Below are 57,671 nucleotides of genomic sequence, written 5' to 3' on the forward strand. Positions count from 1 at the left end.
CTCCGCACAGTTGAGTAGGGCTGTAAAAGCTGATGAAATCAGCGTAGTAGAGCCCACTCAACCACTGCGTCTTGCTCGACAATCCAAAAATAATTGAGAGGCTAGGACTTTTGTCCCAGCCTCTTTTGTGATGAACAGCAAGTAACAAAAGTAAGAGGATGAGAATAGATGTTCGGAAATCAAGCGTTTTCAAATAAAATTGCAAGAGTTTCCAGGAAAATATTGAAGTAAAACCGAAAAAATAGTAAAATGGAAGAGCTGATTGCAGCAATTCAACTGTTCTGCGTTCTCCTTTTTGGAGAAGTGTTCTACATTAGAAAATGGAGTATTCTATGAAGAAAAAAATTATCTTGAAAAGCAGTATCCTAGCGGTCGCTGCAGGTCTTAGTGTTTTTGCGATCAATAGCGTTTTTGCAGACGAATTGCCTGTGCAGTTCATGGGCGTCAATGACTTCCACGGTGCCTTGGAACAAACAGGGACAGCTCGTTTAGAAGGCGAAACTGTGAAAAATGCAGGAACAGCCCCACTTTTGGCAACCTATTTGAACGATTCGCAAAAAGACTTTGAAACGGAGAATGCCGGAACGCCAAATGCCAGCATCCGTGTGCAAGCGGGAGATATGGTCGGCGCTAGTCCAGCCAACTCTGCCCTCCTTCAAGATGAACCAACTGTAAAAGTCTTCAATGAAATGAACTTTGAATATGGCACTCTTGGAAATCACGAGTTTGACGAAGGACTTGGTGAATTCAACCGGATCATGAAGGGAGAAGCCCCAACACCTGGTCAATTCAATAAGATCGTCGATGAGTATCCTCATGAAGCTTCTAAACAAGAAGTTGTAATTGCCAACTTGGTTGACAAAGATACTAACAAAATCCCATTTGACTGGAAACCTTATACCATCAAAGAAATCCCAGTCAATGACAAGACCGTTAAGGTCGGATTTATCGGGGTTGTTACGACAGAATTCCCAAATCTTGTTTTGCGTAAAAATCATGAACAATACCGTGTTTTGGATGAAGCAGAATCCATTGCCAAATATGCGCGTGAACTGAATGACCAAGGCGTTCATGCTATCGCTGTCTTGGCCCACGTTGCTGCAACAAGTAAAAATGGGGTAGCAGAAGGTCCTGCTGCAGACATGATCAAAAAATTAAACCAAATCTATCCTGAAAACTCAGTGGATATCGTCTTTGCAGGTCATAACCACCAATATACAAACGGGATGGTTGGAAATACCTTGATTGTTCAAGGTACGTCTCAAGGGAAAGCTTACTCGGATGTCCGTGGGGTCCTAGATACGGATACAGCTGACTTTGTCAAAGCTCCAACTGCTAAGATTATTGCGGTAGATCCATCGAAAGGCAAAGCAAAAGATGCCAAGGTTCAAGCGATCATCGATGATGCCAATGCGACGGTTAAAAAAGTAACAGAAGCAAAAATCGGTACAGCAGACAAAGCTGAAAATATTACCCGTGAATTGAATGCGCAAAAAGAAAGTGCTGTTGGAGATTTGGTCACAGCAGCGCAACTAGATATTGCCAAAAAATCAGGTTATCCAGATGTTGACTTTGCCTTCACCAATAATGGAGGAATTCGTGCAGACCTCGTGGTGAAACCAGACGGAACAGTCACTTGGGGTGCAGCTCAAGCAGTGCAACCATTTGGAAATATCCTCCAAGTAGTAGAAATCACTGGGGACCAAATCTACAAAGCTTTGGATCAACAATATGATGAGAAAGAGCTTTACTTCTTGCAAATGGCAGGGATCAAGTACACCTATACGAAACCAGCCGATGCAACGGAAGAAAATCCTTATAAGGTCGTGAAAGCTTACAAGGCAGACGGAACTGAAATTGATCGCAACAAGACCTACAAGGCGATTATCAACGACTTCTTGTATGGTGGTGGTGATGGCTTCTCAGTCTTCCGCGATACAAAATTGATCGGTGCTATTAATCCAGATACAGAAGTCTTTATCCAATACATCGAAGATGTGAATAAGGCAGGGAAGAAGTTATCTGCTTCAATCTTGGGTAACAAGACATTTGTGGAAAAAGTGGAAGAAGAAAAACCAACTCCAGAACCTCAACCACAACAGGAACCACAGCCATCGCCAGTTGATCCAGTAAGTCCTGTAAATCCAGTCCATCCTGTAGCTCCAGTGACTCCTACTACCCCAACATCTCAACCTGAAAACCCAGTAACTCCAGCTCAACCAGCTGCAAGCGAAACAAAAGAAGTGGCAAGTGTCAAACCAGTCGCTGTCACTTATCATACGGGTGGCCAAGCAGAAGTAGCTGCTACACCAGCAACGGGTCTTCCAAAAACAGGTCAAGAAGAATTGGCTTCCACAGTCCTTAGCCTCTTTGGCATGACCTCACTAGCTTTAGCAGGCTTTGTAGTCAGCAAAAAATGTGAAGGTTAAGTTCTTCATCCGTTAACTTACCCTAAAAAACGTCCGTTTTTTTAAGAAACGGACGTTTTTCATGTCTTAGGCTGTTTTTTCCACCCAGACACTGCGGACAAAGAAGAGGCTGATCAGAGCTAGTGCTAGAAAGGCAACTCCAAGGTAATAATAGGGTTGATCCATTGTAGTAGATCGACCAGAGAGGTTAACAATCCCTCGGTAGAGGGCTCCGGCTGTGAGCGTAGCCACTCCAGAATTCCAAAGATTGAGACTCAGGCGAGAGAAGCCTTTCACCATCAACTGTAGAAGCACTAGTAGGGTGCCACCGATCAAAGGAATAAAGAAGAGGTAGTGCATGAAGGCAGAGGTTTCGCCAAAACTAAAGTGTTCATAGATGCGACTTCCAACGAAGAAGAAAGCTGAAATAAGAGGATACCAGAGAATCGTTTTTTTCAATCGTTGTTTGATAGGATTAGTAACCGATGTAGACAATGTCGCTCACCGCCCTTTCTGAAATAGTACCATTTGTAGTTGGTTTGTTAATAACTTGGCCATTGAAATAAAGGGTAGAAGATCCACCACCATCCAAGTTGTAGGCTGTTTTAACGCCATAAGACTTCATCACTTCCGCTAATTGGTAGAGAGACAGTCCTTCACTTTCTGAAGTCCGTCCATCTGACACGACGATAATGTAGTGGTTTTCATCGATGATCCCAATCGCTGTACGTGGGTTGGATGCCATGGATTGTCCAACTTCTGAGTTGGTATCGACGGTAATTTCTCCATTTTCAACTAAGGAAGGACCGAAAGCGAGGAGATTGACGACCCCGTCCTTGACCAATTGATCTGCAGAGATCTCATCTTCGTAGATAATTTTGAAGGATCCATCCTTGTAAATGGCTAGGTCACCATTGCTTGAATCTTCCCGAACGGTATCGCGGTAGACCACTCCATTTCGGATGACGTATCCTGTACTGTTAGCCCCGTAATAGTCACCATTCACTGCCAGAATGGCACTGTTGTTGGCAGCTGTGACAGAGGTCTTAGCTGTCACGTTGGTTCCGTATGTGTTTTGTGCAAAGGCTGTTTTGAGGTAGTCAGATGAGCTGACTGTGATATCTGCAATGTAAACCTGGGTATTTTCAACCGTTTTTTCTGTTAAAGTCACCTGGATATTGTCATCTGAATAGCTGGTATCGGTCGTTGTTGCCGATGCAGCTGCTTTTTTTGCTGCTTTAGTATCCGTAGTCGTAGCTTTTACGGTTTGGATGGCATCGGATAAGACAAAGGTCTTGAGCATCGAGTAGCTAAAACTGCTGGTCAAAAGAAGGCCAAAGCAGGCAGCATAGGTGTAGGATTTTTTAAAGAATTTCATGGTGGGGAGCAGTCCTTTCTTTGAAGATCACTTTTTTCTGGATCACCCATGAGACCAGAAAGAGGAGGAAGCCAACGACAATCTTACTGATCAGGAGATTGAGCCCGAAAGCAGTATAGAAGAGTCGAATCAAGAGCGTATCGAGAATAAAGAGGCCGAGGGCTAGGCCAAAGTAGCCACTTCCAGTTTTAGCGACGCTGTCTTTGTTCTTAAAGACTAGGTGCTTATTGGTCGAGTAGTTAAAGATGGAACTCGTTACACGAGCGATCCCATTGGCTAGGAGAATACGTAGACTAATGGGCACGGCCATCATCACGAAAAGGAAGAAGGCGTAGACCAGATAGTCAACGATAAAACTACTCAGAGAGGAGAGGGCAAATTTGAACATGTCCTTGTAGATCATGAGGCCATCTCGAATAGGTCGGAAATGGGAGCCTTCGTTGTCATTGATGTAGGCCGTCTCGATGGGAACTTCCACGATGGGGAAGGATTTGCTTGCTGCGAGGAGTACATTCATTTCATATTCATAGCGCTGTCCGTCAACCTCAAGCATGAAAGGCAAGAGATTCGTAGTGAAAGCCCGTAGGCCCGTTTGGGTATCGCTGACCGCCACTCCGGTTTGTTGCTTAAATAAGAAGCGGGTCAATTTATTTCCGAAGGCGGAACGCAAAGGAACTTTTCCAGAGAAGGCGCGGGCTCCTAGAATAAGTGTTCCAGGATGCTCTTGAGATTGGTTAACAACCCTGAAAATATCCCAAATTTTGTGCTGACCGTCTGCATCAGCTGTAACAATGCTTCCATAGGTGCCTCTTTCTAGGATGTATGCATAAGCAGTCTTGAGAGCTTGCCCTTTTCCTTGGTTGTGCTCATGGGTCAGAACTGTCGCAAGACCCTCTAATTTGTCAAAAATCACTTTTTTGTCAGCATCACTCCCATCGTCGACCACGATGATGTGGAGATCGCTCTTGGCGTGGACCAAGCGAACCAGTTTGACAAGATTCAGATCCGGTTGATAGGCGGGGATGATAAGATAATTCATAATCGTTCCTCGTTTCTTGAGATTTGTTGTAGCTAGTATAAAGACTCAAGCTTAAAGCTAACTGATATCAGTTTTCTTTAAGGAAAGGAGAGGAAGAGTGGGAATAGTTTCTTCTATAAAATATCATTTTTTAGGACATTTCTTTCTTTTTTCTCGAAGGGGACGTCCAGAAATCATTTTTTAAATCCTAAAGATAATTCTTGCCTTTGTTCGAAAAGTCTGGTATAATAGTTTCTTGTGAGTAAACCTCACTTACCCCTTGCAAAGACAGGGGGTCATTAGTCCAAAAGGAGGAACATTATCAATGGCTAAATACGAAATTCTTTATATTATTCGTCCAAACATTGAAGAAGAAGCTAAAAACGCTTTGGTAGCACGTTTCGATTCTATCTTGACTGACAACGGTGCAACTGTTGTTGAATCAAAAGATTGGGAAAAACGTCGTCTTGCATACGAAATCCAAGATTTCCGTGAAGGACTTTACCACATCGTAAACGTTGAAGCGAACGACGCTGTAGCTCTTAACGAGTTCGACCGTCTTTCAAAAATCAACGGTGACATTCTTCGTCACATGATCGTAAAAGTTGACGCGTAAGAAATCATCCGAGGTGACTTATGATTAACAATGTTGTACTTGTCGGTCGTATGACCCGTGATGCTGAACTTCGCTACACTCCAAGCAATCAAGCAGTTGCTACTTTCAGCCTAGCTGTCAACCGCAACTTCAAGAGTCAAAATGGAGAACGCGAAGCCGATTTCATCAACTGTGTGATCTGGCGTCAGCAAGCAGAAAACTTAGCCAACTGGGCTAAGAAAGGTGCTTTGATTGGGATTACCGGTCGCATTCAAACACGTAATTACGAAAACCAGCAAGGTCAACGTGTTTATGTCACTGAAGTCGTAGCAGACAGCTTCCAACTATTGGAAAGCCGTGCAGCACGCGAAGGGCATGCAGGTGGTGGTTATTCATCAGGCAACGGTGGTTTTGCTGGAAATGCAACCCCAAGCTTTGGTGGATCTGAACCAAGCAATGCAGCGCCAAACTTTGGTCGTGAAGAAAATCCATTTGGAGCGAATCCAATGGATATCTCAGACGACGATCTTCCATTCTAAGAATGGGTTTAACGAATTAAAACTATAAAGGAGAATTAAACATGGCTCAACAACGTCGTGGCGGATTCAAACGCCGTAAAAAAGTTGATTACATCGCAGCAAACAAAATCGAATATGTCGATTACAAAGATACTGAGCTTCTTAGCCGTTTCGTTTCAGAACGTGGGAAAATCCTTCCTCGTCGTGTAACTGGAACTTCAGCGAAGAACCAACGTAAAGTAACAACAGCTATCAAACGCGCTCGCGTAATGGCTTTGATGCCTTTCGTAAACGAAGATTAAAAAAAAGACCCTAACGGGTCTTTTTTTCATGAGCTTGAAGACAAGAGAGCGAATTAAGACCCAAACGGGTCTTTTTTTCACGAGCTTGGAAATGTAAGGGCGAGTTGAGGTCCAGTGGACCTCTTTTTCAGACCCATTGGATCTTTTTTTGCGAGCATAGAAATGTGATAGTGTGTTAGGTCCGTGTGAAGCTCTTTGAACTTTCCCAAGCTCTGATTATGCTATAATGAGGGGAGAAAGGTATCAAGGAGGGAACTATGAAGGAAGGTGTAATCATCAGGAGGATGATAAAGGCAGATATTGAGCACATCTCTCAAGCCTTTATCCACCAAGGGTGGCCAGGTAGAGAGGATATCTTGACTAGCTATTTTCAAGAGCAGGAGAATAGAGAGAGGGACGTATTAGTAGCTGAGTCGGATGGATTTGTGGCAGGCTATATCACTATATTGCCTGCTGCCAAGCACGGCCCTTTCGTGGGAGTCTATCCTGAACTATCTGATTTTAATGTTTTTGAACCATTTAGAAATCGAGGGATTGGGAATCAACTCTTAGAGGAGGCAGAAAAAAGAGTCCGGCTACTATCAGAGATTGTTACTTTAGGGGTTGGTTTACACTCGGGTTATGGCCCAGCTCAAAGACTGTATGTCAAACGGGGCTATATCCCAGATGGATCTGGGGTTTGGTTTAGTGATCACCCCTTAGCCCCTTACAGTTCTTGTGAAAACAATGATGACTTAGTCCTCTATTTTTCAAAAAGATTGAACAGGGAAATACAGTAAAACAAAAACGGATGAAAACTTCATCCGTTTCTTTTTAGCGACGAGTTGCGGGTGCTGTGCTCGAACTTTTAATATTAAAGCGTTTCTTGAGGTAGAAGCGAAGGACAAGTGCTAAAGCTCCTAAAACGATGGCAAGGACATCTGGAATAGTTGGGTTGAGAACCTGTGGGAGTAGGGAAGTAAAGGACAAGACAATGACCCAAAGGAACATGACTCCAACAAGAATCGGCATGGATTTCCAAAGAGAGGGACGCTCGCTGCGATCTTTGGTGCCATCCATATACTGATAGAAGAAGTAGTACATGAGATACAAGAGCAGGGCCCCTGTCAAACTTCCAAGAATCAAGGTGATCAACCCATAGCCAGTACGACGCGGTGCGACCAAGTTCATAAAGGCGCTAATCGCAGCAAAAACACCAAAGATAAAGAGGAAGGAATCCAAAATCATGAGAGAGGGAGCATCGTTTAATTTCGGATGCTCTTTTTCATAGCGTTCTTTCTCGCTGAAAGAATTCGCCCATACAGTTGGAGCTCCAAAAAGGGTCCGTGCCGGAATTCCTTTTCCTTGGTTTTCATGGATAGCTGGAAGAATTTCTTGGATGAGGCTTTCTGCTTCTTCCTCTGTCTTTCCGTTTTCAAGCAATTGGTGTTTGGCGATCCGGATAAATTCTTGATTTTTCTTACTAAGTTGATGAAGGTCGGTTTGAGACATAGTTACTCCTTTGATGTACAAGTTTGGTTAGAACCATTTTTTATGGATGAGGTAGACGACGAGAGACCCGGTCAGGGCAAAGGCGATGAAAATGATCAGCCAGAAGGCGTTTGGTTCTCCATTGAGCGGTAATTCATTGTCTTTGAAGTTCATCCCGTAGGCCGAGAAAATCATGGTTGGGATGGACATGACGATGGTCACCATGGCCAAGGTCTTCATGATGTTATTCTGGTTGTTGGAGATGATTGATGCGAAGGTATCGGTCATGGAGTGGAGGATGTTTCCATAAATATCCGCCATCTCAATGGCTTGCTGGGTTTCGATCAAGGTATCTTCCAGTAGATCTTCGTCTTCTAGGTATTTCTTGATGTTGCTAGTGGCACTGGTCAATTTCTTGATCACGCGCTCATTGGTTTTCAGTGAGGCCTTAAAGTAGACGATGGTTTTTTCTAACTCCATCAACTCAATCAGCTCTTCATTACGCGTTGATTTGTGCAATTGGCTTTCAATCTGTTCGCTCTTTCGATCCAGGGTACGAAGCGCAGATAAGTAGAGTTCAGCATTGCGATAGAGGATCTGAAAGATAAAGCGTGACCTCATAAAGGTATAGAAATTCCGCAAGCGTCGGTTGATAAAGATATCGAGAAGCGGCAATTTCTCCAAGCAAGTCGTGATGATAGCCTCTTCTGTTAGGATGATTCCCAAAGGGATGGTGACATAGTAGGTCTGATTGTTCCGCTCTTCCTTGATGGGAACGTCGACGATGATCAAGGTATACTCATCTTCGATGGTCATACGGGACATTTCTTCCGCATCGAGTGGTGCCCGTAAGTCGGCAATATCGATGTTAAAAGCAGAGGCGATTTCCATCGATTCACTTTGGGAAGGATTGACAAGGTTGATCCAGCTACCAGGTTCCAGCGTCTCTATTTCCTTAAATTCAGTCGTTGTCGATAAAAAGACCTGTTTCATGGTGCCTCCCCTTGTTTCTTTACACCTTAACATTATATCAGAAAAAGGACGGTTTTGGATAAAAGAATACTAAAAAATTTGTTATAATGGAGGTTAACAAAAAGGTGATTAGAGTAAGAACATGCAAGATAAAATTGTCATTCATGGGGCACGTGCCCATAATTTAAAAAATATAGACGTGGAAATTCCACGGGACAAATTAGTCGTGGTGACGGGTTTGTCTGGATCTGGAAAGTCCAGTCTTGCCTTTGATACCCTCTATGCAGAAGGTCAGCGCCGCTACGTAGAGAGCTTATCGGCCTATGCCCGGCAGTTCTTGGGAAATATGGAAAAACCAGATGTCGACTCTATTGACGGCTTGAGTCCAGCCATTTCCATCGACCAAAAAACGACCAGTAAAAACCCACGTTCTACAGTGGGGACGGCAACAGAGATCAATGACTACCTGCGCCTGCTCTATGCGCGTGTAGGGACGCCTTATTGTATCAATGGACATGGCGCTATTACCGCTTCTTCGGTTGAGCAAATTGTCGATCAAGTCTTGGAATTACCAGAGCGCCAACGCCTGCAAATTCTAGCTCCCATTATCCGCAAGAAAAAAGGCCAGCACAAGAATATCATTGAAAAAGTCCAAAAAGACGGCTATGTTCGGGTTCGAGTTGACGGTGAGATCTATGATGTGACAGAGGTCCCAGAACTGTCTAAAAGCAAACAGCACACGATTGAAGTGGTGGTGGACCGGATCGTGATCAAAGAGGGCATCCGCTCGCGTCTCTTTGATTCGATTGAGGCAGCTCTTCGGATAGCGGACGGTTATGTGGTGATTGATACTATGGATGGAAAGGAACTGCTCTTTTCGGAGCATTATGCTTGTCCAGTCTGTGGCTTTACCGTTCCTGAATTAGAGCCCCGTCTCTTTTCTTTCAATGCGCCTTTCGGCTCCTGTCCAGACTGTGATGGGCTGGGTATTAAGCTAGAGGTGGACTTGGATTTGGTGGTGCCAGATGATCGCTTAACCCTTCGTGAAGGAGCTCTTGCTCCTTGGAATCCGATCTCTTCCAACTACTATCCTCAGATGCTGGAGCAGGCCATGATCCATTTTGGCATTGATATGGATCAGCCTTTCTCAGATCTTTCTCAAGAAGAAAAGGACTTGGTTCTCTATGGGTCAAACGGGAAGGAATTCCACTTCCACTATGAAAATGAGTTTGGTGGAGTTCGAGATATCGAGATTCCTTTTGAAGGGGTCGTAAACAATATTCACCGTCGTTTCCGTGAGACCAATAGTGATTTCACCCGCAACCAAATGCGCTCTTATATGAACGAATTGACCTGTGCGACCTGCCACGGCTACCGTCTCAATGACCAAGCTCTCTCTGTTCGTGTCGGAGGAGAAAAGGGGATGCATATCGGGGAAGTGTCAGATCTATCAATTGCGGACCACTTAAAAGCCGTGGACCAGCTGGTCTTAACGGACAATGAAGCTACGATTGCAAGACCGATCCTAAAAGAGATCAAGGATCGCTTGACCTTCTTAAACAATGTGGGGCTCAATTACTTGACCTTGTCACGATCTGCTGGGACCTTATCAGGTGGAGAAAGCCAGCGCATTCGCTTGGCAACCCAGATCGGGTCCAACCTCTCTGGTGTCCTTTATATCTTGGATGAGCCGTCTATCGGCCTCCATCAAAGGGACAATGACCGCCTGATTGCCAGTCTCAAGAAGATGCGCGATTTAGGCAACACCTTGATCGTCGTCGAACATGATGAAGATACCATGAGAGAGGCAGACTACCTGATCGACGTCGGCCCAGGTGCCGGTGTCTTTGGGGGAGAGATCGTTGCGGCTGGAACTCCAAAGCAGGTGGCTCGCAACAGCAAATCCATCACTGGCCAGTATTTGTCCGGCAAGCGCAAGATTCCGGTTCCAACAGAGCGCCGTTCAGGAAATGGCCGTTCTATTGAAATTACGGGGGCCAGTGAGAATAACTTACAAGACATCACAGCACGCTTTCCTCTAGGAAAATTCATCGCAGTCACTGGAGTTTCCGGTTCTGGAAAATCGACCTTGATCAATGGCATCTTGAAAAAAGCCATCGCTCAAAAGCTCAACCGCAATTCGGAAAAACCAGGGAAATACAAGACGATTCAGGGGATTGAGCATATCGATCGCTTGATCGACATTGATCAAAGCCCGATTGGTCGCACTCCTCGTTCCAATCCAGCGACCTATACAGGCGTCTTTGATGACATTCGCGATCTCTTTGCTCAGACCAATGAAGCCAAAATTCGGGGCTATAAAAAAGGCCGCTTTAGTTTCAATGTCAAGGGCGGGCGTTGTGAAGCCTGCTCAGGAGATGGGATCATCAAGATTGAAATGCACTTCTTGCCGGATGTCTTTGTTCCTTGTGAGGTCTGCCATGGACGTCGTTACAATAGTGAGACCCTCGAAGTCCACTACAAGGAAAAAAATATTGCAGAAGTGCTGGATATGACGGTCAATAAGGCAGTTGAATTCTTCAAGCACATTCCAAAAATTGAACGCAAACTCAAGACCATCCAAGATGTGGGCTTGGGCTATGTAACGCTGGGGCAACCAGCGACCACCCTTTCAGGTGGGGAAGCGCAGCGGATGAAGTTGGCTTCTGAATTGCACAAGCGCTCTACAGGGAAATCCTTCTATATCTTGGATGAACCAACGACCGGACTCCATACTGAAGACATTTCTCGCTTGATCAAAGTCTTAGAGCGATTTGTGGATGATGGCAATACGGTCCTTGTGATTGAGCACAATTTGGATGTCATTAAGACAGCAGATCATATCATCGATTTAGGACCCGAAGGCGGTGTCGGTGGCGGAACTATTATTGCGACCGGAACACCAGAAGAAGTAGCAACAAATCCTGCTAGCTACACAGGACAATATTTGAAAGGAAAATTACAATGAATCAACGGATCAGCAACTTAAGAAGCAAAATGAAAGCCCAAAACCTCAAAGCGGTATTGATTAACAATTTGAAAAATGTTTATTATTTGACCAATTTCTGGGGTTCAAACGGGACTGCTTTGGTGACAGAAGAACGCGTGGTCCTCTTTACGGATTCGCGCTACACCATCCATGCTCATGCGACTTGTTTCCCCTTTGTAGAGATTGTGGAAACTCGCGATGAGTTGACTGCAGCTGCAGAGATCGTTAAGGATCTTGGAATCAAAGAACTTGGTTTTGAGGACGAAGTGACGGTAGCCTACCATGCCCGTATGGCTTCTGTTTTCAGTGGCATCAGCCTTCAATCCCTAGCGAACTTTGTCATGGAATTGCGCTTGATTAAGGATGAAACGGAGATTGCGGCCATTAAAAAAGCTTGTAGCATCTCTGACCAAGCCTTCCATGAGATTTTAGACTATATTAAGGTAGGGAAAACGACAGAGTTGGAAGCAGCGACTTTCCTCGATTTTAGAATGCGGGAGTTGGGAGCTTCTGGTGTATCTTTCGATATTATTTCAGCAGCTGGTGAACGCTCTGCGATGCCTCACGCGACTCCAAGTGATCGAGTGATTTCAGCAGGAGATGCCTTGACCCTTGATTTTGGTTGCTTGTATGACCACTATGTCAGCGATATGACACGGACTATCTATGCGGGTCATGTCAGCGACAAGGAAAGAGAAATTTACGAAACTGTTTTGAAAGCCAATCAAGCCTTGATTGCTGCTGCTAAAGATGGACTTGGCTTCCGATATTTTGATAAAATCCCACGTGATGTGATCGAGGCAGCCGGCTATGGCCAATATTTTACTCATGGAATCGGTCATGGAATTGGGCTAGATATCCACGAAGAACCATATTTCAGCCAAACGTCTAAAGAAGCGATTCAAGCAGGGATGGTCTTAACAGATGAGCCAGGTATTTATATCGAAGGTCTCTCTGGTGTGCGGATCGAAGATGACCTCTTGATCACAGAAACAGGCTGTGAAGTCTTGACCCTTGCTCCTAAAGAATTGATTGTCCTATAAAATAGACAGTATTTTCTTAACCCCTGTGTAACAAACAAAGATAAGAAAAGAGGCCTATGAAAAAACGAAGTGTAATAGTTGGAATTTTTCTAGTAGTCCTGCTATTTGTATTTGCTCCTTCTGCCCATGCAGGTGTCGGTAATACAGATAGTGGTGGCAGTAGCTTGATTGATTCAGGTGGCGGTAGCAGTTGGTCCGATGGTGGCAGTAGCTGGTCCGATGGCGGAAGTAGTTGGTCTGGTGGCAGCAGTTGGTCTGGTGGATCCAGTAGCTACAGTTCTAGTTCTGGAACAGACTCTGGTGGTGTAGTGGCAGTTTTTGCTATCGTTGGATTGATTGGATTTATCTATAATATTGCAAAAGAGGCTAATGATAGTGATGAATCATTCTCTTCAAATAGTGGTCCAAAACGGACAACCGAAGAGCGGGCCGGTCGACCAATTGAAAACAACTATGAAGCGATTCGCCGCATCCGTAAACTGGATCCAATGTTTGATGAAGACCGCTTCTTGTCGCAAGTCAAGCTGGTTTATCTTCAATTACAGTCTGCTTGGACAGAAAAAGATTGGAATTCTGTGCGGAACTTAGAAAGTACGAGTCTTTATGAGCAGCACTTGACGCAGTTACAAGAACATATTCGTGCCAAAACAACCAATGTTCTAGAGCGCGTGCGTGTGGAAGATTCCAAGATCAAAGACTTTATCGAAAATCCAGAAGGCAATGACCGCATCGAAGTCATTCTGTCATCGACGATGAGAGATTACATCCGAAATGATGAAACGGGTCGTGTGATCGAAGGGGATCCAACCAAAGATCTCTTTACCGTTTACCGCATGGTCTTCCTCCGTGAACATGGAGCGCAGACAGAGATCATTAAGAATTCAGAAGTCGTTAGTGATCATTGTCCGAACTGTGGTGCGCCATTGACGATTGATTCAATCGACAAGTGTGAATATTGCCAAGCATCCTTGAAGCACAATCCAAAAGATTGGGTCTTGGATGTCTACGAAGTTGTGGATGAAATTGAATTCTACAGATAGGAGAATGTATGGGATTTATTAAAGCAGCCCTTTCAGCGGGCATTTCAAGTTTTCAAGATAGTAAATTTAAGGAAGCCATTACCTTGCCAGAAGCTGTTCCAGCAACAGCTTTGGCCATTAAGGGACAGCTCTTGACCAAAGATCCAGATGGGCGCTCTCGCCAGAGCAACCAAAATACAGGTCTATTGACAGATGGATCTGTTGTCATTGTTCCTCAAGGCTATGTTGCTCTCTTGGTCAATAATGGAACGTTTCTAGGAGACCTTCTAGAAGCAGGGAGCCACGAATGGCAAGCCGGTGAAAATGCCTGGTTGTTTGAAAAAGGTGGTGTGAAAGGAACGTGGGATCAGTTCAAGAACCGCTTCTCGTTTGGAGGCCAAGTGGTCACCCAACAAGAAATTATTTTTGTGCGGATGCAACCTTTTACAGGAAATAAATTTGGCACTCAAAATCCAGTCGAGTACTTTAGCGACCGTTACCAACAACTTCTTAGCATTCGTTTTTATGGTCTTTATGATGTTAAAGTGGCAGATCCTGTACTCTTTTACATCAGTGCAGTCAGTCGTCAAATCACTGCAGATAAGCCATTTACCTTGGAAGATGTGGCTCAGGGAACCTTGCGCCAAAATCTAGCACCAAAAATTGCAGTAGCCATTTCAAAATATACGGCTGAAAATAAGGCAGACATCTACAATATCAATGCGGACCAAGATGTCTTCAATGAAGTTGCAAAACGCGAAGTCAACAAAACGTGGACAGAATTATATGGTATCGAATTAACCAATGTCCTCATCGAAGATTTGAGCTACGATGCAGACAGTATGGCCAAGGTCAATAAACTGGACAGTGAATTGGCAGCGATGAAGTACAATACCATTGAAATCGAAGAACGTCGTGCTCGCAATGAAGCCTTGGTGGCAGCTGCTAAAAATGAAGGTGGCAATGGCATGAACATGATCATGGGGATGAACTTGGGTCAAGCCCTTGGCAATGACCTTCAAAAACAAGCCTCTCCAGCGCAAGACAAGCCACATACCTTCTACATTGAAGTAGATGGAAAGTATGTCCATGTCACCAAAGATGCTGATGGCAATATTGTGCCTGTAGACCAATAAGGAATTGTGAAGCTGGTGGTGGAAATGTAGAGATTCGAAGGACTCGTTCCTGCAATCTCTCTCCGCCTTCTAGCCTTCCTAAAAAGAGAAAATTGCTGTTTGAGAAAAATCAAATAGTGTGTTACAATAAAGAGTAATCTATTTTTAATAAAGAGGTAATAAAACATGATCGAAGCAAGTAAATTGAAAGCTGGTATGACTTTTGAAACAGCTGACGGAAAATTAATCCGCGTTTTGGAAGCTAGCCACCACAAACCAGGTAAAGGAAATACTATCATGCGTATGAAATTGCGTGATGTCCGTACTGGTTCAACATTTGATACAAGCTACCGTCCAGAAGAAAAATTTGAACAAGCGATTATCGAAACTGTTCCAGCTCAATACTTGTACAAAATGGATGATACAGCTTACTTCATGAACACAGAAACATATGACCAATATGAAATTCCAGTTGTGAACGTAGAACAAGAATTGCTTTACATCCTTGAAAACTCAGAAGTAAAAATTCAATTCTACGGAAGCGAAGTAATCGGTGTAACAGTTCCTACAACTGTTGAATTGACTGTTGCAGAAACTCAACCATCTATCAAAGGTGCTACTGTGACAGGTTCTGGTAAACCAGCTACAATGGAAACTGGCCTTGTGGTAAACGTTCCAGACTTCATCGAAGCAGGACAAAAATTGATTATCAATACAGCTGAAGGAACTTACGTTTCTCGTGCATAAGAGACATCTCAGGGTGTCAAATAGAAAGGAACTTCTATGGCAACTGAACAATTTGGTGACATCGTTATTGCACCACGTGTATTAGAAAAAATTATTGCGATTGCGACAGCAAAAGTAGAGGGTGTCTATTCGCTTGAAAACAAGAGTGTTTCAGATAGCTTGTCCAAACGCTCACTTGGACGTGGCGTCTACCTTCATACGGAAGAAGATGGTCAAGTTTCAGTAGACATCTATCTTTATTTGGAGTACGGAGTCGCTGTACCGTCTGTTGCAGTAGCGATTCAAAAAGCGGTTAAGTCTGCGGTTTATGATATGGCAGATGTAACCTTGGATGCTGTCAACATTCACGTTGTCGGTATCGCAACGGAAAAATCTCCAAAACCAGACTTGAAAGACTTGTTTAATGAGGACTTCCTCAATGACTGATGAAATTTTATTAGAATCACGTCGAGATTTGCGTGAGCGCGCCTTCCAAGCCTTGATGGCCTTGGAATACGATGGAGACATTGTTGAAGCTTGTCACTTTGCTTATCTACATGACAAGGACCTAGCAGAAGACAAAGAAGTCGATCTTCCTGCCTTTCTCATGAATCTCGTGACGGGTGTCTATCAGTCAAAAGATCAACTAGACCAACAAATCGGTCAACATTTGAAAACCGGCTGGACTGTTGAGCGCTTGACCTTGGTAGAGAAAAATATCCTTCGTCTGGGAATTTATGAAATGACAGAGTTTGATACACCACAGATCGTCGCAGTCAATGAAGCGGTGGAATTGGCCAAGGCCTTTTCGGATGAAACCTCTTCACGATTTGTCAACGGTGTCCTCAGTCAATTTGTGACAGAAGAATAAGTAAAAAGAGCCTACTGGCTCTTTTTTTGGTAAAAAATATGAGAGTGGGACAGAAATCGGTAATTCGTTAGAATTCGATTTCGTCGTCCCACCTCCGCACAGTTGAGTAGGGCTGTAAAAGCTGATGAAATCAGCGCAGTAGAGCCCACTCAACCACTGCGTCTTGCTCGACAATCCAAAAATAATTGAGAGGCTAGGACTTTTGTCCTAGCCTCGTTGTTTTAGACACTTTTTCCAGAGTGGAGACTAACGGGCAAGAAATAACCGGTAGTCGCTACTTTTTTTCCTTCGATCTTTTGGAGTAGTAGATCCACCATCAGAACGGCAATATCCTTTAGAGGTTGCTGGATGGTTGTCAGTTCAGGTGTATAGGTTTCGATGAACTGGGTTCCATCATAACCAATCACTTTCAAATCCTGAGGAATCTGAATATCTAATTCTCTAGCGACTTTCATGATCAAGATCGCCGTCAAATCATCGGAGGCAAAAATGGCATCTGGTTTTTGCTGGGTTAAGATCTGTTTGATTTCCATTTCTTTGCGAATAGGGGAGAAATCACTGGAAACATTGATGATCATGGACTCAGGTAGAACTGATGCAAATCCCGCATGACGCAAGCCAGTTGGGGAGTTAGAGTTGTCATTACCTGTGATCATGATGATCTTTTTAGAACCACTTTTGACCAGGGTTTCTGCTGCTAAAACTCCACCAGCGTAGTTGTCTGAAGAAACAACCGGAATTTCTGGGGAGAGGTTGCGGTCAAAAGCAATGATAGGAGCAGTTACCCGGTTGTAATCTTCAATGCCCAAATTATGACTTCCTGAAATGATGCCATCTACCTGGTTAGCCTCCAACATCTCAATGTATTCGCGCTCTTTCTCGGAGTCGTGCTCACTATTGCAGATGATGGTTTTATAGCCGTGTTTGAAGAGTTGGTGCTCTAGTTTGTCAATTAATTCAGCATAGAAAACATTGCTGATGTTGGGAAAGATCAAGCCGACTAACTTGGCTGATTTTCCTTGGAGGCTACGAGCAACATTGTTAGGTTTATAGCCCAATTCTCGCATGGCTTCTTGGACTTTTTGGATCGTTTTTTCAGACAGGTATCCTTTTTTATTGATAACCCGTGAGACAGTAGTAGGGCTGACACCGGCGAGTTTGGCGACATCAGTTAGCTTTGCGACCATAATCAAGTTCGTAGTAAGTTCCAGTAGGGGTTCCAGACTTGATCAAGATTCCATTTTGATCCGCATGTGGGTAGACCCGACCAGAAAATACTTTTTCTCCTTTATTAATAAAGATTTCAAAAATCGAATTGTCAATGAAAATATTAGCAGTTGTCGCTTGGTTAGCGATTGTGCAGCTACGGCTCGTACCGAATTCTTGGGCATATTGCTCACCAGCCTGGCTTCGATCGACTGTGACCAATCCTTTAGCCAGATCAAATGTGAGAGCTAAGCCCTTTCCTTCTGCATCGGCAAAGAGGACGATTTCGTTCTGGCTATCCTTTTCAAACTGCAATTCCAATTCATAGCAGTTCTTGGTTTGTGCCTTGTTGGCAAATGCCTCACTCTCAGCGCGCAAGTCCTTGATCGCTTCAACTGGGTATTGGTAGAGTTTGCCATCTTTGATGGTTAATTCTTTGACTAGTGAGAGAGCTCCTTGGTAGTCATAGGAATCTGTTGGATAAGAAACGTCTGGAAGACCTAGCCAGCTGACAGCATAGGCACGTCCATCGGGTGCATTAAATCCTTGAGTGGCATAGGCTTCAAAACCATAGTCGAGATTATGCAATTCAGATACATCAACCATTTTGGCCTTTTCTGGGTCAAAGCTTGCCCCGATCTTGTACATATTTGGATAGATATTGTCATAATCGAGAACGGATTTATCTAAGCCTTGAGGACAGTAGAGGAGAACGGGTTGGTCTCCAACAAAGACTAGGTTAGGACATTCCATCATATAAGCTGTCCGATCGTTTGCAAAATCCAAGTCACCGACTGCAACCCAGTTGGTATAGTCGTTATCTACAGCCTTATAAAGACGGATGAATCCTTTCTTCTCAAGGTCTTGACCACCAACGATAGCGTAGTATTGACCCTTGAAATTAAAAATCTGTGGGTCACGGAAGTGATCGGTCGAATCAGCCGGTTGATCAATCAAGATTTTGTCAATTTTTTCAATCTTTCCGTCTTTGTCCATCAAAGCACCGACTTGGTAAGGATGACGGACCCATTCTGCATCACGAACATTTCCAGTGTAGAATAAGAATAGTTTGTCACCAAACTGCATGGCTGATCCGGAATAAGCGCCATGGCTATCCAGATCTGTGTCTGGAAGAAGCGTTACACCAGTTTCTTTGAAATGAACCAAGTCTTCACTTTCTGTTTGTACCCATGATTTTAACCCATGGGCTGCACCAAATGGAAAATTTTGGTAAAACAAGATCCATTTCCCATCAAAGTAGGAAAAACCGTTAGGATCATTTAAGAGACCAGCCTTTGGCTCTACATGGTAGTGTGTATGCCAAGGAGATTTCGCCATGTTTTCTTGGATCGCTTGCTTTTCCTCTGTTGTCCAGTCTTCATAACGTCGGTAACGACGTTCAGTTGTCCATTCCATTTTAGTCCTCCGAATTTTTTCTTACTTCCATAGTAACGATTTCCCATTAAAAATGCAAGCGATAAATGAAAAGAATGGCAAAAAATGTCAAACGATTGACATCTATTTTGTAGTTTGAAGAAAAAATGAGAAGTTGAAAATCCATGAAAAAATGAAAGAAAATGAAAATAAAAGACTGAATTAAAGCACTAAAAAGCGTAGTATAAGCCTCTCTTGAAATGAAAATAGTTTCATTCTGTCAAAACGTGTCAAAAAGTCTAAAAAAGTTTCAAAAAAATCCTGCAAAACGCTTGACATATTTTCAATACGTGGTACAATTAAAAACGTAGAAACGATTTAACCGTTTACATTACAAAAAATAAGGAGATTTACTTTATGGATTACAATAAAGTAGCCAAAGAGGTTATCGAAGCAGTTGGTAAAGATAACCTTGTTGCGGCAGCACACTGTGCGACACGTCTACGTTTGGTATTGAAAGACGATAGCAAAGTTGATCAAGCTGCACTTGATAACAATGCAGATGTCAAAGGAACCTTCAAATCAGATGGTCAATACCAAGTCATCATCGGACCTGGAGATGTAAACTTTGTTTATGAAGAGCTGATTAAAGCGACTGGTTTGAAAGAAGTATCAACAGACGATTTGAAACAAATCGCTGCAAAAGATAAGAAATTCAACCCATTGATGGCCTTGATTAAACTCTTGTCTGATATCTTCGTTCCAATCATCCCTGCCTTGGTTGCAGGTGGTCTCTTGATGGCCCTTCGGAACTTCTTGACTTCAGCTGGTTTATTTGGACCTAAATCATTGGAAGAAATGTACCCAGCTATCAAGGGTCTTTCAGCTATGATCCAATTGATGTCAGCTGCACCATTTATGTTCTTGCCAATTTTGGTTGGTATTTCTGCAGCCAAACGCTTTGGAGCAAACATCTTCTTGGGTGCTGCGATCGGTATGATCATGACCACACCAGATCTTGGTGGGGCTACTAAATTCTGGGATATCTTTGGTTACAATGTAGCACAAACAAACTATGCTTACCAAGTTATTCCTGTCTTAGCAGCGATCTGGATCTTGGCGCATTTGGAAAAATTCTTCCACAAGAAATTGCCATCAGCTGTTGACTTTACCTTTACTCCATTGCTTTCTGTGATGATTACTGGTTTCCTTACCTTTACAGTGGTTGGTCCAGTGATGCTTTTGGTATCAAACGGAATCACAGATGCTATTGTATGGTTGTATAACACAACAAGCTTTATCGGTATGACAGTCTTTGGTGGAACTTACTCATTGATCGTTATGACAGGTCTTCACCAATCATTCCCAGCTATCGAAACACAATTGCTTTCAGCATGGCAAAAAGGTGCGGGTCATGGAGATTTCATCTTCGTTGTCGCATCAATGGCCAACGTAGCGCAAGGTGCTGCAACTTTTGCCATCTTGTTCTTGACGAAGAGCGAAAAAACCAAAGGTCTTGCATCTTCTGCAGGTGTGTCTGCCCTTCTTGGTATCACAGAACCAGCCCTCTTCGGGGTTAACTTGAAATACAAATTCCCATTCTTCTGTGCCCTTATCGGTTCAGCAGTAGGTGCCCTCTTTGCAGGTCTTCTCCAAGTCGTTGCTGTTTCACTTGGATCAGCAGGTTTCCTTGGATTCCTTTCAATCAATGCAACATCCATCCCATTCTACCTCTTGTGTGAAGTGATTGCCTTTGCGGTAGCCTTTGCATTGACTTACTTCTACGGTAAGACAAAAGCAGCAGATGTGTTTGCTGCAGAAGGAAATGTAGCAGCAGCAGAAACTGCTGAAAAAGCAGAAGCCAAAGAAGTAGCAGCTGCTTCTGAAGAAGTTGAAGCAACACTTGCAGATGAAGTGATTGTAACTCCTATCGTTGGTAGTACAGTAGCGCTTGCTGATGTGAATGATCCTGTCTTCTCAAGTGGTGCGATGGGACAAGGAATTGCCATCAAACCAACTGAAGGCGTTGTCTATGCGCCAGCAGATGCTGAAGTAACGATTGCTTTTGCGACTGGACATGCTTACGGTTTGAAAACAGCTAATAGTGCTGAAATCTTGATCCACGTTGGGATTGATACAGTATCAATGAACGGTGAAGGATTTGATCAAAAAGTAGCTCAAGGCGATAAAGTTAAAGCTGGTGATGTCCTTGGTACATTTGATGCAGCGAAAATTGCCGCAGCTGGTCTTGAAGACACAACTATGGTGATCGTCACTAACACAGCTGACTTTGCTTCTGTCACACCTGTTGCAACTGGATCTGTTGCGAAGGGTGATGCGATCATCGAAGTCAAAGCTTAATCGAAACAATAAGTTCTCAAGGACTGGTCTATCATCTCCAGTCCTTGAATTTTATTTCTCAAAAAAAGGTGTGTTTTTTCTTTAGAGAAGAGAAAAAGATTGACTACAAAATATGCTATAATAAATACAGGATATTTTTCATAATAAAAAAGGAGCCAACATGACAAAATTATATGGAAGTTTGGAAGCTGGCGGTACAAAATTTGTTTGTGCGGTTGGTGATGAAAACTATAATGTTGTGGAAAAAGTACAATTTCCAACAACCAAGCCAATTGAGACGATTGATAAGTGTATTGAATTTTTCTCAAAATTTGAGGATCTAGTTGGGCTTGCGATCGGATCCTTTGGACCAATTGATATCGATCCAAATTCAAACACTTATGGTTTCATCACAACGACTCCAAAACCAAATTGGGCCAATGTAGATATCGTTGGGGCTTTCCGTCGTGCCTTGAATGTACCTATCTATTTCACGACAGATGTGAATAGCTCTGCCTATGGAGAAGTGGTCGCACGCAATAACGCGGGTGGTCATATCGAAAACTTGGTTTACTATACAATCGGAACAGGAATCGGAGCTGGTGTCATCCAACGTGGTGAGTTTATCGGGGGAGCTGGACACCCAGAAATGGGACACTACTATGTGGCTCAACACCCAATGGATGTGGAAAAAGAATTCAAGGGTGTTTGTCCTTTCCACAATGGCTGTTTGGAAGGCTTTGCGGCTGGTCCTAGTCTCGAAGCTCGTACAGGTATTCGTGGGGAAAACATTGAACTCAACAGCAATGTATGGGATATTCAAGCCTACTACATCGCACAAGCAGCAGTGAATGCGACAGTTACCTTCCGCCCAGACGTCATTGTCTTTGGAGGAGGAGTCATGGCTCAACAACACATGTTAGATCGTGTTCGCACGAAATTTACTGCTCTCTTGAACGGTTACCTCCCTGTACCAGATGTGAGAGATTACATTGTGACACCTGCAGTTGCTGGCAATGGTTCAGCGACCTTGGGGAACTTTGTCCTTGCAAAAGAAGTGAGCGAGAAGCTAAAAAAATAAGAAGCAATTGTCTCTTAGAGGTTAGAAACAAGAGCGAGGAGGCTGGGACACAAGTCCTAGCCTCTCAATTATTTTTGGATTGTCGAGCAAGACGCAGTGGTTGAGTGGGCTCTACTACGCTGATTTCATCAGCTTTTACAGCCCTACTTAACTGTGCGGAGGTGGGACGACGAAATCGAATTCTAACGAATTATCGATTTCTGTCCCACTCACTTCTTTCGTCTATCTATCAAGAAGTGAGGAAGGAATGAAAAAGAATATTGTAAAGGATGTCTTATTCTTGGGTCAAAAGTCAGAAGAAGCGACACCTGAGGATCGCACCTTGGCTTTGGATTTGCAGGACACCTTAAATGCTCATCTCCTTGAGTGTGTGGGTTTAGCGGCTAATATGATCGGGGTGAAAAAACGGGCGATTATCATCCGAATGGGAAGTGAAAATCTGGTCCTGTTTAATCCTGTTCTCCTTGAAAAGAAAAAGCCTTACCAAACAGAGGAAGGATGCTTATCCTTGGTAGGGATTCGGCCAACCACTCGTTATGAGGAGATTTCAGTGGCCTATCGAGATGTGAATTGGAAAGCAAAAACGATTCGTTTGTCAGGTTTTCCAGCCCAGATCTGTCAGCATGAAATGGATCATCTAGAAGGCATTATTATCTAAAGATGAAGGATGGAGTCGATTCGGCTCCATTTTTTAGTTCTTATAGAAACTTTTTTCTTGACAGGGATCTTTTTTGTGCTAAAATAGTTCTCATAGTAACTTTAAAGTTCTTATGAGAACTATTTGGAGGAATGATGGACAAACCGTTACAAGAATTTAAAAAAATCGGCCATCTCATTCACCTCATGGTAGAAAGAGAGGCCAAGAAGCAGGGGCTTGAATTTAGCGCAGGACCCCAAGGTCAGGTATTGAGCTTCTTATCTCATCGTGAAAAGGAGGGAAAAGTGACCTTGATTCGGGATGTTGAGCAGGAACTTCATATCGCAAAATCCGTGACCAGTAATCTGATCAAGCGAATGGAGAAAAATGGCTTTATTTATTTAGAGGCTAGTCCGACCGATAAACGGGCCAAGTATGTCTACCTAACAGACAGTGTGAAAGCCAATTTGAATGACATGAAGCAATTCTTTGAGGAAGTGGACCAGAAGATGATGGCTGGTGTATCAGAAGAAGAATTGGCCATCTTTTTCAAGGTCATGCATCAATTTTATGAGAATATGAAAAAAAGGAGCGAGGAATGATCAATATGTTTCGGCGGTTAACCGCCAAAGAATGGGGCATGATTGCCCTTAGTACGGTCTTTATCTGTCTGGCTGTTTGGATGGATTTAAAGACTCCTGAATACTTATCTGATATCACGACCCTCTTAGCTAAGGATGGGACCAAGGTTTCTGATATTATGGATCCGGGAAGCAAGATGTTGCTCTTCTCTTTTGGAAGCTTTTTGATGGCAGTTTTTGTGGGCTTTTTGGCTTCAAGAGTCGCTGCCAGCTTTACGACGCGACTTAGAGGAGAGATTTTCCATCAAGTGATGGATTACTCTGATGCCGAGATCAAGAAATTCTCCGTTCCCTCTCTCTTAACTCGTACAACCAATGATTTGACCCAGTTACAAATCATGATTGTCATGGGGATGCAAGTTGTGACGCGTGGTCCCATTATGGCGATTTGGGCTCTGACCAAGATTTGGGGGAAGAACAGTGCCTGGACAACGTCTGTTGGGATTGCGGTCTTGATGGTCTTGATTCTTCTCTCTGTTCTTGTTCTGATTGCCTTTCCGCGCCAGCAAAAGGTTCAGGGTTTGACCGATGCCTTGAATGCGACGACACGGGAGAGTTTGACTGGGGTGCGCGTGGTCCGTGCCTACAATGCAGAAGCGTATCAAAATGAAAAATTCCAAACGGAAAACAAGGGCTTAACCCGTCTAAATCTCTTTGTTTATCGTTTGATGTCTCTGATGAACCCTGTCATGACAGTGGTATCAAGTGGTTTGACCCTTGCTATCTACTGGATTGGGGCGCACTTGATCAATGATATCGCCATGCCAAAAGATCCTACAAAGATCTTCACCAGTCCTGCATTAGCGGATCGGACCAAGGTCTTCTCCGATATGATCACCTTCTCCTCTTACGCCATGCAGGTTGTCATTGGCTTTATGATGATGGTGGCCATCTTGATTATTCTGCCTCGTGCCTTAGTATCCGCAAAACGGATTAATCAGGTCTTGGCTCTAGAGCCGTCTGTTGATTTTCCATCTGAGTCCAAGACTGAGTCTGGAGAAAAAGGAAGTGTAGAATTTCAAGACGTTTCCTTCCGATATGGACGGACTTCCCGTGCTGTGATTGAGCACGTGACCTTCTCAGCTCAGAAAGGACAAACCGTTGCCTTCATCGGATCAACTGGTTCTGGTAAATCCACTTTGGTCAATTTAATCCCGCGTTTTTACGATGCGACAGAAGGAAAGATCTTAGTGGATGGGGTGAATGTCAAGGACTATAGCCACCAAGAATTGAACAATAAAGTCGGCTACATTCCACAAAAAGCAGTGCTCTTTAGTGGCACGATTCGCTCCAATATGGAATTTGGGGAAAGTAGCCAAGGAAAATTAGAGGATGAAGCCATCTGGAAAGCTCTTGAATTGGCCCAAGCCAAAGAGTTTGTTGCCGCAAAAGAGAAGGGCTTGGATACAGAAGTAGCGCAAGGAGGAAGCAACTTCTCTGGAGGACAACGTCAACGTTTGGCGATTGCGCGTGCCCTTGCACGCAAGCCCGAGATCCTCATCTTTGATGATTCCTTCTCAGCCCTGGATTATAAAACAGATCGGATCTTGCGACAAGCCCTAAAAGAAAAGTTGGCAGATACGACCAAATTGATCGTTGCGCAACGGATTTCGACCATTATGGATGCGGATTTGATTTTGGTCTTGGATCAAGGGAAGGTCGTCGGTCAAGGTACCCACAAGGAATTGCTTGCGACCAATGAAGTCTATCAAGAAATTGCCTATTCACAATTGTCTAAGGAGGAGTTGGAACATGCATAAAACAAAACAAGAATCGTCCCTTTGGAGACAACTTTCTCCCTATTTGAAGGGCTTCCACCTATTTTTCCTAGTTGCTATCCTCTTTTCGGTCGTATCGAGTATTATCACGGTTATTGGACCGGATAAATTAAAAGAAATCACGGATACTATCACAAAAGGGATGGGAGGAGTCATTGATATTGACAAGATCACTTCGATTGCTCTGACCTTAGCCATCCTTTATGGAGTTGGAGCACTAGTGTCCTACAGCAGTAGCTTCATTATCTCAACGATGATTCAGCGCTTCGCAGAACGCTTGCGCAATGCCATTGCTGAGAAGATCAATCGCGTGCCCCTCCAATATTTTGATAGCCATGAACAAGGAGATACCTTGTCTCGTGTGACCAATGACGTGGATTTGATGACCCAATCCTTTAACCAAAGCTTGGTTCAAATGGTCTCTTCTATTGTCTTATTGATTGGCTCCATCCTTATGATGTTTAAGACGGACTGGCACTTGGCGGTGACAGCGATTGTGTCCGTCTTTGCAGGTTTTGCTCTTTCCAGCATCATTATGGTCAAGAGCCAGCCTCTCTTTAAGCAACAACAGGACAACCTTGCCAAAGTTTCAGGTTATGTTGAAGAAATCTATAGTGGCCACAATATCGTCATTTCCTACAATGGCCGTCACCAAGCCAAAAATCATTTTGATGCCATCAACCAAGATTTGTACCATAGCATGTGGAAATCCCAATTCTTCTCTGGGATCATGATGCCCTTGATGCAGTTTGTAGGGAATTTCGGCTATGTCATGGTCTGTATCGTTGGGGCTGTCCTCACCATTAATGGAGACATTACCATCGGGACCATTGTTGCCTTTATGACCTATGTCCGCATCTTTACCCAACCAATTAGTCAAATGGCTCAAGGCATTACCCAATTGCAATCAGCTAGTGCTGCTATGGGGCGTGTCTTTGAATTCTTAGACGAAGAAGAAATGGAAGATGAATCCCAAAAAACACGCCAATTGGAAGTGCCAAAAGGTCATGTTACCTTTGAACATGTTCGCTTTGGTTATTCACCAGATAAGACTATTATCCATGACTTTACAGCTGAAGCTAAGCCAGGACAGAAGGTGGCCATTGTTGGTCCGACAGGTGCAGGTAAGACGACCATGGTCAATCTCTTGATGCGTTTTTACGACATTCAAGCTGGTAAAATTACCATCGATGGTGTGGATACTAAGGCCATGAGCCGAGAAGAAGTTCATGATGCCTTTTCGATGGTCTTGCAAGATACCTGGCTATTTGAGGGGACCATTCGAGAAAACCTGGTCTTCAATCAAACGGATATTTCAGACGAAGCGGTGGAAGCAGCAACCCGAGCGGTTGGGGTCCATCACTTTATTCGGACCTTGCCGAATGGCTATGATACTGTATTAGATGATTCAGTGACCTTGTCCGTGGGTCAAAAGCAACTCTTGACCATTGCGCGTGCCCTCTTGAAGGATGCTCCGCTTCTTATCTTGGATGAAGCAACCTCATCTGTCGATACCCGTACAGAAGAGTTGATTCAAAAAGCTATGGACAAACTCATGGAAGGCCGGACCTCCTTTGTCATTGCCCATCGCTTGTCCACTATTCGTAATGCGGATCTGATTCTCGTGATGAAAGATGGAAATATTATCGAGCAGGGTAATCACCAAGAACTCATGACCCAAAATGGCTTCTATGCTGATCTCTACAATAGCCAATTCACAGAAGAAGTAGCGTAACAACAAGATACAAAGCCCGTAAAATGCACAGTGAAAATAGGGAGTAGGACAGAAGCTATACGATTGTGGACGCTTCGCCGTCCTACCCCCACAAGGCTGATTAGAATTCTTCCGAGCTTATCAAGCGAGAGAAGAGTTCAATCAGCTACTGTGTCTGGAAGTTAGTGCTAGTATAGTTAGCGTTTTTCACCCAGCATTTAGGGCGTGTTCAATTCGTGTAACGGCAAGCACAATGGTGCCTTGCCGACACGACTCACTAACTCCTCAGGTGGATAATATCGATCCACCTTCGTCCTGTCGCAATTCCGACAAGATACAAAGGGCGTAACATACAAAGTGAAAAAATGAGAGTGGGACAGAAATCGGTAATTCGTTAGAATTCGATTTCGTCGTCCCACCTCCGCACAGTTGAGTAGGGCTGTAAAAGCTGATGAAATCAGCGTAGTAGAGCCCACTCAACCACTGCGTCTTGTTCGACAATCCAAAAACAATTAAGAGGCTAGGACTTTTGTCCCAGCCTCATTTTTTTATCGATAATAGTAATGGAAAAGACGTTTCTTGGAGACAGAAAAATGATAAATCATCAGATTTTAGTGCTAAATCATGTGAAAAAGAAGAAAGAAAGGATAAAAAAGAAGCCTGGCTTGACAGGCTTTCTTAGGATCGCGTATACTAGTAGTACAAAAATGAGATGATAGACAGGAGTGCCAACATGAAGCCCAATCTTCAAGATTATCCGAAATTTTATCGTTGGCTAACCCTGCCTTTTACGAGAAAGCCACATCGTGTGCAGGTTCTTCAAAGGATGAATCGAATCCTGACTTTCGTGATGCCAGGCATCTACGGCCTGGTCTTTTGTTGGCTGTTTTTAAAGAAAACTTCAATGGGAGAAATCTGGCCTTTTATCTGGATCCCTGCTTCGGGTTTTGTCTTGTTTAGCCTCTTTCGTCATTGGGTCAATGTTCCAAGACCTTATGAAAAATGGGAGATTCAACCCTTATTAGAAAAGAATTCATCTGGTCATTCCTTTCCTAGCCGACATGTATTTTCGGCGACCATTATCTCCATGTGTGTCTGTCAGTTGTCGCTTTCTCTAGGAATGTGCTCCATGCTCCTATCTCTTCTATTAGCCCTTGTCCGAGTTATTGGAGGGGTTCATTATTCCAAGGATGTTCTCGTCGCTTGGGGGCTGGGACTCGTTTGGGGAGGACTCTTTTTGCTGGTTTGAATGAACAAATTGCTGAAAATTGACCTTTGTCTAAGAGCGAGGGATAGTGTATACTGGAAAGTGGACTTAGAATAGGAGAGAAGATGAAGTACAGAAAAGCAGAAAAAGCAGATCTGGATCAGGTGGTTCGAGTAGCCAGTACAGCCTTTGAGGACTATCTATTTTTAAAAGTTATCAAGGATTTGGTTCGGGATCCCAAGCAATACCCAGCCTTTGTTGAGGCAATGATGCGCATCTTGGTGAAGGTTTTTCTTAAGCACCATATTTGCCTTGTGGCAGAAAAAAACGATGAAATTTATGCGGTAGCCTTGTTGCAAAAGGGACCGATTCCTTTTCGGGCCTATCTCTTAAATGGGGGATTTGGTTTGCTCAAGTTTATTTCCTTGAAAAATATGTTGGCCTACTTTAAATTTATGGAGGACACGGATAAGGAATTGGAGCAAAATGTAGACTTTGATTGGTATTTGATGCTTCTCGCAGTCGCCCCTAAACACCAACGGCAGGGCTATGGCAGTCGCTTTATGACAGAAGGAATTGAGCCTTTCTTGGAAGAGATCCAAGGAAAAAAACTAGCCTTTTATACCAATACCAAAGGAAATGTCTATTTTTACACGAAAAATGGTTACAAGGAAGTCTATTCAAGTGAGATTAGCTTTAACCAAGTAGAGATGGGTAGTTGGTATTTCTTGAAGGAACTAAAAAAACACTAAGGATACAACCTTAGTGTTTTTTCATTGTAGCTGTGAATCTGCTTGAACACTGAATTTTTCAAAGAAAGCAGTTCGTTCTTCTATGATGGCATCCGTCGGATGTTTGATATTCCGTAAGAGCTCAACAAGGTCCGGCGTGACTTCACGGAGCAGTTGCCCTAAAGACCAGATAGCCGTTGCAATATGAATCTGATTTTGTGAAGTTTCGATGATGTTCAGGAGCTTAGGAATGGCCGAGCGGTCATTGGCATTGGCTAGTGCGATAATGGCATTGCGCTGGAGGATATTTTTGCCTCGCCAGCTTCCAGCAACGTTCCCGAATTTTTCCTTAAATTGACCGTTGGACAGTTCGATAAAGGGAATCAACTCTGGATGAGCCAGATCAGGATCGATTTCTGTTGCCAAGGGATTATCTAGCCCTTTGTTATAAGGGCAGCTAATCTGACAGATGTCACATCCATAGATGACCGTTTTAATTTTCTTGCGAAATTCTAGGTCCATCATGCCCTTGTCTTGGGTTTGGAAGGACAAACAACGCTTGGCATTCATAGAGCCATCTCCGATTAAACAGGAGGTTGGGCAAGCATCTAAACAACGCCGACAGTCTCCACAACCATAGTCGACTGGCTGATCCGGTTCGATTTCGAGGTTGGTAATCAATTCGCCCAGAAACATGTAAGAACCGTATTCTTTTGAAATGACCAAGCCATTTTTTCCGATAAAGCCAATCCCTGCTCGTTGGGCGACAGCCGTATCAACCAATGCTCCAGTATCGACCATGCCCTTGTATTCAAAATCCTGCGTCATTTCTTCAATCCCAGTAGCTAAGCGGTTGAGCTTGTCTTGAAGGACATAATGGTAGTCTAACCCCCAGCTGTTTGGAGTGAATTTTCCTCTTTTATAGGCTGTTTTTTGAGGTTGTTGCTTGAGTTTGTGGGGGTAGGCGACAGCGATTGAGATGATGGTCTTTGCGGAGGAGAGACTTAATTTGGGTTGGATGCGCTCTTCAATATTCTTATGCTCGAATCCAGAATTCCGTCCTTCCTCAACGGCCAAGCGGAGCGATTTTTCCAAATAAGCAAAGTCATCAGCAGTTGTAAATCCAATTTTTGAAATCCCAATAGAATGCGCCAGTTGGATAATATTTTCTTTTAGTGTCATCCCTTTCATTATACACAAAAATGAAGTTTCTGGCGAGAGAGGAAAATAATGGGAAGGGCTTTCAAAAACTTTCTTTTTTTTGTATAATAGAAACATGAAATGCGAGGAGGATATTATGGGACAACCATTATTTTTACATTCAGTCATGCAGGAAAAAATTTGGGGAGGAACTCGTCTGAAAGAAGAATTTGGTTACGAAATTCCGAGCGACCATGTCGGTGAATTTTGGGCGATTTCAGCCCATCCACATGGTGTTTCTAAAGTAGCCAATGGTCCATACGAAGGAATGGGATTGGATCAGCTCTATCAAGAGCACCGGGAATTATTCAGTAATCGTAAAGAGCCTGTCTTTCCTTTATTAACAAAGATTTTGGATGCCAACGATTGGCTCAGTGTACAGGTGCACCCAGATGATACCTATGCAATGGAACATGAAGGAGAACTTGGAAAAACTGAGTGTTGGTATGTGATTGCGGCTGATGAAGGATCTGAGATTATCTATGGACACAATGCCAAGTCAAAAGAAGAACTCCGTCAGCAAATTGAGGACAAGAACTGGGATGCTTTGCTGACAAAGGTTCCAGTCAAGGCTGGAGATTTCTTCTATGTGCCAAGCGGGACCATGCACGCCATTGGTTCTGGAATTTTGATTCTTGAAACCCAACAGTCGAGTGACACCACCTACCGGGTTTATGATTTTGACCGCAAGGATGCTCAAGGAAACTTGCGGGAGCTTCACTTGGAAAAATCGATTGATGTGTTAAACATCGGTGAGCCGGCAAATAGTCATCCAGATACAGTTGTTGTCGATGATCTTCGAATGACCACCTTGGTTGCAAGTGACTTCTTCACCGTTTATAAGTGGGAACTGACTGGAAAAGCTGATTTTGAAAAGACTGCTGATTACAGCTTGTTAAGCGTCTTAGCCGGAGAAGGAAAATTGACGGTAGATGGAAAGGATTATCCTATTCGAAAAGGAAGTCACTTTATCTTACCGAGCGATGTTGAATCTTGGACTTTGGAAGGGCAAGGTTTAGAATTGATCGTGAGTCATCCATAAAAAAGAAAGGGTTTGAGTTAAAAGTTGTGAAACAACTCAAGCCTTTTTTATCTGAAAACTTTTTTTATGTTAAGCCTTGACTCTGACCTAAGGGGAGGGGTTATACTATCCTTGTAATACTCTTCGAAAATCAAATTCAAACCACGTCAGCGTCGCCTTACCGTATATATGTTACTGACTTCGTCAGTTCTATCTACAACCTCAAAGCAGTGCTTTGAGCAACCTGCGGCTAGCTTCCTAGTTTGCTCTTTGATTTTCATTGAGTACAAGGAGGAAATCATGTACCATATCAAAGAAGCTGCAGAGCTGTCGGGTGTCTCTGTCAAGACCTTGCACCACTATGACAAGATAGGACTTCTCGTTCCTGTGAAATCTGAAAATGGTTATCGGACATACAGTCAAGAAGATTTAGAACGATTACAGGTGATTCTCTACTACAAGTATCTAGGATTTTCCTTAGACCAAATAGCAGAACTCTTAGCTGAAGAAAAAGCTAACTTATTGCCCCATTTGACCAAACAGTTGGACTATTTGACTCAAGAAAGACAACGTCTGGATACCTTGATTTCTACCTTGCAAAAAACCATTCAAGAACAAAAAGGAGAAAGAAAAATGACCATTGAGGAAAAATTCACTGGATTTAGCTATCAAGATACTCAAAAATACCAGCAAGAGGCGGTAGAGAAGTACGGTCAAGAAGTCATGGACCAAGCGCTTGAGCGCCAAAAGGGGCGTGAAGATGAGGCTACGGAAGCCTTCAACCAAGTTTTTCAAACTTTGGCGCAAAATCTCAAAGATGGTCTATCCGTATCCGCAAATGAAAATCAAAATCAGGCAGCTAAACTTTTAGAAGCAATTCGAACGTATGGATTTGACTGCTCTATAGAGGTTTTTGGCCATATCGGCAAAGGCTATGTCTATAACCCAGAATTCAAGGAAAACATCGACAAGTTTGGAGCTGGCACAGCCCAGTACACTTCGGATGTCATTGCCCACTATGTGGCACATCAACCCAAATAAAAAAGAGAGAGTGGGACAGAAATCGGTAATTCGTTAGAATTCGATTTCGTCGTCCTACCTCCGCACAGTTGAGTAGGACTGTAAAAGCTGATGAAATCAGCGCAGTAGAGCCCACTCAACCACTGCGTCTTGCTCGACAATCCAAAAATAATTGAGAGGCTAGGATTTTTGTCCTAGCCTCGTTTTTTGCTTGGATCAATTTGAAAAGAAGCTGGCTGATCTAAGAGAGGTTGGATAAATGAACACAATGAAAACTTTACGAAGATTTCACAATTTCAGTTGACAGTCTTGAAAAAAAAGAGTAGAATAACCCCAGTTTTATGAAAAAGAGGCAGGGAATTCCCGGCCTCATGATCTTTTTTCAAGGAGTTTTTTATGTTTTCAACATTGAAAAAATGGTTTATTGGCCGTCCGTTGAAATCTGGTGCAGAAGGTGAAGGCGGATTGCTAGGGAAAATGCAGGCTTTGGCCATGCTCTCTAGTGACGCACTTTCTTCTATTGCCTATGGTCCAGAGCAAGTTATCTTGGTCTTGATGACCGTATCAGCAGGAGCTATTTGGTGGTCCATTCCAATTGGGATTGTGGTCCTGGTTCTCCTAGCTAGTTTAACGATTTCTTATCGCCAAGTCATTCATGCCTACCCTCAAGGGGGAGGGGCCTATATGGTGACTACGGAGAACTTGTCTCCCAAAGCGGGTTTGATCGCTGGTGGTAGTCTCTTAGTCGACTACATGCTGACAGTAGCAGTATCTGTGTCTTCCGGTGCAGATGCCATCACGTCAGCGATTCCATCTCTTCATCCTTATAATCTTCACATTTCCATTTTGTTGGTCTTGATTTTGATGCTGATGAACCTTCGGGGGCTACGTGAATCAGCGACATCATTGATGATTCCGGTATACCTTTTCATTGTCAGTACCATTGCCTTGATCGGCTATGGTGTGATCCAAATCTTGACGGGTCACTTGGCCTATAACGCAACTGCTCATGTGGGTCAAACCATTTCAGGGGTTAGTATTATTCTCTTATTGCGGGCCTTTACGAGTGGATCCGCTTCCCTAACAGGGGTTGAAGCCATCTCCAATTCGGTTCCTTTCTTTAAGAAACCAAAAGCAAAGAATGCAGCTTCTACCTTGACCATTATGGCTTTGATTTTGGGGATCATGTTTGCAGGGATTACCTTCCTCAATTACTGGGTGGGTGTCGTTCCGGCTAAAGGGGTAACAACTCTAGCCCAAATGGCCCAAGCCATCTTAGGGAATTCCCCAGTTGGACAAGCCTTCTTTTACATCTTCCAATTATCAACAGCCTTGATCTTGGCAGTTGCGGCTAATACCGGTTTCTCCGCCTTTCCAATGTTGGCCTTTAACATGGCTAAAAATAAATACATGCCACACATGTATATGGAAAAAGGGGATCGTCTGGGCTATTCTAATGGGATTTTGACCTTGGCGATTGGTGCCATCGTCTTGCTCTTGATTTTTGATGGACAAACAGAAAGCTTGATTCCGCTTTATACCATTGGGGTCTTCATTCCTTTTGCCCTTTCTCAAACAGGGATGGTGATCCACTGGAAACGCCAATATCAAAAAGGATTTCTTAAGTATTCGCTTGCCAATATCCTGGGGGCAGCCATCTGTTATGGAATTGTCTTGATCCTCTTATTATTCCGTTTGCGTGAGATCTGGCCCTTCTTCCCTATTATTGGTCTCTTGCTTTGGATGTTCTTGAGTATCCGTAATCACTATGATAAAGTTGCGGCTCAATTGCGCTTGGGAGGTAAGATCGAAAAGACAAGTTATGCGGGCAATACCGTGATTGTCCTTGTTGGGAATGTCACTCAGGTAAGTGTGGGAGCTATGAGTTATGCAAATAGCCTAGGAAACGATGTTATAGCTATGCACGTCTCAACGGAAGAAACCAAGGTTAAAGACGCTGAGGTAGCAGAAGAATTTAAGCACTATTTCCCTCATATTCGCTTTGAAAATGTCATGACCAGTTACCGGGATATTATCCAGCCAACAGTTGAATTTGTCTCAAAAGTGGCTGAGGAGGCCAAGGAAAAAGGCAACACCGTTACAGTCCTAGTCCCTCAATTTATCCCTAAAAAACATTGGCAAAATATTCTCCACAACCAAATGAGTTTGAAATTGAAGTATGCACTTCGTTGGCATGAAGAAGTGGTTGTGGCAAGCTATTCTTACCATTTGTCTGAATAACGATCGCCTAAAGAAAAGATGTCTGCTTGAGCAGGCATCTTTTTGGATTTTCTTACACGAAAAAAACCACTCGAAAGTCTTGTAAGATACAGCCTTGATCTTGAAAAAATGTTTAAAAAATGCTAGAATAAAAAGAACATTTTAGATTTTGAAAAATTCAAAGTAAGGAAAAAAATGGCAAATTTATTAAAAACAATTATTGAAAATGATCGAGGCGAAATCAAACGCCTTGAAAAAATGGCTGATAAGGTCTTTTCTTATGAAGACCAAATGGCAGCTTTGACGGATGACGAATTAAAAGCGAAAACAGTTGAGTTTAAGCAACGTTACCAAGATGGTGAGTCTTTGGATGATCTCTTGTACGAGGCTTTTGCAGTTGTTCGTGAAGCTGCAAAACGGGTTCTTGGTTTGTTCCCATACAAGGTTCAGGTCATGGGGGGAATCGTCCTTCACCATGGTGACGTTCCAGAGATGCGTACAGGGGAAGGAAAAACCCTAACAGCAACCATGCCGGTGTACTTGAATGCCTTGTCTGGTAAAGGGGTGCACGTTGTTACCGTCAATGAATACTTGACAGAGCGGGATGCGACAGAGATGGGAGAACTTTACTCATGGCTTGGCCTTTCAGTAGGGATCAACCTTGCAGCAAAATCTCCAGCTGAGAAAAAAGAAGCTTACCTCTGTGATATTACCTACTCGACTAACTCAGAGATCGGGTTTGATTATCTTCGTGATAACATGGTTGTTCGTGCTGAAAACATGGTTCAACGTCCATTGAACTATGCCTTGGTCGATGAGGTAGACTCCATCTTGATCGACGAAGCGCGTACTCCGCTGATCGTTTCTGGGCAGACAGCTTCTGATACAAGCCAACTCTATCACATGGCAGATGCTTATGTGAAGACCTTGACAGAGGACGATTACATTATCGATGTCCCATCTAAAACCATCGGTTTGTCTGATTCAGGAATCGATAAAGCAGAAAGCTACTTTAATCTTGAAAACTTGTACGATATTGAAAATGTAGCTTTGACTCACTTTATCGACAACGCCCTTCGTGCCAACTACATCATGATTTTGGATATCGACTATGTGGTCAGCGAAGATCAAGAAATCTTGATCGTCGACCAATTTACTGGTCGGACCATGGAAGGACGTCGCTATTCTGATGGACTTCACCAAGCGATTGAAGCCAAAGAAGGTGTTCCAGTTCAAGAAGAAACCAAAACATCTGCATCGATTACTTACCAAAACCTCTTCCGTATGTACAAGAAGTTGTCAGGGATGACAGGGACAGGGAAAACCGAAGAAGAAGAATTCCGTGAAATTTATAACATTCGCGTGATTCCAATTCCAACCAACCGTCCGATTGCCCGTATTGACCATCCAGACCTTCTCTACCCAAGCTTGAAATCAAAATTTAAGGCTGTTGTAGAAGATGTCAAGTCTCGTCATGAAAAAGGGCAACCAGTCCTTGTAGGTACCGTTGCCGTTGAAACCAGTGATTACCTTTCTCAATTGTTGGTTCAAGCAGGTGTCCCTCACGAAGTTTTGAATGCGAAAAACCACTACAAAGAAGCGCAAATCATCATGAACGCTGGTCAACGTGGTGCTGTTACCATCGCGACCAACATGGCCGGACGTGGTACCGATATCAAGCTTGGTGAAGGTGTTCGCGAACTCGGTGGACTGTGTGTCATCGGGACAGAACGTCACGAAAGCCGTCGGATCGATAACCAGCTTCGTGGACGTTCAGGACGTCAAGGGGATCCAGGTGAATCTCAATTCTACTTGTCTCTTGAAGATGAATTGATGCGTCGTTTCGGTTCTGAACGGATCAAAGCAGTGCTTGATCGCTTCAAGTTGAGCGAAGAAGAATCAGTAATCCGTTCAAACATGTTCACCCGTCAGGTAGAGGGTGCTCAAAAACGGGTTGAAGGAAACAACTACGATACCCGTAAACAAGTCCTTCAATACGATGACGTGATGCGGGAACAACGGGAAATTATCTACGCTGAACGCTATGATGTTATCACAGCTAACCGTGACTTGGCACCTGAAATCAAGGCCATGATCAAACGGACCATCAAACGGATTGTTGAAGGAGCCAGCCACTCAAGTAAGGAAGAACGCGTTGAAGCGATTCTGAACTTTGCCAAATACAATTTGGTTCCGGAAGATACGATTTCTGCAAGCGATATTGAAGGAAAATCTGACAAGGAAGTTATCGATTACTTGTATGCACGTGCAGAAGAAATCTATGCTAGCCAAGTAGCGAAATTGCGTGACGAAGAGTCTGTGCAAGAATTCCAAAAAGTCTTGATCCTTCGTGTGGTGGACAGCAAGTGGACGGACCATATCGATGCTTTGGATCAATTGCGAAATGCGGTTGGACTCCGTGGGTATGCGCAAAATAACCCAGTGGTAGAATACCAATCAGAAAGTTTCCGTATGTTTAACGATATGATCGGATCGATTGAATTTGATGTGACTCGTCTCATGATGAAAGCCCAAATTCACGAACAAGAACGTCCACGTACGGAACACAGTATTTCAACAACTGCGACTCGCAACATTGCAGCGCAACAACAAGATATTCCAGCAGATATTGACTTGTCACAAGTGAAACGCAACGATTTATGCCCTTGTGGTTCAGGTAAGAAATTCAAAAACTGTCACGGACGTAAATTTTAAGAGCTCCTCTGAAATAGAAAGAGGATGGGTCTAGGTAGCATAAGGAGGCCGTATGGTATTCATTACGAAGAGCAATAAGATTGATGAGCAAGAGATCACTTCGCTTTACCGCTTGGAAGGTCCAGCCTTGGAGCGCAAAGAAGCGCGTGATCGAGAATTGGAAGCTATTATCAAAGGAGAAGACCAACGGATCCTTCTTGTGATCGGGCCTTGCTCTTCTGATAATGAAGAAGCTGTGATGGAGTATGCCCGTCGTTTGGCAGACTTGCAAGAGCAAGTGAAAGATCAAATTTTCATTGTGATGCGGGTCTATACGGCTAAACCTCGGACCAATGGGGATGGCTATAAAGGCTTGATGCACCAACCAGATACACATGCAGCACCAAGCTTTGTGGATGGTTTGAAAGCAGTCCGACATCTCCACTACCGTGTGATTACCGAGACTGGTTTGACAACTGCGGATGAGTTGCTTTATCCAGCAAGTCTTCCTTATGTTGAGGATTTAATTTCTTATCATGCCATTGGAGCTCGTTCAGTTGAAGACCAGGAGCACCGCTTTGTATCTAGTGGGATCTCTGCTCCGACAGGCATGAAGAATCCAACCTCTGGAAATCTTTCTGTCATGTTCAATGCGATTTATGCAGCCCAACATCCCCAAAACTTTTTGTTCAATGCCCAAGCAGTGGAAACATCAGGAAATCCTTTAGCCCATGCGATCCTTCGTGGGGGCTTGGATGCAAGTGGTAAGAATATTCCAAACTACCATTATGAAGATTTGCTAGCGGCAGCAAAACGCTATAGCGAAATGGGCTTGCAACATCCCTTCATCCTGGTGGATACCAACCATGACAATTCTGGCAAACAATTCGAAGAGCAAGTACGCATCGTGAGAGAAACCATGATGAACCGTGCTTGGAACAAGGATTTGGCAACTTTAGTTCGTGGTTTCATGATTGAATCCTATCTAGAAGATGGCCGTCAAAATGAACCAGTGGTTTATGGTCAATCCATCACAGATCCTTGCCTGGGTTGGGAAAAAACACAGGCCTTGGTCAAAGAAATTGCAACGATGAATAAGTAAAAGGCAGGGGCGGAAGGAGTGATTCTTTAGCCCCTTCTCTTTTGTCAGTAAAACGATACTGAAACGATAAATAAGGATAAAACAAGATGATCAAAGGACATGGCATCGATATCGAATCGATCGCTGCGATTGAAAAAGCCTATCAGAAGAATACTCGATTCGCTGAAAAAGTCTTAACCGAGGCTGAGCGAGAGCGCTTTGAGGAATTGTCTGGAAAACGGAAAATGGAATATTTAACGGGCCGATGGTCCGCCAAAGAAGCCTTTTCAAAGGCAATGGGAACAGGGATTGGACCGGTTGGTTTTCAAGAGTTAGAAATTTTAAATGATGCCCACGGAGCTCCCTATTTTTCCAAGTCTCCTTTTTCTGGGAAGGTATGGATTTCGATCAGTCATAAGGGAGACCTAGTGTCGACCAGTGTCATTTTGGAGGAAGAAAATGAAAGCAAGTAAACATAGACCAACTGTTGCTAGAGTCGATTTGGATGCCATTGCCTTTAATGTGCAACAAGTCAGTGACCATATTCCGAGTCAAGCCTTGAAATATGCAGTCGTCAAGGCCAACGCCTATGGTCATGGGGTCGTTGCGGTGACCAAAAAATTGGCGCCTCAGGTAGATGGTTTTTGTGTTTCCAATATGGATGAAGCCCTCGAAATCCGTGAAGAAGGCTTGCAACACCCTATTTTGATTTTGGGAGTTGTGCCAAGTGAAACAGTGAATCTAGCCAAAGAGCATGACATCCGCTTAACGGTGGCGAGTCTTGCTTGGTTGGATCAATTGCTTGGACAAGAAGCAGATCTTTCAGGATTGAAGGTCCATATCAAGGTGGATTCAGGAATGGGGCGGATTGGATTCCGAAGGATCGAAGAGATCAAAGAGGCTGAACGCCTCCTCTTAGCAGCTGGAGCTGAAATTGAAGGGATCTTTACTCATTTTGCAACAGCAGATGAGGCAGATGATCGAAAATTTCAAGCGCAATACCAGTTTTTCAAAGAAGTATTGGCTGCTCTTGAAATCCTTCCTCCTATTGTCCATGCGAGTAATTCAGCCACTTCTTTGTGGCATGCGGATACGATTTTCACAGCTGTACGCTTGGGAGATGTCATGTATGGCTTGAATCCGAGCGGATCTGTGTTAGCCTTGCCATATGAAATTAAGCCAGCTTTGAGTTTGGTGAGCGAATTAGTTCATGTGAAACAGTTAGAAGCTGGTCAAGATATTGGTTACGGGGCAACCTATACGACGGAAGAACCCCAATGGATCGGAACGATTCCTATCGGCTATGCGGATGGTTGGATCCGAGAGATGCAAAACTTTCATGTGCTGATTAAGGGGGACTATTGTCCCATTGTTGGTCGCGTTTCGATGGACCAGATTACTGTTCGCCTTCCAGAAGAATTGCCTCTGGGGACCAAGGTTACCCTAATTGGCCGAGATGGAGAAAAAGAAATTACGGCAACAGAGGTTGCAGATTACCGTGGGACCATTAATTATGAAGTGGTCTGTCTCTTGAGTGATCGGATTCCTCGTGACTATACAGGTGAAGAATAAGAAGAAGCAGGTGGGATTTTCCCGGATGGGCCTGCTTTTTTATAAAAGAAAGGAGGAAAAATGAATCTACACCAACCCTTATCCGTACTTCCTGGAGTCGGTCCAAAATCGGCGGAAAAATTTAAAAAGTTAGGAATTGAAACCTTAGAAGATCTGCTCTTGTATTTCCCCTTTCGCTATGAAGACTTCAAAACGCGCAATGTTTTAGAGTTGGAAGATGGTGAAAAAGCCGTCATCTCTGGGGTAGTAGCAACACCAGCCAATGTCCAATATTATGGCTACAAACGAAATCGCTTGCGTTTTTCGATCAAACAGGGAGACCAGGTCATTGCGGTTAATTTTTTCAACCAACCCTATCTAGCAGACAAAATCGAGGTCCAGCAGACAGTGGCGATCTTTGGAAAATGGGACAAGGCCAAGGGGAGTTTGACAGGAATGAAGCTCCTGGCTCAAGTGGAAGATGATTTGCAGCCGGTCTATCGAGTGACACAAGGAGTGAGCCAAAACAGCCTGGTGAAATTGATCAAAATAGCGTTCGACCAGGGCTTGGACCAGCTTTTAGAAGAGAATCTACCCCACATCTTACGAGAGCGTTATCAACTCATGTCTCGTTCCCAAGCAGTGCAAGCTATGCATTTCCCTAAGGATCTAGCAGAGTATAAGCAAGCTCTTCGCCGGGTAAAATTTGAAGAGCTCCTCTTTTTCCAGTTGCAACTCCAAGTGTTAAAGGAAGAAAACCACGATGCCAGCCAAGGGATTTCCTTGGCCTGGAATCCAGAAAAATTAGCAGAACGAAAAAAACAGCTCCCTTTTGAGCTAACGCAAGCTCAAGAAAACAGCTTGAATGAAATCTTGACAGATATGGCTTCTCCTTATCATATGAACCGCCTCTTACAAGGGGATGTGGGAAGCGGGAAGACAGTCGTGGCCGGTCTTGCCATGTATGCAGCTATTAGTGCTGGTAAGCAAGCTGCCTTGATGGTTCCAACGGAGATTTTGGCAGAGCAGCACAAGGAAAGCTTGCAAAATCTTTTTCCAGATTTGCCAATTGCCCTTCTAACAGGAGGATTAAAGGCGGCTGAGAAACGAGAAGTCTTAGAAGAGATCGCCTCAGGAAAAGCCCAATTGATTGTGGGGACACATGCCTTGATTCAAGAGGGAGTTCACTACCAAGATCTAGGCTTGGTCATTATTGATGAGCAACACCGCTTTGGGGTTTCCCAGCGCCGTATTCTTCGAGAAAAAGGACAAAATCCAGACGTCCTGATGATGACGGCTACCCCTATTCCCCGGACCTTGGCTATTACAGCCTTTGGAGATATGGATGTGTCCATCATTGATCAGATGCCTGCGGGACGCAAGGAAATCATCACACGTTGGGTCAAGCATGAGCAGTTAGAAGTGGTCCTCGACTGGTTAGTCAAAGAACTTGGCAAAGGTTCTCAAGCCTACTTTATTTCTCCATTGATTGAGGAGTCAGAGGCGCTAGATTTGAAAAACGCCCTTGCCCTCCAAGAAGAGCTAGAGACCTTCTTTGGACAGCGAGCACGCGTTTCTCTGCTTCACGGGAAGATGAAAAGTGAAGAAAAAGATGCCATCATGCAGGCCTTTAAAGAGCACCAAGTCGATGTTTTGGTGTCTACGACCGTTATTGAAGTAGGAGTCAACGTACCCAATGCAACCGTTATGGTCATTATGGATGCAGATCGGTTTGGTCTTAGCCAACTTCACCAGCTACGAGGCCGGGTTGGTCGGGGAAACAAGCAATCCTATGCTATTCTAGTAGCCAATCCTAAGACAGATAGTGGCAAGCAGCGCATGAAAATCATGACAGAGACAACCAATGGGTTTGTGCTGGCGGAAGAAGATTTGAAAATGCGGGGTTCAGGTGAAATCTTTGGAACCCGTCAATCTGGGATCCCAGAATTTCAAGTGGCGGATTTGGTAGAAGATTATCCCATTCTGGAAGAAGCGCGGAAAGTTGCCAGCAAGATCGTAGCCACGCCAGATTGGCGCGAACACCCCGATTGGCATTTGCTCTCGCTTTATTTAGAAAAGAAAGAACATTTAGACTAAAATATAAAAAGGGAGTAGAGTGGAAATTCTTTGGATTCCACTCTACTCCCTTTAAGATGGCATTTTACGGGCTTTGTATCTTATTAATTGAACACGGGCTGCGGATTGTGTCAAAAAGATGAATCCTCCTAGAATCTTTTGGATTCTTCGTCGTATTCCCTATTTTGACTGTATCCGCTACGCCCTTTGTATCTTATTTTACCCTTCGATATAGTCTTTGAGTTCTTGTCCTTTTAGGCCGGCATTGAGGGCGATGAGGAGTTTGATGCGCGCTTTGGGTGCATTTAATTCTTTGATGAAAAAGACACCTGCTTGATGGAGTTGGACGCCTCCTCCTTCATATGCGTAGACGGGTTCAGCGATTCCATTGAAGCAACGGGATACTAAAGCGATTGGAAGGCCTGCATCTATAAGCTCTTGGAGTTTATGTGCCGTTTCTTTAGGGATGTTTCCAGCTCCAAAGGCTTCGATAATGAGACCATCCAGCTTTGAAAGATCCAGCATGTCCAGCAGATCGGATTTCATCCCTGCGTAGGTAGCAATGATCGGAACGAAACCATCGATGGTATCGAGATCAAAGCGCACCCTTGGCTCGGCTGTTTTAAAGAAGAGGATTTCCTTTTTCATGACCAAACCTAGTGGACCGTGGGTTGGTGTCTGAAAGGTACTGACATTGGTGGTATGAGTTTTGGTGACGTACTTAGCCGCATGAATTTCATCGTTCATGACGACTAAGACCCCTTTATCGCGTGCTTTTGGATCGGCAGCTACTCGAAGGGCTGTCAGAAAATTATAGACACCATCGCTTCCGAGCTCATTGGAGCTTCGCATAGCTCCTGTAATGACCACAGCAATCTCTGGTAACTCCATGGTATCCAAGAAATAAGCCGTTTCTTCCAGCGTATCTGTCCCATGAGTGATGACGATGCCGTCGTAGTTGTGGGCTTCCTCTTTGATTTTTTGATATAGAGCTAACATGTGACGGGGGGTCATTTGAGGGCTGGGAAGGTTGAAGAAGTCCTCTGAGGTGACTGCAATCCCTTCAATTGGTGAAGTAACTTGGGTCATGGGATTGACTTCATTGGTAATCACTGCCCCAGAGTCATCTGCCGCCATCGAAATGGTCCCTCCGGTATGTAGTGCTAAAATTTTCTTAAACATGTGAAGCTCCTTGGAATATGTGATATAATTTATTTTATCATAAAAAGAAAGAAACAGTAGACATGGAAATAAAAGCAGTCTTTTTTGATATCGATGGAACCTTGGTCAATGATAGTCGAGCGGTCCTAAAATCAACAGAAAAAGCCATTCAGTCTTTAAAGGAAGAAGGGATCTATGTAGGTCTTGCGACAGGTCGGGGACCGGCCTTTGTCAAACCGTTTATGGAACGCTATGGTTTTGATTTTGCAGTGACCTATAATGGTCAGTATATTTTGACCAAGGACCGCGTGCTGTTTACTAGCCCAATCGATAAAAAGAGTCTGCACCAACTAATTGACTATGCTCGAGAACACCGTAAGGAAATTGCTCTCGGTACCAAGGATGGGGTATTTGGTTCTCGGATCATGAGTTTTGGGATGAGTCCTATTTCAACCTGGTCCAGTCGCTTTGTGCCCCGTAAAATGGCCCGTACAGTCAGTCGAGGATTTAACAAAGTGGTCAGCAAGGTCGTCCCACAAGATCAGGACACCCTCTATGCACTAGCGCAAGAACCGATCTACCAAGTGTTGATCTTATCGAGTCCAGAAGAGACTGCAAAAATTGAAAAAGAGTTTCCGGATCTGAAATTCACACGGTCTAGTCCATTTGCAGCAGATGTCCTCAACCCAGGCATTTCCAAGTTAGAAGGGATCCGCATCGTTGGTCAGGAATTTGGCTTTGACATCGATGAAGTGATGGCTTTTGGAGATTCTGATAATGACTTAGAGATGCTGTCAGGTGTTGGCTTGTCTATTGCGATGGGAAATGGGACGACCAGTGTCAAGGCAATTGCCAAGCATACCACGACCAGTAATGGCAAGGATGGCATTCAAAAGGCCCTGCAACACTTTGGTATTCTCTCAGAGAAAGAACTCTTTCTTTCTAAGGATGATCACTTCAATAAGGTCAAAACCTTCCATGGTGTGATGGATGGGGAAACCCAGGAGAAACCAGTTGTTTGGCAGCCTCAAGACGCCCTTTATCGAACCATGTTCAAGCAAGAGGAGTTGGTTGAATTTGTCCGAGCAGCTAGCACAAGTGAGGAAGAATTTGACCGCTCGGTAGCAGCTCTTCACGAAGCCTTGGATAAGGCTGCAGATAAGGTTCGGAGCAAGCATCCAGCTGAGATCTCCATGGTAGGGCAGGTTGATGCCTTAATTGATACCCTCTATCTGACTTATGGTAGCTTTGTACTAATGGGAGTTGATCCTGAAGAGGTCTTTGAGATTGTTCACCGGGCCAATATGGGCAAGATTTTCCCAGATGGAAAGGCGCACTTTGATCCAGTAACCCACAAAATTCTGAAGCCAGATGATTGGGAAGAAAAATACGCCCCAGAACCAGCCATCAAAAAAGAACTCGATCGCCAGCTCAAGGCCTACGAAAAACATGCAAAACAAAAAGAAGCAAAAAAAGACAACTAAAAAAGGTTTGGAACAAAGGTTCCAAACCTTTTTTAGAATGTAGACAAACTATTTTTTACTAAGATAAGTAAAGTGCTCTACAAAGAAGTCGAAATATGTTCTTATTTTTAAAATTTATAAAAAATATTGAAAAACTTTCCACCGTGAGACAAGTGCTAGAAACACTATTGTTTCTAGCACTCGGGAGTTTTGAGACCTTAGGCTCAAAACTTAGTCATGGAACTTCGAAGAAGTTCGCTGACGTCCGTACTCACCTAAGGAAAGTTTTCAATATAACTTTTTCTTTCTTACATGGTTTTATCCTTATCACGTACTACTAGTAAGTCTACTTTGGCGTGGCGAAGGATATATTCTGAGGAGGATCCGACCATTAAACGTTCGAAGGCATTGAGTCCGGTAGCCCCGACCATAATAAGGTCAACCCCTTCCTTACTTGGGATATCATTGGCTAAGAGGACTTTTGGATTTCCCATTTCTACAACAGTCACAACATTTTGAACGCCGACTTTTTCAGCACGTTCCTTGTAGCCCTTGAGCAATTCGTTGGCTTCTTCTTGCAATTCTTCGTAGACCTCAGCATCAAAAGTTGAGACGCTTTGAAGGGCACGGGTATCGATGACGTGGGCAATAGTCAATTTAGAGCCGTTGCGAAGAGATACATTAACCCCTTTTTCAAAGGCTAATTCTGCTTCATGGGAACCGTCGACAGCGACCATAATGTTTTCGTATTTTTGAGACATAATCCTACCTCCTTATAGCTTGAAAACATGGATAGAATAGAAGGGAATCCTATTCTTTATACACTTATATTTTATCTCTTTTGAGCTAGAATGTAAAGGTAAAGTCTCGCTTTTCTGCTATATTTTTGCAGAATTTTTAAAGTCCTCGGTTTGTACTCTATTTCAACTAGTGGTATAATAGAGATAATTTCGTGAATCGAGGCAGAATATGAAGGAATATAATAAATCAAGCAAACTCGAACATGTCGCTTACGATATTCGTGGTCCAGTCTTGGAAGAAGCCATGCGCATGCGAGCAAATGGAGAAAAAATTCTACGTTTGAATACAGGGAATCCTGCTGAATTTGGCTTTACAGCTCCAGATGAAGTCATCCATGACTTGATCATGAATGCGCGTGATAGTGAAGGCTATTCAGACTCAAAAGGGATTTTTTCAGCCCGCAAAGCCATCATGCAGTACTGCCAGTTGAAAAAAATTCCAAATGTGGATATTGATGATATTTACCTTGGGAATGGAGTGAGTGAGCTGATCGTCATGTCCATGCAAGGACTTTTGGACAATGGGGATGAGGTCTTGGTTCCCATGCCGGACTATCCTCTTTGGACAGCAGCCGTCAGCCTAGCTGGTGGGAATGCCGTTCACTATCTTTGTGATGAAGAAGCAAACTGGTATCCAGATATTGAAGATATCAAGTCGAAAATCACCTCAAACACTAAAGCTATCGTTGTCATCAACCCGAATAACCCAACAGGTGCCCTCTATCCAGATGAGATCCTACTTGAGATTGTAGAGATCGCTCGACAAAATAACTTGATCATCTTTGCGGATGAAATTTACGATCGCTTGGTCATGGATGGGGAAAAACACACGGCTATTGCAAGTTTAGCGCCTGATCTCTTCTGTGTGAGTATGAATGGCTTGTCAAAATCTCACCGGATTGCCGGCTTCCGTGTTGGTTGGATGGTTCTATCCGGACCCAAGCACCATGTGAAGGGCTATATCGAAGGCTTGAACATGTTGTCCAATATGCGTCTTTGTTCAAATGTCTTGTCTCAACATGTTGTGCAAACCTCTCTTGGAGGCTACCAATCCGTGGATGAACTCTTGCTTCCAGGTGGTCGAATCTACGAACAACGCAACTTCATCTACAAAGCCATCAATGATATTCCAGGCCTCTCAGCTGTTAAGCCGAAGGCTGGTCTCTATATCTTCCCTAAGATTGATCGGGACATGTACCGCGTGGATGATGATGAACAATTTGTTTTAGAGTTCTTGAAGCAAGAAAAAATTCTCTTGGTTCATGGCCGTGGCTTTAACTGGAAAGATCCAGATCACTTCCGGATCGTTTACCTTCCACGTGTCGATGAGTTGGCTCAAATTCAAGAAAAAATGACTCGTTTCTTGAAACAATACAAACGTTAATTAGATAAAGGATTGAAGAGGAAAGTCTTCAATCTTTTTTTGATTCATTCTATAAAATCCATGTCACCGAAACGACATTTTTCTGAATTGCGCATAATTGTAGAAAAAATAAATAATTTTCAGATAATTTGATTGAAATTCCCACACTTATATGATATACTTGAGCTGACTATATGCGAGGTTTATTATGGCAAACTTATTAGAAAAGACACGTAAAATTACATCCATCTTGAAACGGACTGATGAACAGTTGCAGGTCGAGATGCCTTATAATGATATTGCCCAGCAATTAGCGGATATTATCCACTGTAATGCCTGTATCATTAATAGCAAGGGAACCCTTCTTGGTTATTTCATGCGTTACAAGACCAACAATGACCGGGTAGAAGCTTTCTTTCAAAATAAAAAATTACCAGAAGATTATGCCAAGGCTGCAAGCTTAGTTTATGATACGGAAGCTAATTTAGATGTGGACCATGATTTGAGTATCTTTCCGGTCGAAACCAAGTCTGAATTTCCTGATGGCTTGACGACCATTGCGCCTATTCATGTTTCTGGGATTCGGTTGGGTTCCTTGATCATTTGGCGCAATGATAAACAGTTTGCGGATGATGATTTGATCTTGGTTGAGATTGCGAGTACCGTGGTAGGGATTCAAATGTTGAACTACCAACGCGAGGAAGACGAGAAGAATATTCGTCGTCGGACAGCGGTGAATATGGCTGTCAATACCTTGTCTTACTCTGAATTGCGGGCTGTTTCTGCCATCCTTAGTGAATTGAAAGGAAATGAGGGACAGTTGACTGCTTCTATCATTGCAGATCGGATTGGTATCACCCGCTCTGTGATTGTCAATGCACTCCGGAAATTGGAGTCAGCTGGTATTATTGAAAGCCGTTCTCTTGGAATGAAGGGAACCTATCTCAAAGTGTTGATTCCAGATATCTTTGAGGAAATTAAGAAAAGAGATTACTAATGACTAAAGCCTTGATTTCAATTGACTACACTGTCGATTTCGTAGCAGATGATGGTAAGCTTACGGCAGGTGCTCCTGCCCAAGCCATTTCTGAGACCATTGCTCAGGTGACCCAATTGGCCTTTGACCAAGGAGCCTATGTCTTTTTTGCCATTGATGCGCATGATGTAGAGGATCCATTTCATCCTGAAAGCAAGCTCTTTCCACCTCATAATATCATTGGGACTAGCGGACGTGATTTGTACGGACCTTTGGCAGATTTTTATCGGGAGCACAAAGCGGATCCACGCGTCTTTTGGATGGACAAACGTCATTATTCTGCTTTTTCAGGAACGGACCTAGATATCCGCCTGCGGGAACGTCATGTAGATACCGTCATTTTGACTGGGGTCTTGACTGATATTTGTGTCCTTCATACAGCGGTTGATGCCTACAATCTTGGCTATCAGATTGAAGTCGTAGAACCTGCAGTGGCGTCGCTCACTCCTGAAAATCACCAGTTTGCCTTGAATCATTTCAAGCATGTCTTAGGGGCAAGCTTGGTAGACGGCGCACTAGCTGTATTAGATACTAAATAAGAAAAGATTGTAAAAGAGGTCATAGACATTTGTTTAGGCCTCTTTTTTGGGGCGTAGAAATTGTCTTCCTCTCTTGAAAATGGTATTCTAATGGAAGAAAATAAGGGGGAGTTATGAGTAAAAAAGCTGTCGTGTTTTCAGCGGATCTATCTTATATGGAAAAGTTGGAAACCGCTATGAAGTCACTGTGCGCCCATCAGGATCAGTTGAAAATTTATGTTTTAAATGAAGATCTACCAACGGAGTGGTTTGCTATCATGAATCAGCGCTTGCGCCAGTTAGATTCAGAAGTGATCAATTGTCGGATGTCTCCCGAGCAATTCCAATCCTTCTCGCTTCCAAGTGACCATATTCACTATGCGACCTATTTCCGTTATGCTATTCCAGAGTTTGTGAAGGAAGAACGGATCCTCTATCTGGATTGTGACATGATCTTTACACAGGATTTATCGCCATTATTTGAAGTCGATCTAAAAGGTTATGGATTGGGCGCGGTGGTAGATAAGCCAACGACGACAGATGGATTTAATGCTGGACTTTTGGTGATTGATAAGACTTGGTGGCAAGAGCACCAAGTAACAGAGGCTCTTTTTGACCTCACTCGTGAACACCATCAACAGGTCTATGGAGATCAGGGAATTTTGAATCTGTATTTCAAAGATGCGTGGTTTCCATTACCTTGGACCTATAATTTACAAGTAGGGTCTGATAAGGATCAATACCTCTATGGAGATCTAGACTGGTATGATGCCTTTCAAGGGATTCCAGCGGTCATTCACTACACCTCTCATAATAAACCTTGGACCTCCAAACGCTTCAATCGTTTTCGGGAACAATGGTGGTTTTACTATGCCCTCTCTTGGGAGGAAGTTTTGCTTCGAAAACCGATTTTGAAGCAAACCTATCAAGACTTAGTGGGAGAATTTCCTTATCATGCTGCCATTTATACCCATACAGCAGATATCCACGAGTTGGAGACGTTGTTAAAAGAGTTGCCAGACGTAGCGATTCATGTCCTTGCCCATAGCCATTTTGGTTTTAACTTGGTGCAATTAGAACGCTACCCCAACCTCTTTCTTTATCCCTCTTTTGATCCCTTGACCAGTCGAAAGGTCCTAGAAAAATTGGATTTCTATCTGGATATCAATCCTTACGATGAGGTGGATCAGATGACGCAAAGGATCCATCAATTGGGCTTACCGATTTTTTCTTTTGAAGGAACCAATCATGTAGAGAATGGTGTGAACCAAGTGTTTGCGGATGATCAGGTGCAGGAGATGGTAGCAGCGATTCGCAATTATTTAAAGAGAAACGAGAAGAAGCATGGAAACAAATGAAGTAGTGAGTATCATCATTCCCATCTATAATGTAGAAGCTTATTTGAGACAATGTTTGGAAACGGTTGTCCATCAGACCTACCCCCACTTGGAAATTATCCTGGTCAATGATGGTTCGCCAGACCAGTCAGAAGAGATCTGTAAGGAATTTTTTAGGAAGGATGCGCGCATCCGCTACGTTCGCCAAGAAAATGGGGGCTTATCTGCTGCCCGTAATACAGGGATTGAGCTAGCGACTGGTGATTACATCACCTTTATTGATCCAGATGACTGGGTGACGGAGGACTATGTAGAAGTGCTCTATCGTCAACTGAAGAAGTATGATGCGGATGTTTCCGTAGCCAACTATAACCTCTATGATGACAGTAGTAGCAAATACTTGATCAAGGTAACGGACGACGATTATTCAGAGACCCTTTATGAGGGGAGAGAGATCATGGACCACGATGCCATCCAGGAGACCAGAGATATGGCCTGGGCTTGTGCCATGATGAAGCTCTATAAGCGTAACTTATTTGAAGGGCTTCGTTTTCCAGTCGGAAAAAATGTCGAAGACAACTTCCTGATGTACAAGTTATTCTTAAAAACCCATCGGGTAGTTCATACGGAGAAATGTATTTATTGGTATCGCGTGGGGCGTGCAGATACTCTGTCCCAGGTTTGGACAGAAAAGAGAGCCGTCGATGAGATGGAAGCTAAGCACGAGAAGTTGGCTCTACTGGGGATGTTGGGCTATGATTTGACCTGGCATCGCTATATCTACAAAACGCGCTTGAAACGAGCCCTTGAAAAATTAGAGGAAGCAGGCCTGCAAGGGTCAGAAACCTATGAGCGCGTGGTGACCAACCTCCGTTTTATTGAAACGATGGACTAACCCCTTATTGATGAGAAAGGATCAGCATGTTCATTATTGCACCAGAGCAGACAAGAGAGCTGGATCGTTTGCAAAAATACTTGGACAAACTTGGCCAGCCCTACCGAGTATTTGTGACCAATTTGGAAACAGATTTGGATCAACAGACAGAGAGTCTTGCGACCATTTTTACCCAAAAAGACCCGGCATCAAAAGTTGGGCAACCATTATTTTTCAATGATCTAGAAGTTCCAGAATTATGGGAATGTTGGACACTAGGGATCACGACCTATCTTTTTGATGGGGAGGAACGTCGTGCCAATGTGGTTTTGCGAGGGGATATCTTGTCTCGAACGGTTGACAGAGTGGAGTGGTTTGGTCAGGGAGAGGAGATCGTATCCATTGATGTCTACAATCGCTATGGTTGGAGAAGCAAACGGAGTCTCCTGACGGAAGCTGGTCAATCCTATTTAGACATCTATTTGAACCGTCAGCAAGAAGAAGTATTGCTTCACTTTGTCTCACAAGGAACCTTTTTGCTTCAAACTCCTAAGGGACGGGATCGCCTGTATGCCAGTAAGGAAGAGCTACAAAGAGCTGTCTTAGAACAAGTCTTGCCGGAAGATGAAGCCGTTCTTTTGATGGACAAGTTATTGCTAGATGTTGTGAGAGAGATACCAAAGGAAAGACTCGCCTACTGTGCCAGTGATGCTCATGATCTAGACGAGATCAAAGAACAAGTCAGTCAGATTTTGTTGGTAGAAGATGGTCTGTTGAGTGAGAAAAAAGACGGAATCACAGCCTTGTCAGGGCTGGTAAATGTGGAGCAGGAAAGTTTTCAACCAGAAGCCCTGGTCATGACGGCTTCTCAAGAGGTCGCAGGCTTATCTATCCTGGTCCATCAATTCCCACAAGTGACCTTTCACATTGCTGCTTTGACGGCTATGGGGCCAAAATTAACAGACTTAGCAACTCGCTCCAATGTGCGCCTCTATCCAGGGATTTCGCTGGACAAATATGAGGACTTGTTATCCAGCTGCTCTATTTATCTGGATTGCAACCAGGGAGAAGAAGTGTGGAGTAGTAGTCTTCATGCTCTTGAAAATGGGCAAGTCTTGTTTGGGTTGAAGACTACCGTGCACCATGAAGCTTATAAAAAATTGAGCACGATTACAGATTCAGTCGAAGAAATGGAACAGCAACTAGAAATAGTGCTCCAGAATCCAGAGGCCTACAAAGAATTGGTAAGAGAGCAGGCACGAATCTTGAAATTGCCTGAAAAAGAAGCTTTGGAAGAGCTGTTTAAGCGATTAGAGGGAGGGACAGCATGACCATTTATACCTTTAATCTATTAGTGGGATTTGAACCCAATGGGGTCGATGTTGCACAGGCCTCTCGGGCAAAGATGCTCCGGGGTCTGGGAGTGGCAGCGAAGTTTGTCTTTACCACTTGGCCCACTCCAGAAAAATTAGCCTATTACCTCTCTTTGGGGCACCGGGATGAGGAGTTGCTTTTTGCCCATTTAGCTTTTACGGATCAACAGACTACGGTCCCTCAAAAGACGGTAGGGGCCTTGCAAATGGAGTTTCAACTGACTCGTCTGGATGTTGTTGAAAAAACGGAAAGAGCCATTCGCTACCAATTTGCGGATGGAAACGCCTTGACCTTTCATCTGGATCCCTATCATCCAAACTGTGTCCGCTATGTAGACTATCTTTTAGCTGGAAATAGAATCAAGCGAGAGTATTATGGAGCTTGTAAACTTGTCACAGAGTATTTTCAGTATGGTAGTGTTGTCAGACGGACCTATCACAATCAAGATGGAACTATCGCTTTTGAAGAATCGAGGTTAGGTGGAAGCTGGCTCTATAAACTGGGGTCTGAGATTTTGACCAACCATACAGAAGTGATGAGACGTTTTTTGTCGCAGCTGTCGCTAAAAGAAGAAGATTTGATTCTGCTCGACCGGGCTTCGCGCATGGATTTTGCCCGTCCTTTGTTGGAGAAAGCTGCTCCTTCAAAGCTCGCTATGGTGTTTCATTCGGAGCATGAATTTGAAAATGGCCATCTCAATTATGAATATTATTATGTGTTCAAGTATGCCAAACGCTTCGATTATTTTATCACGGCAACGGATCTTCAAAAAGAAGTCTTGGAGCAGACACTTGCTAAACAAGGATGCCAAGGAATTCCAATCTATAGCATTCCAGTAGGGCATTTGGAAACATTGACGGAACCACAAGGAGATCGGCCTCCCTTTAGTGTGCTCACAGCTTCCCGTTTGGATCCAAGAAAACGCATCGATTTGGCCATTCGAGTAGTGGCCAAAGCTCATGAACAACTCCCAGCCCTTCAGTTTGATATTTATGGGAAGGGTGGAGAAGCGGACAACTTGCACCATCTGATTCAGGAGCTTGCAGCACAAGATTATATTCACCTACGCGGTCATGCGGATCTTCAGCAGATCTATCCTTGCTACCAAGCCTACCTCACCACTTCTCAGTGGGAGACCTTTGGTTTGACTTTGATGGAGGCGGCTGGAGCAGGTTTGGCCTTGCTGGGCTTTGATGCCCGTTATGGCAATCCAACTTTTATAAAAGAGGGGGAAAATGGCTTTTTGGTACCTTATAGCGAGACAGTGCCAGAAGAAGAGTTGGTGAAAGAGTTGGCGGACAAGCTGGTGCAGCTCTTTGAAAGGGACCTCGCTCCATTTCATCAGGCTTCTTATGACTTGGCCTCTTCTTACCTCGCATCTAACGTCCAGAAAGTCTGGAAAGAGACTCTAATGGAGATAGGGCAATTCGGCGGAAAAGAAATATAAATGAAGAATCTGTAGCGACAAAAAAGTCCTACAGATTTTTTCTAAGGCAAGCAAATTGGGCTAAATTATGGTAAAATAGAGGGTATTGAAAAATCATCATTTCACGAAAGGAAGCAAGATGAAAATTACGCAAGAAGAGGTAACCCACGTTGCCAATCTTTCAAAATTGAAATTCTCTCCAGAAGAGACAGCTGAGTTTGCGACAACCTTGTCTAAAATTGTCGACATGGTGGAATTGTTGGAAGAAGTGGACACAACAGGTGTTGCCCCAACAACAACCATGGCGGATCGTAAGACCGTATTGCGTCCGGATATCGCTGAAAAAGGGACGGACCGTGACCGCTTGTTTAAAAATGTACCTGAAAAAGATAACTACTACATCAAGGTACCAGCTATCCTAGAAGATGGAGGAGATGCCTAATGTCATTCAACCATAAAACCATTGAAGAGTTGCACGACCTCCTTGTCTCTAAGGAAATTTCGGCAACGGAATTGACACAAGCGACTCTTGAAGACATCAAGGCGCGTGAAGAAGCAGTTAACGCCTTTGTAACGGTGGCCGAAGAAGCTGCCCTTGCACAAGCCAAGGCTATTGATGAAAAAGGAATCGATGCAGACAACCTCCTGTCAGGGATTCCACTCGCTGTCAAAGACAATATCTCAACAGATGGCATCTTGACGACTGCGGCATCAAAAATGCTCTATAACTACGAGCCAATCTTTGATGCGACAGCTGTTGCCAATGCCAAAGCCAAAGATATGATTGTCATTGGAAAGACCAACATGGATGAATTTGCCATGGGTGGATCTGGTGAGACTTCTTACTATGGACCAACCAAGAATGCTTGGGACCACAGCAAGGTGCCTGGTGGATCTTCTAGTGGTTCTGCTGCAGCTGTAGCTTCAGGGCAAGTCCGCTTGTCCCTTGGTTCGGATACCGGTGGTTCTATCCGCCAACCTGCTGCCTTCAACGGGATTGTTGGTCTCAAACCAACTTATGGAACGGTTTCCCGTTTTGGTCTCATTGCCTTTGGTAGCTCACTTGACCAAATTGGTACCTTCTCACCAACGGTTAAGGAAAATGCTCAATTGCTTAATGTCATTGCCAGCGAAGATGCCAAGGATTCAACTTCTGCACCTGTTCGTGTAGCAGACTTTACTTCTAAGATTGGTCAAGACATTAAAGGCATGAAGATTGCCCTTCCTAAGGAATACCTCGGTGAAGGGATTGACCCAGAAGTTAAAGAAACTATCCTTAATGCGGCCAAACACTTTGAAAAATTGGGAGCGACTGTCGAAGAAGTCAGCCTTCCACACTCTAAATACGGGGTTGCCGTTTATTACATCATCGCTTCATCTGAAGCTTCTTCAAACTTGCAACGTTTCGACGGTATTCGCTATGGTTTCCGTGCGGAAGATGCCAAGAACTTGGATGATATCTACGTGAACACTCGTAGTCAAGGCTTTGGCGATGAGGTCAAACGCCGTATCATGCTTGGTACCTTTAGTTTGTCATCTGGTTACTATGATGCTTACTACAAGAAAGCTGGTCAAGTCCGTACCCTCATTATCCAAGACTTCGAAAAAGTCTTTGCAGATTACGACCTTATCCTTGGTCCAACAGCTCCAAGCGTGGCCTTTGATTTGGATTCGCTCAACCATGATCCGGTTGCCATGTACTTGGCTGACCTCTTGACCATTCCAGTCAACTTGGCAGGTCTTCCAGGGATTTCGATTCCCGCAGGTTTTGCGCAAGGTCTTCCGGTTGGGTTGCAGTTGATTGGTCCCAAGTATTCTGAAGAAACCATCTACCAAGCTGCAGCTGCCTTTGAAGCAACGACGGATTACCATAAGCAACAACCCCTAATTTTCGGAGGTGACAATTAATGAACTTTGAAACAGTCATCGGACTTGAAGTCCACGTTGAATTGAATACAAACTCAAAAATTTTCTCACCAACCTCTGCCCACTTTGGAAACGAGCAAAATGCCAATACCAATGTGATCGACTGGTCTTTCCCAGGGGTGCTTCCTGTCTTGAACAAGGGTGTTGTGGATGCTGGTATCAAGGCTGCTTTGGCGCTGAATATGGATATTCATCAGCACATGCACTTTGACCGTAAGAACTATTTCTACCCTGATAATCCAAAGGCCTACCAAATTTCGCAATTTGACGAGCCAATTGGTTACAACGGTTGGATTGAAGTACAATTAGAAGACGGCTCAACTAAGAAAATCGGGATTGAACGGGCCCACTTGGAAGAAGATGCCGGTAAGAACACCCACGGAACAGACGGTTTCTCTTATGTAGACCTTAACCGTCAAGGGGTGCCCTTGATCGAAATCGTATCTGAAGCAGATATGCGTTCTCCTGAAGAAGCCTACGCCTATTTGACAGCTTTGAAAGAAGTCATCCAGTACACTGGTATTTCAGACGTCAAGATGGAAGAAGGATCGATGCGGGTGGATGCCAACATATCCCTTCGCCCATACGGCCAAGAGGAATTCGGTACCAAGACGGAGTTGAAAAACTTGAACTCCTTCTCAAACGTCCGTAAAGGTCTTGAATACGAAGTACAGCGCCAAGCGAAAATCTTGCGATCAGGTGGGGTCATTCGTCAAGAAACACGCCGTTATGATGAAGCGAATAAGAGCACCATTCTTATGCGGGTCAAAGAAGGAGCAGCGGATTACCGTTACTTCCCAGAACCAGACCTACCACTCTTTGAAATCTCAGATGAGTGGATCGAGGAAATGCGCACAGAGTTGCCAGAGTTTCCAAAAGACCGTCGTTCTCGCTACGTGGCAGAGCTTGGTTTATCTGACTATGATGCCAACCAATTGACAGCGACGAAAGTCACTTCTGACTTCTTTGAAGCAGCCGTAGCCCTTGGTGGCGATGCCAAACAAGTGTCTAACTGGCTCCAAGGGGAAGTGGCACAATTCTTGAATGCAGAAGGCAAAACGCTGGAAGAAATCCAATTGACACCAGAAAACTTGGTTGAAATGATTGCCATTATCGAAGATGGAACCATTTCATCTAAGATTGCCAAGAAAGTCTTCGTTCACTTGGCAAAAAACGGTGGCGGCGCGCGTGAATACGTCGAAAAAGCTGGTCTGGTACAGATTTCAGATCCTGAAGTCTTGATCCCAATCATCCACCAAGTCTTTGCAGACAATGAAGCAGCCGTAGCCGACTTCAAGTCAGGAAAACGGAATGCGGACAAGGCCTTCACAGGTTTCCTCATGAAAGCAACCAAAGGCCAAGCCAACCCACAAGTAGCCCTCAAGTTACTTGCCCAAGAATTGGCGAAGTTGAAGGAAGAGTAATAGAGAAATCGAGAAATCGAGAACTGCACCCTAAAAGTTAGATTTTTACTGCCTACCTTTTGGGGGCAGTTTATTTTTTTGTTTTAAAAATATCTTATTAATGTTCTTGTATTTACTTTTTTAATTGGTTATAATATTGCATAAAGATATATTACACTAATTAGTTATAAAATGTGAGTGTTATGGAAATATGAGTTTTTAAATAACAGAAGGATTTTTAGGCTTTTATAGAAATTGATTAAATATTAGTAGATGACTTTATCGAGTCAAGAAAATATCAATGCGAATTAGGAGAAAAAATGAGTAACTGGGAAAAAGATTATGAGGCAGCACAGAGGGAACAAGAGCGAAATCAAGAATTAAAGAGACACAATGATTTGTTAGATAGACACTCTATTCAGCAAAGATTAGCTTCAGAAGAAAAAAATAGACTTCTAGAGAATCAAGTTCGACAAACTGAAAAGCAAAATGAAATATTACAACAACAAGCAATTGCTGAGGAGAGACGGAGAGAGCAAGAACTCAAACAAAAACAGGAGCAATTTTATAAAGATAAAATATTTGAATTGAAAAAAATATGGGCTCAAGCTAAAGATAATAGTGAGCGTGATCGAATACAAATACTTCTCTCAGAAGTTGAGGGGGAATACGAGAAGTATAAGTTTGAGGAAGCTGAAAAAGAGAGAAAACTAGCTTTACAAGCTGAACGCTATAGGCAGGAAGAATTAATCAAACAAGAAGAAGAAAAAAAGAAACAACGAAGGAAAAGAATTATAAGTCTAGTTATTGGATTAGTCATTTTAATTCTAATGTTATGGCTTTTTTTACCAAAAAGTGGACGATATCAAAGACAAAATGATTCAGTATCTATTTCAAGAAAGTCGGAAAGTTCAAAAAAAGACAATAAAGGAAAATCGGATCTAGAAAAAAGCACAGATACTACAGTTGTTCCTAATCTCTCAGGGAAAACAGT

50 protein-coding genes (1 of these 50 running past the window's edge) are annotated in these 57,671 nt (G+C 43.6%); 40 read left to right on the forward strand and 10 right to left on the reverse strand.

Annotated elements, in window-relative coordinates:
• Positions 1-332 precede the first annotated feature (332 nt).
• Complete coding sequence (locus tag QM870_RS03050) at positions 333-2,429, forward strand: surface-anchored 5'-nucleotidase (protein ID WP_414368562.1); 2,097 nt, start codon at positions 333-335, stop codon at positions 2,427-2,429.
• Positions 2,430-2,495: 66 nt separating this feature from the next.
• On the opposite strand, the gene QM870_RS03055 is transcribed toward QM870_RS03050, so the two are convergent.
• The 3 genes from QM870_RS03055 to QM870_RS03065 are packed head-to-tail and all read right to left on the reverse strand — an operon-like array spanning position 2,496 to position 4,825.
• Complete coding sequence (locus QM870_RS03055; RefSeq protein ID WP_037585728.1) at positions 2,496-2,903, reverse strand: hypothetical protein; 408 nt, start codon at positions 2,901-2,903, stop codon at positions 2,496-2,498.
• Positions 2,884-3,786 (reverse strand): phosphodiester glycosidase family protein, encoded by a 903-nt coding sequence (locus tag QM870_RS03060; RefSeq protein ID WP_031576920.1) that lies wholly within the window; start codon positions 3,784-3,786, stop codon positions 2,884-2,886. The genes QM870_RS03055 and QM870_RS03060 overlap by 20 nt, the downstream gene beginning before the upstream one ends.
• Positions 3,773-4,825, reverse strand: coding sequence for a bifunctional glycosyltransferase family 2/GtrA family protein (locus QM870_RS03065; protein WP_031576918.1), 1,053 nt, complete (start codon positions 4,823-4,825; stop codon positions 3,773-3,775). The genes QM870_RS03060 and QM870_RS03065 overlap by 14 nt, the downstream gene beginning before the upstream one ends.
• A 304-nt stretch (positions 4,826-5,129) precedes the next feature.
• Here QM870_RS03065 and rpsF point away from each other — a divergent pair, with 304 nt between their 5' ends.
• The 4 genes from rpsF to QM870_RS03085 all read left to right on the forward strand — a co-directional run bounded on the left by rpsF (position 5,130) and on the right by QM870_RS03085 (position 6,998).
• Positions 5,130-5,420 carry a 30S ribosomal protein S6 gene (gene rpsF / locus QM870_RS03070; RefSeq protein WP_003005040.1) on the forward strand — a complete coding sequence of 97 codons (291 nt, stop codon included), beginning with the start codon at positions 5,130-5,132 and terminating at the stop codon, positions 5,418-5,420.
• 20 nt (positions 5,421-5,440) lie between these two features.
• A complete protein-coding gene (locus tag QM870_RS03075; RefSeq protein ID WP_003008622.1) occupies positions 5,441-5,938 on the forward strand; it encodes a single-stranded DNA-binding protein in 498 nt (165 codons plus the stop codon).
• 41 nt (positions 5,939-5,979) lie between these two features.
• Positions 5,980-6,219, forward strand: coding sequence for a 30S ribosomal protein S18 (gene rpsR / locus QM870_RS03080; protein WP_000068664.1), 240 nt, complete (start codon positions 5,980-5,982; stop codon positions 6,217-6,219).
• A gap of 257 nt (positions 6,220-6,476) precedes the next feature.
• On the forward strand, positions 6,477-6,998 hold the full coding sequence (locus QM870_RS03085; RefSeq protein WP_023919016.1) for a GNAT family N-acetyltransferase: 522 nt from the start codon (positions 6,477-6,479) through the stop codon (positions 6,996-6,998).
• A 34-nt stretch (positions 6,999-7,032) separates the two neighbouring features.
• On the opposite strand, the gene QM870_RS03090 is transcribed toward QM870_RS03085, so the two are convergent.
• Both QM870_RS03090 and QM870_RS03095 read right to left on the reverse strand, forming a co-directional pair.
• On the reverse strand, positions 7,033-7,710 hold the full coding sequence (locus QM870_RS03090; protein ID WP_003008618.1) for a DUF1129 domain-containing protein: 678 nt from the start codon (positions 7,708-7,710) through the stop codon (positions 7,033-7,035).
• Positions 7,711-7,737: 27 nt separating this feature from the next.
• Complete coding sequence (locus tag QM870_RS03095; RefSeq protein ID WP_031576884.1) at positions 7,738-8,682, reverse strand: magnesium transporter CorA family protein; 945 nt, start codon at positions 8,680-8,682, stop codon at positions 7,738-7,740.
• Positions 8,683-8,803: 121 nt separating this feature from the next.
• On the opposite strand from QM870_RS03095, the gene uvrA reads away from it, so the two are divergent.
• The 7 genes from uvrA (at position 8,804) to nusB (ending at position 16,424) form a co-directional block, all read left to right on the forward strand.
• A complete protein-coding gene (gene uvrA, locus QM870_RS03100) occupies positions 8,804-11,629 on the forward strand; it encodes an excinuclease ABC subunit UvrA (protein WP_070595427.1) in 2,826 nt (941 codons plus the stop codon).
• Positions 11,626-12,693 (forward strand): M24 family metallopeptidase, encoded by a 1,068-nt coding sequence (locus tag QM870_RS03105; protein ID WP_414368568.1) that lies wholly within the window; start codon positions 11,626-11,628, stop codon positions 12,691-12,693. The genes uvrA and QM870_RS03105 overlap by 4 nt, the downstream gene beginning before the upstream one ends.
• Positions 12,694-12,749: 56 nt before the next feature.
• Positions 12,750-13,733 (forward strand): TIM44-like domain-containing protein, encoded by a 984-nt coding sequence (locus QM870_RS03110; RefSeq protein WP_070595422.1) that lies wholly within the window; start codon positions 12,750-12,752, stop codon positions 13,731-13,733.
• 8 nt (positions 13,734-13,741) lie between these two features.
• A complete protein-coding gene (locus tag QM870_RS03115) occupies positions 13,742-14,848 on the forward strand; it encodes an SPFH domain-containing protein (RefSeq protein ID WP_003008607.1) in 1,107 nt (368 codons plus the stop codon).
• Positions 14,849-15,013: 165 nt separating this feature from the next.
• The gene (efp, locus tag QM870_RS03120) at positions 15,014-15,574 is read left to right on the forward strand and encodes an elongation factor P (RefSeq protein ID WP_023919007.1); all 561 of its coding nucleotides are present in this window, start codon (positions 15,014-15,016) and stop codon (positions 15,572-15,574) included.
• Positions 15,575-15,610: 36 nt separating this feature from the next.
• Complete coding sequence (locus QM870_RS03125) at positions 15,611-16,000, forward strand: Asp23/Gls24 family envelope stress response protein (protein WP_003005404.1); 390 nt, start codon at positions 15,611-15,613, stop codon at positions 15,998-16,000.
• Positions 15,993-16,424, forward strand: a complete 432-nt coding sequence (gene nusB, locus QM870_RS03130; protein ID WP_347112759.1) for a transcription antitermination factor NusB — start codon at positions 15,993-15,995, stop codon at positions 16,422-16,424. The genes QM870_RS03125 and nusB overlap by 8 nt, the downstream gene beginning before the upstream one ends.
• A 221-nt stretch (positions 16,425-16,645) precedes the next feature.
• On the opposite strand, the gene QM870_RS03135 is transcribed toward nusB, so the two are convergent.
• Both QM870_RS03135 and QM870_RS03140 read right to left on the reverse strand, forming a co-directional pair.
• Entirely contained in the window at positions 16,646-17,611 is a 966-nt protein-coding gene (locus QM870_RS03135; RefSeq protein ID WP_315377565.1) for a LacI family DNA-binding transcriptional regulator, read from the reverse strand.
• Positions 17,592-19,046 (reverse strand): sucrose-6-phosphate hydrolase, encoded by a 1,455-nt coding sequence (locus QM870_RS03140; protein ID WP_347112765.1) that lies wholly within the window; start codon positions 19,044-19,046, stop codon positions 17,592-17,594. The genes QM870_RS03135 and QM870_RS03140 overlap by 20 nt, the downstream gene beginning before the upstream one ends.
• 375 nt (positions 19,047-19,421) lie before the next feature.
• On the opposite strand from QM870_RS03140, the gene QM870_RS03145 reads away from it, so the two are divergent.
• The 8 genes from QM870_RS03145 to QM870_RS03180 all read left to right on the forward strand — a co-directional run bounded on the left by QM870_RS03145 (position 19,422) and on the right by QM870_RS03180 (position 29,154).
• Positions 19,422-21,365, forward strand: coding sequence for a sucrose-specific PTS transporter subunit IIBC (locus QM870_RS03145; RefSeq protein WP_414368574.1), 1,944 nt, complete (start codon positions 19,422-19,424; stop codon positions 21,363-21,365).
• 160 nt (positions 21,366-21,525) lie between these two features.
• On the forward strand, positions 21,526-22,425 hold the full coding sequence (gene scrK, locus QM870_RS03150) for a fructokinase ScrK (protein ID WP_003016958.1): 900 nt from the start codon (positions 21,526-21,528) through the stop codon (positions 22,423-22,425).
• Between the two features lie 247 nt (positions 22,426-22,672).
• Positions 22,673-23,083, forward strand: a complete 411-nt coding sequence (locus tag QM870_RS03155; RefSeq protein ID WP_201036782.1) for a peptide deformylase — start codon at positions 22,673-22,675, stop codon at positions 23,081-23,083.
• A 134-nt stretch (positions 23,084-23,217) separates the two neighbouring features.
• Entirely contained in the window at positions 23,218-23,664 is a 447-nt protein-coding gene (locus QM870_RS03160) for a MarR family winged helix-turn-helix transcriptional regulator (RefSeq protein WP_414368577.1), read from the forward strand.
• Positions 23,661-25,463, forward strand: a complete 1,803-nt coding sequence (locus tag QM870_RS03165; protein ID WP_414368580.1) for an ABC transporter ATP-binding protein — start codon at positions 23,661-23,663, stop codon at positions 25,461-25,463. Before QM870_RS03160 ends, QM870_RS03165 begins: the two co-directional genes overlap by 4 nt.
• Positions 25,456-27,216, forward strand: a complete 1,761-nt coding sequence (locus QM870_RS03170) for an ABC transporter ATP-binding protein (RefSeq protein ID WP_414368583.1) — start codon at positions 25,456-25,458, stop codon at positions 27,214-27,216. The genes QM870_RS03165 and QM870_RS03170 overlap by 8 nt, the downstream gene beginning before the upstream one ends.
• A 712-nt stretch (positions 27,217-27,928) precedes the next feature.
• Positions 27,929-28,444, forward strand: a complete 516-nt coding sequence (locus QM870_RS03175; protein ID WP_414368585.1) for a phosphatase PAP2 family protein — start codon at positions 27,929-27,931, stop codon at positions 28,442-28,444.
• 83 nt (positions 28,445-28,527) lie between these two features.
• Entirely contained in the window at positions 28,528-29,154 is a 627-nt protein-coding gene (locus QM870_RS03180; RefSeq protein ID WP_024054808.1) for a GNAT family N-acetyltransferase, read from the forward strand.
• A gap of 21 nt (positions 29,155-29,175) precedes the next feature.
• On the opposite strand, the gene queG is transcribed toward QM870_RS03180, so the two are convergent.
• Positions 29,176-30,315: a tRNA epoxyqueuosine(34) reductase QueG gene (gene queG, locus QM870_RS03185; RefSeq protein ID WP_049522814.1), complete on the reverse strand. Its 1,140-nt coding sequence runs from the start codon at positions 30,313-30,315 to the stop codon at positions 29,176-29,178.
• A 115-nt stretch (positions 30,316-30,430) separates the two neighbouring features.
• Here queG and manA point away from each other — a divergent pair, with 115 nt between their 5' ends.
• The 8 genes from manA to recG all read left to right on the forward strand — a co-directional run bounded on the left by manA (position 30,431) and on the right by recG (position 42,017).
• Positions 30,431-31,375: a mannose-6-phosphate isomerase, class I gene (manA, locus tag QM870_RS03190; protein ID WP_049522813.1), complete on the forward strand. Its 945-nt coding sequence runs from the start codon at positions 30,431-30,433 to the stop codon at positions 31,373-31,375.
• A 279-nt stretch (positions 31,376-31,654) separates the two neighbouring features.
• Positions 31,655-32,395: a MerR family transcriptional regulator gene (locus QM870_RS03195; protein ID WP_049523116.1), complete on the forward strand. Its 741-nt coding sequence runs from the start codon at positions 31,655-31,657 to the stop codon at positions 32,393-32,395.
• Positions 32,396-32,770: 375 nt separating this feature from the next.
• Positions 32,771-34,615 (forward strand): APC family permease, encoded by a 1,845-nt coding sequence (locus QM870_RS03200; RefSeq protein ID WP_155198784.1) that lies wholly within the window; start codon positions 32,771-32,773, stop codon positions 34,613-34,615.
• 174 nt (positions 34,616-34,789) lie between these two features.
• The gene (gene secA, locus QM870_RS03205) at positions 34,790-37,309 is read left to right on the forward strand and encodes a preprotein translocase subunit SecA (protein ID WP_021153773.1); all 2,520 of its coding nucleotides are present in this window, start codon (positions 34,790-34,792) and stop codon (positions 37,307-37,309) included.
• A 52-nt stretch (positions 37,310-37,361) separates the two neighbouring features.
• The gene (locus QM870_RS03210; RefSeq protein WP_070505229.1) at positions 37,362-38,390 is read left to right on the forward strand and encodes a 3-deoxy-7-phosphoheptulonate synthase; all 1,029 of its coding nucleotides are present in this window, start codon (positions 37,362-37,364) and stop codon (positions 38,388-38,390) included.
• Positions 38,391-38,476: 86 nt separating this feature from the next.
• A complete protein-coding gene (acpS, locus tag QM870_RS03215; RefSeq protein WP_031572889.1) occupies positions 38,477-38,842 on the forward strand; it encodes a holo-ACP synthase in 366 nt (121 codons plus the stop codon).
• Positions 38,829-39,941, forward strand: coding sequence for an alanine racemase (alr, locus tag QM870_RS03220; protein WP_049471825.1), 1,113 nt, complete (start codon positions 38,829-38,831; stop codon positions 39,939-39,941). Before acpS ends, alr begins: the two co-directional genes overlap by 14 nt.
• Positions 39,942-40,001: 60 nt before the next feature.
• A complete protein-coding gene (gene recG, locus QM870_RS03225) occupies positions 40,002-42,017 on the forward strand; it encodes an ATP-dependent DNA helicase RecG (RefSeq protein WP_150906473.1) in 2,016 nt (671 codons plus the stop codon).
• Positions 42,018-42,215: 198 nt separating this feature from the next.
• Here recG and QM870_RS03230 read toward each other — a convergent pair whose 3' ends face one another.
• The gene (locus QM870_RS03230; RefSeq protein ID WP_150906471.1) at positions 42,216-43,178 is read right to left on the reverse strand and encodes an asparaginase; all 963 of its coding nucleotides are present in this window, start codon (positions 43,176-43,178) and stop codon (positions 42,216-42,218) included.
• A 62-nt stretch (positions 43,179-43,240) separates the two neighbouring features.
• On the opposite strand from QM870_RS03230, the gene QM870_RS03235 reads away from it, so the two are divergent.
• Positions 43,241-44,641, forward strand: coding sequence for a Cof-type HAD-IIB family hydrolase (locus QM870_RS03235; protein ID WP_049473128.1), 1,401 nt, complete (start codon positions 43,241-43,243; stop codon positions 44,639-44,641).
• A gap of 287 nt (positions 44,642-44,928) precedes the next feature.
• Here QM870_RS03235 and QM870_RS03240 read toward each other — a convergent pair whose 3' ends face one another.
• A complete protein-coding gene (locus tag QM870_RS03240; RefSeq protein ID WP_003008541.1) occupies positions 44,929-45,381 on the reverse strand; it encodes a universal stress protein in 453 nt (150 codons plus the stop codon).
• Positions 45,382-45,589: 208 nt separating this feature from the next.
• On the opposite strand from QM870_RS03240, the gene QM870_RS03245 reads away from it, so the two are divergent.
• The 11 genes from QM870_RS03245 to QM870_RS03295 all read left to right on the forward strand — a co-directional run.
• Positions 45,590-46,804 carry a pyridoxal phosphate-dependent aminotransferase gene (locus tag QM870_RS03245; protein ID WP_021153766.1) on the forward strand — a complete coding sequence of 405 codons (1,215 nt, stop codon included), beginning with the start codon at positions 45,590-45,592 and terminating at the stop codon, positions 46,802-46,804.
• A gap of 187 nt (positions 46,805-46,991) precedes the next feature.
• Positions 46,992-47,780, forward strand: a complete 789-nt coding sequence (gene codY / locus QM870_RS03250; protein ID WP_045759799.1) for a GTP-sensing pleiotropic transcriptional regulator CodY — start codon at positions 46,992-46,994, stop codon at positions 47,778-47,780.
• Complete coding sequence (locus QM870_RS03255) at positions 47,780-48,358, forward strand: cysteine hydrolase family protein (RefSeq protein WP_045759798.1); 579 nt, start codon at positions 47,780-47,782, stop codon at positions 48,356-48,358. The genes codY and QM870_RS03255 overlap by 1 nt, the downstream gene beginning before the upstream one ends.
• 113 nt (positions 48,359-48,471) lie before the next feature.
• Complete coding sequence (locus QM870_RS03260) at positions 48,472-49,695, forward strand: glycosyltransferase (RefSeq protein WP_414368593.1); 1,224 nt, start codon at positions 48,472-48,474, stop codon at positions 49,693-49,695.
• Positions 49,682-50,569 carry a glycosyltransferase family 2 protein gene (locus QM870_RS03265; protein ID WP_414368596.1) on the forward strand — a complete coding sequence of 296 codons (888 nt, stop codon included), beginning with the start codon at positions 49,682-49,684 and terminating at the stop codon, positions 50,567-50,569. The genes QM870_RS03260 and QM870_RS03265 overlap by 14 nt, the downstream gene beginning before the upstream one ends.
• Before the next feature lie 26 nt (positions 50,570-50,595).
• Positions 50,596-51,879 carry a glycosyltransferase family protein gene (locus QM870_RS03270; RefSeq protein WP_414368598.1) on the forward strand — a complete coding sequence of 428 codons (1,284 nt, stop codon included), beginning with the start codon at positions 50,596-50,598 and terminating at the stop codon, positions 51,877-51,879.
• Entirely contained in the window at positions 51,876-53,369 is a 1,494-nt protein-coding gene (locus tag QM870_RS03275) for a glycosyltransferase (protein ID WP_414368601.1), read from the forward strand. Before QM870_RS03270 ends, QM870_RS03275 begins: the two co-directional genes overlap by 4 nt.
• Positions 53,370-53,487: 118 nt before the next feature.
• Positions 53,488-53,790, forward strand: a complete 303-nt coding sequence (gene gatC / locus QM870_RS03280; RefSeq protein ID WP_070575453.1) for an Asp-tRNA(Asn)/Glu-tRNA(Gln) amidotransferase subunit GatC — start codon at positions 53,488-53,490, stop codon at positions 53,788-53,790.
• Positions 53,790-55,256: an Asp-tRNA(Asn)/Glu-tRNA(Gln) amidotransferase subunit GatA gene (gatA, locus tag QM870_RS03285; protein WP_227038604.1), complete on the forward strand. Its 1,467-nt coding sequence runs from the start codon at positions 53,790-53,792 to the stop codon at positions 55,254-55,256. Before gatC ends, gatA begins: the two co-directional genes overlap by 1 nt.
• Positions 55,256-56,698: an Asp-tRNA(Asn)/Glu-tRNA(Gln) amidotransferase subunit GatB gene (gene gatB, locus QM870_RS03290; RefSeq protein WP_303471676.1), complete on the forward strand. Its 1,443-nt coding sequence runs from the start codon at positions 55,256-55,258 to the stop codon at positions 56,696-56,698. Before gatA ends, gatB begins: the two co-directional genes overlap by 1 nt.
• 299 nt (positions 56,699-56,997) lie before the next feature.
• Positions 56,998-57,671: the beginning of a PASTA domain-containing protein gene (locus tag QM870_RS03295; RefSeq protein WP_247926373.1), read on the forward strand. 718 nt of this gene lie beyond the right edge of the window; 674 of the gene's 1,392 nt are visible here — the first part of the coding sequence; its start codon is at positions 56,998-57,000; its stop codon lies beyond the right edge, outside the window.

This window comes from Streptococcus parasanguinis (assembly GCF_047463195.1).
Classification (GTDB): domain Bacteria; phylum Bacillota; class Bacilli; order Lactobacillales; family Streptococcaceae; genus Streptococcus; species Streptococcus parasanguinis_R.

Excerpts from the sequence above, each read along its gene's own strand:
- QM870_RS03050 (WP_414368562.1), top strand. The coding sequence starts at position 333 with ATGAAGAAAAAAATTATCTTGAAAAGCAGTATCCTAGCGGTCGCTGCA.
- QM870_RS03060 (WP_031576920.1), bottom strand. The coding sequence starts at position 3,786 with ATGAAATTCTTTAAAAAATCCTACACCTATGCTGCCTGCTTTGGCCTT.
- QM870_RS03065 (WP_031576918.1), bottom strand. The coding sequence starts at position 4,825 with ATGAATTATCTTATCATCCCCGCCTATCAACCGGATCTGAATCTTGTC.
- rpsF (WP_003005040.1), top strand. The coding sequence starts at position 5,130 with ATGGCTAAATACGAAATTCTTTATATTATTCGTCCAAACATTGAAGAA.
- QM870_RS03075 (WP_003008622.1), top strand. The coding sequence starts at position 5,441 with ATGATTAACAATGTTGTACTTGTCGGTCGTATGACCCGTGATGCTGAA.
- rpsR (WP_000068664.1), top strand. The coding sequence starts at position 5,980 with ATGGCTCAACAACGTCGTGGCGGATTCAAACGCCGTAAAAAAGTTGAT.
- QM870_RS03085 (WP_023919016.1), top strand. The coding sequence starts at position 6,477 with ATGAAGGAAGGTGTAATCATCAGGAGGATGATAAAGGCAGATATTGAG.
- QM870_RS03090 (WP_003008618.1), bottom strand. The coding sequence starts at position 7,710 with ATGTCTCAAACCGACCTTCATCAACTTAGTAAGAAAAATCAAGAATTT.
- QM870_RS03095 (WP_031576884.1), bottom strand. The coding sequence starts at position 8,682 with ATGAAACAGGTCTTTTTATCGACAACGACTGAATTTAAGGAAATAGAG.
- uvrA (WP_070595427.1), top strand. The coding sequence starts at position 8,804 with ATGCAAGATAAAATTGTCATTCATGGGGCACGTGCCCATAATTTAAAA.
- QM870_RS03105 (WP_414368568.1), top strand. The coding sequence starts at position 11,626 with ATGAATCAACGGATCAGCAACTTAAGAAGCAAAATGAAAGCCCAAAAC.
- QM870_RS03110 (WP_070595422.1), top strand. The coding sequence starts at position 12,750 with ATGAAAAAACGAAGTGTAATAGTTGGAATTTTTCTAGTAGTCCTGCTA.
- QM870_RS03115 (WP_003008607.1), top strand. The coding sequence starts at position 13,742 with ATGGGATTTATTAAAGCAGCCCTTTCAGCGGGCATTTCAAGTTTTCAA.
- efp (WP_023919007.1), top strand. The coding sequence starts at position 15,014 with ATGATCGAAGCAAGTAAATTGAAAGCTGGTATGACTTTTGAAACAGCT.
- QM870_RS03125 (WP_003005404.1), top strand. The coding sequence starts at position 15,611 with ATGGCAACTGAACAATTTGGTGACATCGTTATTGCACCACGTGTATTA.
- nusB (WP_347112759.1), top strand. The coding sequence starts at position 15,993 with ATGACTGATGAAATTTTATTAGAATCACGTCGAGATTTGCGTGAGCGC.
- QM870_RS03135 (WP_315377565.1), bottom strand. The coding sequence starts at position 17,611 with ATGGTCGCAAAGCTAACTGATGTCGCCAAACTCGCCGGTGTCAGCCCT.
- QM870_RS03140 (WP_347112765.1), bottom strand. The coding sequence starts at position 19,046 with ATGGAATGGACAACTGAACGTCGTTACCGACGTTATGAAGACTGGACA.
- QM870_RS03145 (WP_414368574.1), top strand. The coding sequence starts at position 19,422 with ATGGATTACAATAAAGTAGCCAAAGAGGTTATCGAAGCAGTTGGTAAA.
- scrK (WP_003016958.1), top strand. The coding sequence starts at position 21,526 with ATGACAAAATTATATGGAAGTTTGGAAGCTGGCGGTACAAAATTTGTT.
- QM870_RS03155 (WP_201036782.1), top strand. The coding sequence starts at position 22,673 with ATGAAAAAGAATATTGTAAAGGATGTCTTATTCTTGGGTCAAAAGTCA.
- QM870_RS03160 (WP_414368577.1), top strand. The coding sequence starts at position 23,218 with ATGGACAAACCGTTACAAGAATTTAAAAAAATCGGCCATCTCATTCAC.
- QM870_RS03165 (WP_414368580.1), top strand. The coding sequence starts at position 23,661 with ATGATCAATATGTTTCGGCGGTTAACCGCCAAAGAATGGGGCATGATT.
- QM870_RS03170 (WP_414368583.1), top strand. The coding sequence starts at position 25,456 with ATGCATAAAACAAAACAAGAATCGTCCCTTTGGAGACAACTTTCTCCC.
- QM870_RS03175 (WP_414368585.1), top strand. The coding sequence starts at position 27,929 with ATGAAGCCCAATCTTCAAGATTATCCGAAATTTTATCGTTGGCTAACC.
- QM870_RS03180 (WP_024054808.1), top strand. The coding sequence starts at position 28,528 with ATGAAGTACAGAAAAGCAGAAAAAGCAGATCTGGATCAGGTGGTTCGA.
- queG (WP_049522814.1), bottom strand. The coding sequence starts at position 30,315 with ATGACACTAAAAGAAAATATTATCCAACTGGCGCATTCTATTGGGATT.
- manA (WP_049522813.1), top strand. The coding sequence starts at position 30,431 with ATGGGACAACCATTATTTTTACATTCAGTCATGCAGGAAAAAATTTGG.
- QM870_RS03195 (WP_049523116.1), top strand. The coding sequence starts at position 31,655 with ATGTACCATATCAAAGAAGCTGCAGAGCTGTCGGGTGTCTCTGTCAAG.
- QM870_RS03200 (WP_155198784.1), top strand. The coding sequence starts at position 32,771 with ATGTTTTCAACATTGAAAAAATGGTTTATTGGCCGTCCGTTGAAATCT.
- secA (WP_021153773.1), top strand. The coding sequence starts at position 34,790 with ATGGCAAATTTATTAAAAACAATTATTGAAAATGATCGAGGCGAAATC.
- QM870_RS03210 (WP_070505229.1), top strand. The coding sequence starts at position 37,362 with ATGGTATTCATTACGAAGAGCAATAAGATTGATGAGCAAGAGATCACT.
- acpS (WP_031572889.1), top strand. The coding sequence starts at position 38,477 with ATGATCAAAGGACATGGCATCGATATCGAATCGATCGCTGCGATTGAA.
- alr (WP_049471825.1), top strand. The coding sequence starts at position 38,829 with ATGAAAGCAAGTAAACATAGACCAACTGTTGCTAGAGTCGATTTGGAT.
- recG (WP_150906473.1), top strand. The coding sequence starts at position 40,002 with ATGAATCTACACCAACCCTTATCCGTACTTCCTGGAGTCGGTCCAAAA.
- QM870_RS03230 (WP_150906471.1), bottom strand. The coding sequence starts at position 43,178 with ATGTTTAAGAAAATTTTAGCACTACATACCGGAGGGACCATTTCGATG.
- QM870_RS03235 (WP_049473128.1), top strand. The coding sequence starts at position 43,241 with ATGGAAATAAAAGCAGTCTTTTTTGATATCGATGGAACCTTGGTCAAT.
- QM870_RS03240 (WP_003008541.1), bottom strand. The coding sequence starts at position 45,381 with ATGTCTCAAAAATACGAAAACATTATGGTCGCTGTCGACGGTTCCCAT.
- QM870_RS03245 (WP_021153766.1), top strand. The coding sequence starts at position 45,590 with ATGAAGGAATATAATAAATCAAGCAAACTCGAACATGTCGCTTACGAT.
- codY (WP_045759799.1), top strand. The coding sequence starts at position 46,992 with ATGGCAAACTTATTAGAAAAGACACGTAAAATTACATCCATCTTGAAA.
- QM870_RS03255 (WP_045759798.1), top strand. The coding sequence starts at position 47,780 with ATGACTAAAGCCTTGATTTCAATTGACTACACTGTCGATTTCGTAGCA.
- QM870_RS03260 (WP_414368593.1), top strand. The coding sequence starts at position 48,472 with ATGAGTAAAAAAGCTGTCGTGTTTTCAGCGGATCTATCTTATATGGAA.
- QM870_RS03265 (WP_414368596.1), top strand. The coding sequence starts at position 49,682 with ATGGAAACAAATGAAGTAGTGAGTATCATCATTCCCATCTATAATGTA.
- QM870_RS03270 (WP_414368598.1), top strand. The coding sequence starts at position 50,596 with ATGTTCATTATTGCACCAGAGCAGACAAGAGAGCTGGATCGTTTGCAA.
- QM870_RS03275 (WP_414368601.1), top strand. The coding sequence starts at position 51,876 with ATGACCATTTATACCTTTAATCTATTAGTGGGATTTGAACCCAATGGG.
- gatC (WP_070575453.1), top strand. The coding sequence starts at position 53,488 with ATGAAAATTACGCAAGAAGAGGTAACCCACGTTGCCAATCTTTCAAAA.
- gatA (WP_227038604.1), top strand. The coding sequence starts at position 53,790 with ATGTCATTCAACCATAAAACCATTGAAGAGTTGCACGACCTCCTTGTC.
- gatB (WP_303471676.1), top strand. The coding sequence starts at position 55,256 with ATGAACTTTGAAACAGTCATCGGACTTGAAGTCCACGTTGAATTGAAT.